Here is a 55,819-nt window from a genome sequence, read left to right on the forward strand (position 1 = left end):
ATGCCAGCCTCGAGGCCGGCGACGAGGTGTTCGACATCGGCCTCAACCGCGCCGTCACCCTGATTGCCGAGAAGATCGCGAAGGGCCCGAGCGGACGCCGTTTCGGCGCCGATCCCGGCAAGCCGCTGGGCGATCATCCGACCCTTGGCGGCGTCGCGGTCAAGAGCGGGCGCTACGGCGCCTATGTCACCGCCGGCGGCGTCAACGCCACGATCCCGAGCGACAAGACCCAGGACGCCATTACGCTGCCGGAAGCCATCGCGCTGATCGATGAGCGCGTGGCCAAGGGCGGCGGCAAGCCCAAGCGCGGCGCAAAGAAGGCCGCGCCCGCCAAGAAAACCGCCGCGGCAAAACCGCCCAAGGCAGACGCGGCGGCGAAGCCTGCCAAGAAGGCACCGGCGAAAAAGGCCGCGGCAAAACCGAAATCCGATGCCGCGAGCAAAGCGCGCGCGCCGGTGACGGCGACCGCCAAGACCTCAGCTATCAAGAGCCCGGCGGCGAAAACGGCAAAACCTGTCGCCAAAAAAAGTGCCGGCAAAGCCAGCGGATAAGAAGCGGATCGAGTGGCAAAACAACGCGACAGGGTCTTTCCAAGCCGGGACGCCATCGTCGCCTTTATCCGCGCGAATCCGGGACATATCGGAACGCGCGAGATCGCGCGCGAGTTCGGCCTGAAGAACGAGGATCGCGTCGAGCTGAAGCGCATTTTGCGCGAACTAGCCGACCAGGGCACGATCGAAAAACGCGGCAAAAAAATCGCCGAGCCAGCCACCCTACCGCCGACATTGATGGCCGACATCACCGGCCGCGACAGCGATGGCGAGCTGATCGCAAAGCCCGCGGAGTGGGATGAGGAGGAAAGCGGCGCCGCGCCGAAAATCCGCATTCACGTTCCGCGCCGGCCACAACCCGGCACCGCCGCCGGCGTCGGCGACCGCGCACTGCTGAGAATCGAGAAATCCGACGACAGCGAAGGCGCGATCTATCGCGGCCGCGTCATCAAGGTCATCGATCACGCCCGAACCCGCGTGCTCGGAATCTTCCGCAAGCTGCCCGACGGCGGCGGCCGGCTGGTTCCGGTCGACAAGAAACAAGCCGGCCGCGAATTGAACATCGCCAAGGCCGACACCGGCGGCGCCGAAGACGGCGATCTCGTCAGCGTCGACCTGGTGCGCTCGCGCGGGTTCGGTCTCGCCTCGGGCAAGGTCAAGGAGCGGCTCGGCTCGTTGTCGTCGGAGAAAGCGGTCAGCCTGATCGCGATCCATTCCCATGACATCCCGCAAGCGTTTTCACCGGCCGCGTTGCGCGAAGCCGAAGCCGCCAAACCCGCGACGCTCGCCGGCCGCGAGGACTGGCGCGAGCTGCCGCTGGTCACCATCGATCCGCCCGACGCCAAGGACCATGACGACGCGGTTTATGCCGAGCCGGATAGCGATCCCAATAACAAAGGCGGCACCATCGTTACGGTCGCGATCGCGGACGTCGCGTTCTATGTGCGGCCGGGATCGGCGCTGGATCGCGATGCGCTGATCCGCGGCAATTCGGTATATTTCCCCGACCGCGTGGTGCCGATGCTGCCGGAGCGGATTTCCAACGATCTGTGCTCGCTGGTGCCGGGCGAGCCGCGCGGCGCGCTCGCGGTGCGGATGGTGATCGGCAATGACGGGCGCAAGCGCTCGCACAGCTTTCATCGCATCCTGATGCGCTCGGCTGCGAAACTGAATTACGCGCAGGCGCAGGCCGCGATCGACGGACGGCCCGACGACACCACAGGTCCCCTGCTCGATCCGATCCTGAAACCGCTTTACGAGGCTTATGCGATCGTCAAGCGCGCCCGCGACGAACGCGACCCGCTCGATCTCGATATTCCCGAGCGCAAGATTCTCCTGAAGCCCGACGGCATGGTGGATCGCGTGATCGTCCCTGAAAGGCTGGACGCGCACAAACTGATCGAAGAATTCATGATCCTGGCCAACGTCGCCGCGGCCGAAATGCTTGAGAAGAAGGCGCTGCCGCTGATTTATCGGGTGCATGACGAGCCGACGCTGGAGAAGGTTCATAACCTCCAGGAATTTCTCAAGACGCTCGATCTGCCGTTCGCGAAAAGCGGCGCGTTACGTCCGGCGCTGTTCAATCGTGTGCTGGCACAGGTCAAAGGCCACGATTCCGAGCAGCTGGTGAACGAAGTGGTGTTGCGCTCGCAAGCCCAGGCGGAATATGCCGCCGAGAATTACGGTCATTTCGGCCTGAACCTGCGGCGCTACGCGCATTTCACGTCGCCGATCCGGCGATACGCCGACCTCGTCGTGCATCGTGCGTTGATACGCGGCCTCGGCCTTGGCGAAGGCGCGTTGCCGGAAACCGAGACGGTGGAAACCCTCGGCGAGGTCGCAGCCCAAATCTCCGTCACCGAACGGCGCGCGATGAAGGCCGAGCGCGAAACCGCCGATCGGCTGATTGCGCATTTTCTCGCCGACCGCATCGGGGCCAGCTTTCAGGGCCGGATTTCCGGCGTCACCCGCGCAGGCCTGTTCGTCAAGCTCGCCGACACCGGCGCCGATGGCCTGATTCCGATCCGCACGCTCGGCACGGAATATTTCAATTACGACGAGACACGCCACGCGCTGGTCGGCACACGCAGCGGAGCCATGCACCGGCTGGGTGACGTGGTCGATGTTCGTCTGGTAGAAGCAGCCCCTGTGGCGGGCGCGTTGCGCTTTGAACTGCTGTCGGAAGGCCAGGTTTTGCCGCGCGGACGTCATCGCGACCGCGCGCGCGGCGACGGCCCGAGAGCGCAGATGCAGGAGCCGGCCAAAAAGTATCCCGGCCGCAGCTCGCGCAAGAAGGACCGCGCATCGGCCAACAACACGGCTGGCAGGAGCAAAGCTGGCAAGGGCAAGTCGAAGCAAGGCAAATCTGGAAATAACGGGTCGGGAAATAACCAGGCTGGTCAAGCTAAGTCTGGCAAGGGCAAGTCCGGAAAGGGCAAGTCGTGGACACCGTGAACACTGCCACCAAAGTCTGGACCCGAGAGACCGCGGCCGGCGAGAAGCGCGACGTCTGGACCTCGATCAAGCGCGGTTTTCGCGGCCGCTGCCCGCGTTGTGGCGAGGGCAAGCTGTTTTGTGCCTTCCTCAAAGTCGGCAACAAATGTTCGGTGTGCGACCTCGACTTCACCCCGCACCGCGCAGACGATTTGCCGGCCTATCTCGTGATCGTCATCGTCGGCCATCTCGTGGTGCCGACCGCACTGTGGATCGAAACCGATTATTCGCCGCCGGTCTGGCTGCAATTGGCGATCTATCTGCCGCTGACATTGATCTTATCATTGGCGCTGTTGCAGCCGGTGAAAGGCGCCGTGGTCGGGATGCAATGGGCGCTGCGCATGCATGGGTTCGACGAGAATGCGCCGGGCGACATTCCGCCGGTGTAACCCGATCAAAAACAAAACATCTAAAAGCAAATCGTTGGGGACGGAATGACCGAGACTGCGCCAATCGTCAAAGAAGAAAAAGAAGCCGACCATCATCCCTATTTTCGTCCCAAGGACGCCGCCACGCTGATCCTGGTCGATCGCAGCTCGGCCATTCCAAAAGTTCTGGTCGGCAAGCGCCACGACAAGGTGGTGTTCATGCCCGGCAAGTTCGTGTTTCCCGGCGGCCGTGTCGATAAATCCGACAACCGCGTCCCGGTCGCGGCGCCGATCACCCACGCGCTCGAAACCAATCTGCTGAAGGGCAGCCCGAAGATCACCGCGTCACGGGCGCGGTCGCTGGCCGTCGCGGCAATTCGCGAGGCCTGCGAGGAAACCGGGCTTTGTCTTGGCCGCAAAAGCGACGGTGCTGCGCCAAAACCCGAAGGCGCAAAACTTGAAGGTCCCTGGAAACCGTTCACCGACGCCGGCTTGCTGCCCGATCCCTCCGGACTGTTCCTGATCGCCCGCGCCATCACGCCACCCGGCCGCGTCCGCCGCTTCGATACGCGGTTTTTCACCGCGGACGCCTCGGCGATCGCCCATCGGGTCGAGGGCGTGATCCATCCGGAAGCTGAACTGGTCGAACTGGTCTGGGTCGAACTCGGCTCACAGCCGCTCGCCGATCTGCATCCGATGACCAAGAATGTGCTGGGCGAACTGAACAAGCGTCTCGCCACGGGACCCCTAAGCCACGACGCCCCGGTGCCGTTTTTCCATTTCTACGGCGGCAAGATGCAAAAGGACGTGCTGGGCGCCTGAGCTTTCTCAAGATCATAGACGCCGCACCGTGACGCCTCCGGCTCCATCGGCCTCGTTCAAAATCTGCCCACCCCATCCCAACGCTAAACGGGTGTCCGCGGGTCGTCGCAACGGCTATGGGTGCTTTTCATTGGAAACGTGCCAGCCAGGAAAGTGAGCCGCATGCCGAGCAAGACATACGGGACCGTGAGCGCAGAGCAGCGCAAGACAATGAGCGGCCTGGAGTTCGTGCAGGGGTTGGCCGATGGCACCCTGCCGCTCAACACGATTGCCCGCACGCTCGGCTACGACATTGCCGAGGCGGAATCCGGGCGCGTCGTCGTCACGGCCGAGCCAAGCGAGGATCTGCTTAATCCGGCCGGCACCGTGCATGGCGGCTTTTCGGCGACGCTGCTCGATAGCTGTATGGGGCTCGCGCTGCAGACGACCCTCGAAAAGGGCCTCGCGCAGACCACGCTGGAGTTCAAGATCTCGTTGGTGCGCCCGATCACGCCGCAGACCGGACCGATCCGCGCCGAAGGCGTGGTGTTGCAACGGGGCCGCAGGGTCGGCACCGCAGAGGGGCGGATCACCGACGCCAGCGGAAAACTGCTGGCGCACGGTACGACGACGTGCCTGGTGTTTGAGGGCTGAGAGATAGGCGCTTAAGCCGGTTGGCTTGAGGGTTTGGACCAACCTCTCCGTTATTCCGGGCTCGTGCTAACGCGCGCCCGGAATGACAATTGGTTGTTGGCCGCCCCAAAAACAAAATAATCTTCTGCGCTCCGCGCGATAGCGCCGCGCCGCTTCATCCCTATCTGTTCCGCAACGACAACCACACCGGAACGGGGCAATGGCAAAACGGCAACTCAAGCTCGGCGCGTTCATGCGGCCGGTCTCCATCCACACCGGCGCCTGGCGCTATCCCGGCGCCTGGCCGGATGCCAATTTCAATTTCGGGCATATCAAGCGGCTGATCCAGAAACTCGAAGCCGGCAAGTTCGACGCCTTCTTCATGGCCGACCATCTGGCCGTGCTGAACATGCCGATCAATGCGCTCAAGCGCAGCCACACCGTCACCTCGTTCGAGCCGTTCACGCTGTTGTCGGCGCTGGCCGGCGCCACCGAAAACATCGGCTTGATCGCAACCGGCTCGACCACCTTCGACGAGCCCTATCACGTTGCCCGCCGCTTCGCCTCGCTCGACCATATCAGCGGTGGCCGCGCGGGCTGGAACATCGTCACCACGTCCAATCCGGATGCGGCGCTGAATTTCGGGCTCGACGATCACATGGAGCACGCCGAACGCTACAAGCGGGCGCGCGAGTTTTACGACGTGGTCACCGGCCTCTGGGATTCCTTTGCCGACGACGCCTTTGTGCGCGACGTCGAATCCGGCCTGTTTTTCGACCCGGCCAAAATGCATGTGCTCAACCACAAGGGCAAATACCTCTCGGTGCGCGGCCCGCTCAACATCGCCCGCCCCGTTCAAGGCTGGCCGGTGATCGTGCAGGCCGGCGCCTCCGAGGACGGCAGGCAGCTCGCGGCGGAGACGGCGGAGGCCGTGTTCACCGGCGGCGGCCCGCTCGCCGATGCGCAAAAACTCTACGCCGACATCAAGGGCCGCATGGCGAAGATAGGCCGCAACCCGGAGCATCTGAAGATCCTGCCGGGCGCCTTCGTGGTGGTCGGCGACAGCGTCGAGGAAGCCAAGGAGAAGCGCGCGCTGCTCGACAGCCGCGTGCATTACGACAGCGCCATCGCCTCGCTGTCGGTCCAGCTCGGCACCGACGCCTCCGACTTCGATCCCGATGGCCAATTGCCGCCGATCCCCGAAACCAATGCCAGCAAGAGCGGCCGTCAGCGCCTGGTCGACGTCGCCGCCCGCGACAAGCTCACGGTACGCCAGCTCGCGCAGCGGGTCGGCGGCTATGGCGGGCTATCGTTCGTCGGCACCGCCTCGACCATCGCCGATCAGATGGAGGAATGGCTGACCGGCGAAGGCAGCGACGGCTTTAATATCATGTTCCCGTTCCTGCCCGCCGGCCTCGACGACTTTGTCGACAAAGTGGTGCCGGAACTGCAAAAGCGCGGGATTTTCCGCCGCGAGTACGAGGGACCGACGTTGCGGGAGAATTTGGGGCTGCCGAGGCCGAAAAACCGCTTCTTTGAGGGTTAATCAGCCCGAATTGGACGGGTTTTGCGCCGCAAAACCTTGACTTTAGGCGATCTGAGGCTAGGTTGCGCGCAAATGCAGGCCGTATCGGCCAGCGTCCCAATTTCTCCGAAGTATTGAGGTCTGAACATGGCCAAAGCGGTCACCATCAAGGTCAAGCTCGTTTCCTCAGCGGATACCGGCTTCTATTACGTCGCCAAGAAGAACTCGCGCACCATGACCGACAAGCTGGTCAAGAAGAAGTACGACCCGGTCGCGCGCAAGCACGTCGAGTTCAAGGAATCGAAGATCAAGTAATTCGCCGGCAACATTGCTGATGGATTTGAACGGGGCCCTTTGGGCCCCGTTTTTGATTTTACGGTACGACTTGTCGCGATTCCCGCGCTCAGGCCCTGCCTTCCACGGTGCCGGTCGGCTCATCGCTGAGCCAGCGATAGATCACCCCGCCCAGCACGCCCCCGATCAGCGGCGCGACCCAGAACATCCAGAGCTGCCCGAGCGCCCAGCCACCGACGAACAACGCCGGCCCGGTGCTGCGCGCCGGATTGACCGAGGTGTTGGTCACGGGGATGCTGACGAGGTGGATCATCACCAGCGCCAGGCCGATCGCCAGCGGCGCGAATCCCGCCGGCGCCTTGCCGTGCGTCGAACCCATGATGACGAACAGGAACATCATCGTCATCACCACTTCCATGATGAAGCACGCGATCATGCTGTAATGGCCCGGCGAATGCGCATCGTAGCCGTTCGATGCAAAGCCCTTGCTGACATCAAAGCCGGCAGCGCCGCTCGCGATCACATAGAGCAACGCCGATGCGGCGACCGCGCCGATCACCTGCGCGATGACATAAGGCAGGATCTGACCGGCTGGAAAACGCCCGCCCGCGGCGAGACCGACGGTGACCGCCGGATTGAGATGGCAACCCGAGACATGGCCGATCGCATACGCCATGGTCACGACGCTCAGTCCGAACGCCAGCGACACGCCGACAAGGCCGATCCCAACTTGCGGAAACGCCGCTGCAATGATCGCGCTGCCGCAGCCTGCAAAAGTGAGCCAAAACGTGCCGATGAACTCCGCGACGTATTTTTTGCCGTTCATTTTATTCCCCCAAAGTTGTTTCGATTCGCCAAACAACCAATCGGAGCGCCGCAATTGCGGCACGAATTGGCCTTGATCATTAGCGCCGGTGGATTGCTGCGGAGCAGTAAATTCAAACTGAAGAATTCGATTCGTAATTTCGCGTTGAGTCGCGCGCGTCGATACAAAAGCGCTCCAGCGCTCGTGGCGTTTGTTAACCGTCGGTTGCTAGCGTGATTCGCGCCGCAGGCTTGCCTCAGGTCCGAAACCGGATTTGCGTCGTTCGCGCAATTCAGAGGTATCCGGCCACGCTGAAGGTGAGATCAACATGAGCGAACGGCTGGATACGCTGAAAAAGGCGCGCGACCGCATGCTCGAGGACCGCGATGCCCATGCCAAGGTGCTCGCCGCGCCGTACGATCGCGACAAGGCGGAACGCGCACGGGCCAAATTCGTCGAAATTCAGAACCTGGTCGACGCGATCGACCGCGCCATCGGCGGCGAATAGGCCAGCCGGGCGAACCGCCGATCCGCACTGTCGTCGCCGTGCGAATCGATCGTGAAGGCGAAATCGAGGATGATTTCGTCAGCCAGAAATTACGCTGCCGATCATCCAGATTGATCAAAAGTCGATTCCGCCGCAAATATTTGCGCTCGGGGCCTTACCCGGCAACTCACTGATAGCGCGGAGAAAATGACAAGCGTCCGGTGATCCGCGCCGGTTGGCACGGCTGCTGCAATACCCCGCGGTGAACGCTCTTCACTGGCCGGGAACAATGCACATGGACGCAACGCCGCGCGTTACCGAATTCGAAGCCGACGTGCTCTCCCGAATCACCGAAGAGCGATGGCTCGCGCTGGCGACCGAATTGATCGCCACCGGCCAGCCTCGTTCCGGCAATCCGCTCGATCCCGATCTGCCGCCGGCAGAGGAGGAAGCCATCTCCATGCTGGTCGCCGGCAAGCTGGAGGCGCTCGGCATGAGCGTGTCAAAGCACGCCGCCCAGCCGCACCGGCCCAATATCGTCGGCGTGTTGAAGGGCCGCGAGGGAGCACCGTCGCTGATCCTCAACGATCATCTCGACACCTATCCGGTCGTGGAGCCGCACAAATGGCACATGACCAACTTCGATCCCTTCAACGCCACCCGGCACGGCGATCTCCTGTTCGCCCGCGGCACATCCGATACCCGCGGCAACCTCGCCGCGTCGCTGCTCGCGGTGCAGGCCCTGGTCGAGGCCGGTGTCGTGCTCGATGGCACCTTGATCTGTTGTTACACCGTCGACGAGGAGCGCAACGGCACCGAGGGCTCGATCTATATGCTGCAACAGGTCGGCCTGACCGCCGACTACGAGATCACGGCGGAACCGACCGCGTGGGGCGATACGTCCGGCGACTGGGGCATGAATCTGTCGGTTGCCAATTCGGGGCACTGCCTGATCGAGATCACGGTCGACGGCGCCAAGTCGCATATCTGGCGCCCTGACATCAGCGTCAATGCCATCGTGGAAGCCGGCAAGCTGCTGCCGAAGCTCGAGGCGATGGCATTCACCCACGTACCGGCGAAGTTCATGGGACATACGCCGCCTTGCTGTTCGGTGGTGCGTATTCGCGGCGGACTGCCGGGCGAGATGCAGTTTTCGCCGGATGCCTGCACCATCACGCTTGCGGTGGTCGGCATCGTGCCCGGCATGACGCTGGCGAGCGTCATCTCCGACATCGAGCAAACCGCGCGCAACACCTTTGCCGGCGTCAACACCATCGGTTTTTCGGTGCGGCAGGTGCCGGGCTCGCTGTTCGTCAATGCCACCGAGCCGGTGCCGGTCGATCAGGAACCGTGCACGTCGTTGCGCGCGGTCTACCGCAGGCTGATGGGGCGCGAGCCGGGCGTCAACCGCAAGAACGCATTCAACGACACCATTCGCTTCCGGGAAGCCGGCATCAACGCGGTGACTTTCGGACCCGGCGAAGACGGCTGGGCGGTCGACAACGAATCGATTTCGATCACCAAGGCGGTGATGGCGACGCGGATCTATGCGCTGACCATCATGCAAATTCTGGGCGTCCGGACATGAGCGGCGATGGCGGGCAGATCGCCGTTCCGATGACGCCGAGCGTGAGCGGAAACCTGCGGCCGCTACGAATGCCAAAGATCTCTCGGTCATTTTTGCTGTCGTCGCTGTCGATTGCCATCCTGCTTGGCGCCTGGATGCTGGTGACCGAGATGGGCTGGGCCAATGAGTTGTTCCTGCCGAAACCGCAAGCGGTGTGGGCGGCCTTCGTCAAGACGCTGACCAAGGGCTATCAGGGCTCGACGTTGCTCGAGCACGTCGGCGCCAGCCTGTACCGGGTCCTGGTATCGTTCGCGCTGGCGTGCCTTGTCGGCATTCCGCTCGGCGTGCTGATGGGGGTATCACGGGATGCGCGCGCCCTGCTCAATCCTCTGATCGAGTTTTATCGGCCGCTGCCGCCGCTCGGTCTCTACACGCTTCTGGTGATGTGGCTTGGCATCGGTGAGGCATCCAAGCTGTCGCTGCTGTTTCTGGCCGGCCTTCCCGGCATCGTCATTTCGACCATCCAGGCGGTCTCCTCCATCGATCCGGTCTATGTGCGTGCCGCGCGCACGCTCGGCGCCACGCGCCGCGCCCTGATTTTCGAGATCTATCTGCCCGCGGCCGGGCCGCAAATCCTTTCGGGAATGCGGCTCTCGCTCGGCTTCATCTACACCGTGCTAGTGGCCGCCGAGATCGTCGCGGCATCGGCCGGGATCGGCTGGATGATCTGGGATGCGGCCAAGTTTCTTTTATCCGACATCGTGATCATGGGCCTGATCGTGCTGGGGCTTACCGGCGTCGCACTTGATTTCACCATGCGCCTGATCGGCCGATTGCTGATGCCATGGACGCAATTGTCGCGCTGATAAGGAGCCGCGGCGCGCGAGACGGGACGCGCCCGGCAAGAACACCAGTCCCCGCCACCGCAGGAGAGCACGATATGCTGAAATGGATCGCTTCACTCGCTGCCGTCACCATCGCCCTGACCACCCTCGCCTATGGCGCTGACAAACCGGACAAGATCACGATCGGCTATCTCAATCTGGTCAATGCCCAACTCGTCACCAAGCATCTCGGCCTGATCGCCAAGGAGATGCCCGGCGTCGACATCAAATATGTCAAAATCGGTGGCGGCGGCGACATGCTGCGTGCGATCGCCGGCAACGATGTCGATTTCGGCGGTCTCGGCAATCCGCCGGCGGCGATCGGGGTGACGCGTGGCCTGCCGATCAAGGGAATCATGGTGATCAACATGCTGGACACGGTTGAGGCGATGGTGGTTCGCACCTCCGCGAACATCAAGTCGCTGAGAGACCTCAAGGGCAAGACCGTGGCCGCACCGTTCGGTTCGACCACACACTATCTGCTGCTGCAGGCGCTCAAAGACGACGGCGTCGATCCCGCCTCAATCAAGATTCTCGACCTCGCACCCTCCGATATCGCCGCCGCCTGGCTACGCGGCGATCTGGACGCCGCCTGGTTCTGGGAGCCCAATCTGGACAAGGCTGTCAAGAATGACGGACATATCTTCATGACCTCGGGCATGATGGGAAAACGCGGCTACCCGACCTGGGACATTGGCGTGGTCATGAACGCATTCGCGGCGAAATATCCGGACTACGTCGAAAAATTCGTCAAAGCCGAATGCGACGGCATCGACTTCTGGCTGAACAATCCGGCCAAGACCGCGGAGATCATCGCCGAGGAGCTGACATTGCCGCTCGCCGACGCCACCCGCATGATGAACGGGACCGCAATGGTGCCCTGCGATCGGCAACTGACCGCGCAATATCTCGGCACGTCCTCGGCCAAGGGTCAGTTCGTCGACACGCTGGTCGCCACCGCCGATTTCCTGGTCGGGCAGGATCGATTGCCGAAGCTGTTGCCCCGCGACAATTTCGATGCCTTCGTCACGCCATCCTATATCGAGAAGGCTGTCGGCAAATGATCACCCAGCGCTCCCCTTTTCGTACCGATCCATCGGCGCCCGCCACCGTCAAAGGCTGACATGAATATCTCGCCGTGTTTTCTACGGACAGCCTATCGCGATGCAGGGCTAAAACCCTCCGAGGTGATGGCGCACGTGCTATCGCGGCTGTCGGATGCCGATCAGAGCGGCGTCTGGATATCCACCGTCGATCCGGATTCGGCGATGGCCGCCGCACGCGCCCTCGACCGGCGCATCGCCGACATTGAGGCGTTGCCGCTCTATGGTCTGGTGTTTTCGGTCAAGGATTGCATCGACGTCGCGGACGAGCCGACGACGTCGGCCTGTCCTGAATTCCGCTACATCGCCAAAGCCACGAGCCCGGTGGTTGCCGATGCGATCGCGGCAGGTGCGCTCTATGTCGGCAAGACCAATATGGACCAGTTCGCGACCGGCCTCGTCGGCGTGCGTTCGCCGTACGGCATTGCCCGAAATCCGCATAATCCAGACTATATTCCCGGCGGATCGAGTTCGGGCGCCGCCGTCTCGGTCGCCACCGGCACGTCGTCGTTCGGCTTTGGGACCGACACCGGCGGGTCCGGGCGGGTGCCGGCGTCCTACTGCGGCGTCACCGGCTTCAAGCCGGCACCGGGCGCCTTCAGCCAACGCGGCATGGTCTATGCTTGCCGCAGCTTCGATACCATCTCGCTCTATACTGCCACGCCGCGCGACGCCTACGATATCTATCGGGTGCTGGCCCGTCCCGATCCACTGGATTTCTTTTCGCCTGTGGACTTTGCCGGGTGGCACGATGGCGCCTCTGCCGCGCAGCCCTGGTGCCTCGCGACACCACAGGCCGAACATTTGAAGTTCTTCGGCAACAGCGAGACCGAGGCGCTGTTTGCCAATGCGCTGCAACGGTTCTCGGCCTTGGGAGCCACGCTTGCACCGATCGACTTCACGCCGTTTACGTCGATCAACGATTTGATGTTCTTCGGACCGTTTCTGGCCGAGCGCGATGTCTCGGTCGGCGCCTTCCTGGACGCCCATCCGGATGCCGGCATCAAGCTGGTGCGAGATCTGATCATCGGCAGCCGCCGGCACAGCGCCGCCGACGCCTACCGAGCCCTCTATCAGGTCAAGCAAGTGCAGCGGTCGCTGCAAGCGTTCTGGCAAAGCCATGACGCCCTGGTGGTGCCGACGGTAGGCACCGTCTTGACCGTCGAGGAGGTCGCACGCGATCCGCTGGGGCCTAATTTCAACAACGGATACTACACCAACTTCGCCAACCCGCTTGGTCTGGCCGCTATCGCTGTTCCCAACGCGGTTACCCGGGCCGGCGTGCCCTACGGCATTACGGTGCTGGCGCCGCCCGGCCGCGAAGCCGCGCTGACCGGGCTTGCCGAGGCATTCCTGCGCAGCGCCGGCTGAGAAACCTGCCCATCATTGCAATAGACGCCGGTACCCCGTAGCTTTTCCCGCAACGCGCCGGTTTCGACAATTGCAGTAGGACGCATGGTTTCAGGCGACTTGGATTCACGCGACTTGGATTCACGCGACTTGGCCGCTGACAGCATCGCTGGCGCCGATCGGCGCGAGGCCGCAGCCGATCGCTATCTACTCAAAGCCCTGCAAAAGCCCGACCTCGATCTGGTGATGGCGACCGGCAAGGTCGTGCTCTACCAGAATCGCGAGTATCTGTTGCGTCAGGGCGAAATCGGCGACGGCATCCATATCATTCTCAGCGGCGTGGTCGAGAGTACGTATTGCGGGCCGCAGGGACGCGAGCTGATGCTGTCGACGTGGCAGAGCGGCGACTTCGTCGGAGCCCCCTATGTGCTCGGCAACCATCGTCACAGTTGGTCGGCGCGAGCCGTCGGCCGCGTCGAGGCGCAACATCTCGACCAGAAGGCGATCCGCGCTCTGATCGCGCAGTCGCCGGGCTTTGCCATCGCCCTGATCGAATGCCTGGGGTTCAAGGGCGAGACCTATTCGACGCTCGCCCAAACCCTGGGCGGCCAGAAAGTGGCGGAACGTCTGATGTTGTTGTTGGTCAAGCTCAGCGAAAATGCGGCACTGGCCGACGACGGTTCGGTCCAGCTTGGCCGCATTACGCAGGCAAACCTGGCACGGATGATCGGCGCCACGCGTCAATCGATCAGCTTGGTGCTGGGCAGGCTTCAGGACGAAGGCATCATATCGACGTGGCCGACCAAGATGGTCGTCAACGATCTCCCGGCGTTGCGCCGCCAACTCGACGATTGACCACGAGGCCCTATCGCGCCGCTACCAATGGCGGCTCGCTCGGCCTGATCAGCGCGAACGCGACCTGGATGATGCCGCCGGCGAGACCGAGCGCGACACCGATCCGCCAGGCCATGTTGTAGGAGCCGAGCTGATCGTAGATCAGCCCGCCGCCATAGGCGCCGAGGAAACTGCCGAGCTGATGGCTCATGAAGGCAAGGCCCTGGATCATCGCCTGCCATTTCAGCCCGAACATTTCGGCAACCGCGCCCGCCACCAGGGGACCGACCCCCATCCACAGGAAACCCATGATCGCGCCGAACAGCAAGGTCGAGGCCGGCGTCGCCGGCAGCATGAAATACCAGCCGAGCGCGATCGAGCGGAAGATGTAGATTCCTCCGAGCAGCGCCAGCTTGTTCCAGCGCTGGCCGGCCCAGCCGAAAAACAGGCTGCCCAGCACGTTGAAACCACCGATCATGCCCAGCGTCTGCGCGCTCAGCATCGGATCGAGGCCGCAGATCGCGAGATAGGACGGCAGATGCGTGGTGAGAAAGACCAGTTGCATGCCGCAGACGAAATAGGCGCAGGTCATCACCACGAACGAGGCATTGCCGAACGCGAGCTTGACCGCGACGCCGGCCGAATTGTTGCCGATGTCGTCCGACGACGGCTTCGGCAGCGGAATCCGGTCGACCCCGCCGGCGAACCAGGCTGCGGGGATCAGCGCCAGCGACAGAATGACAAAACCGGCGAGCCCGACGCGCCAGCCATAGCCTTCACTGAGGATCTGCCCGAGCGGCGCCGACAACAGCGCGCCGAGCGATCCTGCGCCGGAAACCATGCCCATCACGGTGCTGCGTACGCTCGCGGGCACCGCGCGCGCCGCCACCGACATCGCGATCGCCGCCGCGGTGCAGGCCAGCGACACCCCGATCAGCAGGCCGCCGCCGAGCAGGACACCGACAAAGCCATGTGCACTCGCCATCAGCGACAGCCCGGCAATGTAAAACACCGCGCCCGCCACCATGATGGCGCGGAAACCGTAGCGCGCCGTCATCGCGCCGGCGATCGGCTGCAGAAAGCCCCAGGCGAGATTTTGGATGGCGATCGCCAGCGTGAAATCGGAAACCGATATTCCGATATCGTGGGTCAGCGGCTGCATGAAGATGCCGAGACTTTGCCGCAGACCCATGCTCAGCGTCAGCATCAGGGACGCGCCGATCAGGATGGGAAGCGTGGGACGCAGCAGTTGCAGCAGGGGCATGATTTTTGTTCTCCCTTCGGGCCGCGGCACGAAAGCCGCGTCCTGCGATTCCCGCCTGATTTGGTTACACAGACCTGTGTAATTAGTCTATAAGGCGCTCCTGCTGTCAAGACCGAGGGATATCGCAGACACGCATGGCAACCCTGCCCCCCAAACCGGCGATGAAGGACCGAATCCTCGAAACCGCGGACAGGTTGTTCTATCTGCAGGGCATTCGCGCCATCGGCGTCGACACCATCGCGGCCGAAATCGGCATCAGCAAGCGCACGCTCTACAACCACTTCCCGTCAAAGGATGCGTTGATCGCGGCCTATCTGGAGCGCCGCTTCGTGCCGCCGCGCGCTTCCGACAAACCGCCCGCCGAACAGATTCTCGCAACCTTCGATGCGCTGGAGCGGCGTTTTGCAGCCAAAGATTTTCGCGGCTGCCCGTTCGTCAACGCGGTTGCCGAGCTGGGCCCTGCGGATCCGTCGGTCCGCCGGATCGCGATCGCGTTCAAGGAGAGCCGCCGCCTCTGGTTTCGCGACCTGCTGCACCAGCTTGGGGCCACTGACCCTGAAGCGCTCGCGACCCAGCTTGCCTTGCTGGTCGACGGCTCGATCGCCCAGGACCTCGTGCGCAACGATCCCGCGATGGCGCGGGCCGCAAAAGAAGCCGCGCGCGTGCTGCTGGCGAATGCGGGGGTCGTGCTCGACGAAAACGCGGCCGCGATTGCAAAGAAGCCACAACGCGCCGCGAAGTAGCGCTCAAATTGGCCGTCATCCCCCGGCTTGACCGGGGGATCCAGTATTCCAGGGCGTTAGCGATTTCAATCGAGAAGTCGCCGCACCCATACGCCGTGGCCTTTCGACAGGGTGATGTGGTACCCACCTGCTGCCTTGAGCAACACGGGCAAGGCCGTAGCAGCGCACGGCCGGGATAAGGGAAACCACAATGGAAGACTTGAAAGTCACCACCAACGGTTACGACTTCAAACCGGCACACGCCGCCATGCAACGCTATGTCGACGGCGACCTGCTTGCCGGCATCTCGTCGGCGGTGCTGGTCGGCCGCGACCTCGTGGACGTCAATTGCGTTGGATGGGCCGACAAGGAGGCGCAGACGCCGTTGCGCGCCGACCACATCTTCCGCATCTTCTCCAACACCAAGCTGATCACCGCCTGCGCGGCGTTGCTGCTGTTCGAGGAAGGCAAATTCCAGCTCGATGATCCGATCGAGACATTCATTCCGCAGCTTGCAAACCGAAAGGTGCTGCGCCCCGGTGCAACCACGCTGGACGATACCGAGCCGGCCCAGCGCTCGATCACGATCCGTCATCTCCTGAGCCACAGCGCAGGGCTGAGCTACGGGCTGTTCGATCCCGGCAGTGTTATTTTCACCGCCTACAACGAGCGCAAAGTGCTCAACCCGGCGACGCCGCTGTCAGCCATGATCGACGCGCTGGCGGATCTTCCGCTGGTGTATCAGCCGGGAACGTCGTTTGAATATTCGGTCGCCATCGATGTGATCGCGCGGCTGGTCGAGGTCATCAGTGGCCAGCCATTCGACACGTTCATTCAGTCCCGGATTCTTGAGCCGCTCGGCATGGTCGACACCGGCTTCGTGGTGCCGGAAAAGGATCGCGGCCGGTTCGTGGCGTATTACGCCGGCGCCGACCTGATGGAGCCGATGAAGCCGGGGCTGACGCGGACCGACAACGCGCCCTATCCGGGGGCTTATCTGAAGCCGGTCCCACGGTTCAACGGCGGCGGCGGCCTGGTTTCAACGCTGCCGGACATGGTGGCCTTGATCCGAAGCCTGCTGCCGGGCGGCCCGACCCTGCTGAAGCCAGAGACGCTTGCGTTGCTGACCAATAACCAATTGGCCGACGGGGTGTGGCTTCGTTTTGCCATGATGGGCGAACTCACGGGCAAGGCCTATGGGCTCGGCGGCGGCCTTATCCTGCAGCCCTCGCCGATCGATCATCCGGATTCGCAAGGCGAAATCTATTGGGGTGGCGTGGCCGGGACGCAATGGTGGATCTCGCCGAAGCGGAACATGGCCGGTGTCATGATGGCCCAGCGCCAGATGGCGTTCGTCCATCCATTCTCGTTCGAGTTCAAGCGGCTGGCGTATGAAGCGCTGAAGCAAGGGCGATAAGACGATCTCGCGGGGGTCAACTTTACGCCGCGGTCGCCACCACCCGGTTGCGGCCGTCATGCTTGGCGCGGTAGAGCGCGGTGTCGGCGCGCTTGAGCACGTCGGCGACGGCCTCGCCCTTGCGTTCCAGCGTCGACAGGCCGATCGAAATCGTAACTTCGATCCGTTTTGCACCCTTGTGGACCGCAAACGTCTCGCCTGCGATCGAGCGCCGCAAGCGCTCGGCGACCATGCCGGCGACGTGCAGATCCGTCTCCGGCATCACGATGACGAATTCCTCGCCGCCATAGCGGCAGGCCAGATCGATGCCGCGGATCGACTTGCGGATCCTTACCGCGAATTCGCGCAACACGTCGTCGCCGGCATCGTGGCCATAATTGTCGTTGATCGATTTGAAGAAATCGATGTCGAGCATCATCAGCGCCAATGGCTTGCCGCGGCTCGAGGCCTGTTCGGCCAGCGTACCGAGATGGCTTTCCATGTAGCGGCGATTATGCAGGCCGGTGAGCGCGTCGGTGATCGCCATCTCGATCGAGTTCTGCACGTTGTCGCGCAAATGGTCGGTATAGCGGCGCTTGCGGATCTGGGTACGGGCGCGCGCCAGCAATTCATTCTTGTCGACCGGGCGCAGCAAATAGTCGTTGACGCCGATCTCGAGGCCACGAAGCAGCCGCGCGTTATTGTCGGCATCGGCGATCGCGAGTATCGGCACTTGCCGGGTCCGCTCCAGCGAACGCGCCTGGCTGCACAGCCGCAAGCCGTCGAAATTCTCCAGGCCGAGCGAGACGATCAGCAGGTCGTAATTGCCTTCGGCGGCATGAAACAGCGCCTCCGCCGGGTTGGTTTCGACATCCACGGTGTGTTCGGCGCTCAAAACCGGCGCCAGCCGCTCGTAGGACGACGCCCGGTCATCGACCAGCAGCACGCGGCCGCCCTTGCCGGTGTCGGCCACCGCGCTGCGCTCCGGCGCCTGGACGCCGATCTCGAGCGAGGTGATCGCGCGCATGCGCAATTCGTCGGTCATCATCTTCAGGCGGGTCAGCGAACGCACCCGCGCAATCAGCACCACGTCGGACACCGGCTTGGTCAGGAAATCGTCGGCGCCGGCCTCCAGGCCGCGCACGCGATCGGCCGGGCTGTCCAGCGCCGTGACCATCACGACCGGAATAAAATGCGTCGCCGGATTGGACTTCAGCCGGCGGCAGACCTCGAACCCGTCGATATCGGGCATCATGACGTCGAGCAGGATGATATCGCATTCGGCGCGCGCGCAGACAGCCAGCGCCTCGGTGCCATTGCTCGCGGTCAGGACGTCGAAATATTCGGCCGACAGCCGCGCTTCCAACAGCTTGACGTTGGCGGGAACGTCGTCGACGACCAGGATACGCGCGGACATCGATACTCTCCCCTACCCTACGAACCGTCGAACGGTCTCGATAAACTTTCCGACCGAGATCGGTTTGGACAAATACGCCTCGCAGCCACCCTCGCGAATACGCTCTTCGTCGCCCTTCATCGCAAACGCCGTCACCGCGACCACCGGAATGTTGCGCAGCTCCGGATCGTCCTTGATCCATTTCGTCACTTCGAGGCCGGACACCTGAGGGAGCTGGATATCCATCAGAACGAGATCCGGACGAAGCTTGCGCACGAGGTCGAGCGCCTCAAAACCATTGCTGGTCCCGCAGGTCTGATAGCCGTGCGCTTCCAACAGATCGCGGAAGAGCTTCATGTTGAGCTCGTTGTCCTCCACGATCAGGACGGTTTTGGCCATCCGTCCCTCCAATTCCCGATAAGCAGGCCCGGCCTCCGGCGCAGCGATGCGCCGCCGGACGTGGAAAAAACTGAATTTAAACTAGCGCCAGATTCGTTCTAACCCGTTAAGCCGAAGTGGTAACTTTCTGCAGAGCGGTTTGGACTTGCTTGAACAAGCTTTGCAGACTCGGGCAAGATAGTTTCAAACTAGAGACCAGAAGTTACGGAAAGGCAAACACGTCAGTTGAAGAAAGCTGTTCAAAACCCCCGGCAAGCCGCTGAAATCGTTGCAGTTCAGGCGCTTTCCTTCATCGCCGGCGAGCCTGAGCGGCTGGGGCTGTTTCTGGCCGAAAGCGGGATCGGCCCGGAGACGCTGCGCACCGCTGCGACCGATCCACATTTTTTGGCCAATGTGCTGGATTTCGTGATGCGCGATGACGCGACCGTGAAGGCGTTCGCGGCCGCCTCGCAGCTTCATCCCACCAACATTGCCGCGGCCCACCAGGCGCTGAACGATCCGCAATGGGAGCGCGATGTGCCGTGAGCGCCGCCGCGCCGGAGCCTGGCGGCCCCACCTGCTTCTGCCGGGATTGCCTGGCTGATCACGATATCGCCGCCCGGCGCTGTGGCGAATGCGGCTCCCCTCGCCTGCTCCGTCATCCCACACTGCCGGCGCTGACGCTGGCCCACATCGATTGCGACGCGTTCTACGCCACCGTCGAGAAGCGCGATAACCCTGCCATTGCCGACACGCCGGTCATCATTGGCGGCGGCAAGCGCGGCGTGGTGTCGGCGGCATGCTACATCGCCCGCACCTTCGGCGTGCGCTCGGCGATGCCGATGTTCAAGGCGCTGGCGCTGTGCCCGCATGCCACCGTGATCCGGCCCGACATGGCCAAATATGTCAGGGTCGGCCGCGAGGTGAGGCACGCCATGCAGGCGCTGACGCCGCTGGTCGAGCCGCTTTCGATCGACGAGGCGTTTTTAGACCTTGCCGGCACCCAGCGCGTCCATGGCATGATCCCCGCCAAGGTGCTGGCGCGCTTTGCCCGCGAGGTCGAGCGCAAGATCGGCATCACGGTTTCCGTGGGCCTGTCCTGCAACAAGTTCCTGGCCAAGATCGCCTCCGACCTCGACAAGCCGCGCGGCTTTGCCGCCCTCGACCAGGAGCAGGCGCGCGTGATGCTCGCCGAAAAGCCGGTCGGCTTCATTTACGGGGTCGGACCAGCCACCCAGGAAAAGCTGATCCAGCGCGGTTTCCGCACCATCGCCGACCTGCAGCGCGCCGACGAAATCGAGTTGATGCGGCAATTCTCGACCGAAGGCCGCAGGCTGTGGCGGCTGGCGCGCGGCATCGACGATCGCCGCGTCGAGGCCGATCGCGGCGCCAAGACCATCTCCAACGAGACCACATTCGAGAGCGATATCCGCGATTTCGCGACCCTGGAAAAAACCCTGTGGCGGCTATCGGAGAAAGTATCCTCGCGACTCAAGAGCAGCGATCTGTCGGGCGCGACCATCACGCTGAAACTGAAGACCGCCGATTTCAGGCAGCGCACCCGCTCGCAATCGATTCACGCGCCGACCCAGCTCGCCACCAAAATCTTCGCGACCTCGCGGGAAATGCTGGCAAAGGAAATCGACGGTACGTCGTTTCGGCTGATCGGCACCGGCGTCAGCGCGTTGCGCGTGGGATCGGCGGCCGACGACACCGACATGCTCGACCGCCGCTCCGCCCACGCCGAACGCGCCATCGACGATTTGCGCAAGAAATTCGGCAATACCGCCGTGATCCGCGGCATCGCCTATGACGGGCCGGGCAAGGAAGAGGAGTGAGTCCAAGTTCGTCATTGCGAGCGAAGCGAAGCAATCCAGCCTTGCTTGTGGCCCTGGATTGCTTCGCTTCGCTCGCAATGACGGATGGAGCCGTGCAGCAATGGAACCGTCATCCCGGGGATGACGTCCGAGATCGCTGCACAGCCTCTCAGACTGACGGTGCGGATGTGGCAGCGGCCAAAACCCTCGCTACCATCACTTGCACGGCTTGGAATCCTTGACGTCGAATTTCCCGAGCACGCCGGAGACGACGAAATCATTGTAGTCCAGCAGCAGCGACCGCGAGACGCCGTTCTCGTAAAGCTCGAACGACATCGCATAGGCCGGCGTCTGCTCGCCGTCCGTCGGCTTGGTGTCACGGTCGTAATAGCTGACCGTGACCGGCCACCGCGTCAGCGATTTCATCGCATCGCTGGTGGTGGAGGGATCCGGCGTGGCGATGGTCCGGTCGCCTGGTATCGCCTGCCCGATCACCGACAGCGTGTTGTAAACCTTCTCGCCATTGTCGGAGCCATCATAGACCGTGAGCTCCAGCACGGATTTGCCGGCGCGCGCGGCCTCGATGATGCGCTGGATCTGCTGGGTCGGAAACACCGTGCTGCCGTCGAGCGTAAAGGTCTTGGCTTGCGGCTGTTTCAATTTGACCGTGACGTGGTCACCGGTGCGCTCGGCCACCCCGTCGACCGGGTTCGAGTCGGTGTCGTTCATCCGTGAATCGATCTTGAAGCGATAGCTCTTGCCATCGGCGTCTTCCCAGGAGCTCGAGCGCAGATCGCTCAACGTCACCTTGTCTTCGCCGCTTTGCAGTTCCGAGACCTGCCGGAATTCCGAGGAGTAGCCTTCGCAGGCGCTGCCGGTGAAGGTGTAGAGAATGCGCCCCCGCGCGCTGTCGACCGAACTGCCGCGCGACTTGACGAGGGTCAGATCATACAGCGCCTGATGCGGCAAAAACGGAATGCTCGCGCCGGCCTCGGCCCGGCTGCCGGTAAAAACCGATCCAAATGCGAGGACGGCGACGCTGAGCGCCAATGATCTGGCGCCGCGAGGCAAAATGAGTGACACGGTCATGTCTTTTCCTCGAAGGAGATTTGTCAGATTAGTGACGGCGCTATTGCGCCGCAACTAGGGCAAAAATCACAAAAAACGCCGAGACGGCAAGGTTTTTCAGGCTTCAAGGTTTTTCAGGCTTCAAGGTTTTTCAGGCTTGGCGCCGGATGCCCCTCACGGAAGCGGCAACGCAGACCGGCGCTGGCTTGCATGTAGTACCGCAATGCGCGAAACAATGTGCGCCCGATCACATCTCATCGGGTGCTGGTTCACATCAAACCTGGTTCACATCAGACGAGGACGAAACATGGCGGGTACGGTCGAACAAAAACTGGCGGCATTGGGCATTGTCTTGCATACGCCGCCAAGCCCGGTAGCCAATTACGTCGGGTTTGTGCGCACCGGCAATCTCTTGATCGTGTCCGGTCAGGTTTGCGTCGATCCCGAGGGCAAGCTGATCGCCAAGGGCAAGCTCGGCGCCGGCGTTACCGTGGAGCAAGGCAACGCGGCGGCGCGCGGTTGCGCGATCAACCTGCTGGCGCAGGTCAAGGCCGCGCTCGGCGACCTCGACAAGGTGGTGCGCGTGGTCCGTCTCGGCGGCTTCGTCAATTCGGCGCCCGACTTTCTCGACGGGCCGAAAGTCCTGAACGGCGCCTCCGACCTGATGGTCGCAGCCTTCGGCGACAAGGGCCGCCACGCCCGCACCACCGTCGGCGTTGCCTCGCTGCCGGCAGACGCAGCCGTCGAGGTCGAGGGGATATTCGAGGTCGTCTCCTAAGAAGGCCTCAGCCGGTGCGCGCCCCCGACTGGCTCACCGCGCGACCCGTGGCCCATCGCGGCCTGCACGACCGCGCCCGTGGCATCATCGAGAACATGCCGGGCGCGGTGACCGCCGCGATTGCGGGGAATTTCAGCATCGAGGTCGATATCCAGCTCTCGGCCGACGGCGAAGCCATGGTGCATCATGATGACGCGCTCGGCCGCCTCACCGAAGGGTCTGGCGCCTTGCGCAGCCTGACCGCCGCCCAACTCAAGGCGGCCGCGTTCAAGGATACGTCCGAGCGGATGATGTCGCTCGGCGATCTCTGCGCGCTGGTCGCGGGCCGAGTCCCGCTGGTGATCGAGGTCAAAAGCCATTTTGACGGCGACCGCCAACTGGTGCGGCGGATGTCGGAGGTTCTCGCGGCCTATCGCGGCCCCGTGGCCGGCATGTCGTTCGACCCCGATCAGGTGATGGCGCTGCGCGAAACGATGCCTCAGCTCGCCCGTGGCATCGTGGCCGAACGGCACTATAGCGAGGCTGACTGGCCGGAGGCTTCGCCCAGGCAGCGCCGGGACATGACGCATCTGCGCCACGGCTTCCGCAGCCGGCCGCATTTTGTGGCCTATCGGGTCGACGAATTGCCCGCCACCGCGCCCTGGATCGCCCACCACATTTTCGGGCTGCCGCTGTTGACCTGGACCGTGCGCACGGCTGAGCAACGCCAACGCGCCGCCCGCTACGCCGATCAGATGATATTCGAGGGGTTCGTTCCAGCAATCTGACGCCAAGAACTCTGACTCCGCTGATCTGACACACCGCCCCCCGTCACGCGACCCTTGAAGTCGCGCGTGCAATGCACGATCTTTGTCGGGTTGGTCACGATGTGCGATGGCCGATCGTGACATGAGGCCGGTCCAAGTCGTCGATGGCGCCATCCGAAATATCCCTCGAAGCAGTCCCTTCCGTCAGCGATATTCCGGCTGAGGATTGGGACGCCTGCGCCAATCCGGCGCCCGGTTCGGCCGGGCTCGAAGAGCTCGATACGCTGGCGCCGATCGACCCGGCCGACGGCTCCTGCGTCAGATCAAATCAAGGATATAACCCTTTCGTTTCACACGCTTTTTTATCGGCCGTGGAAACCTCCGGATCGGCCTGTGCGCGGACCGGTTGGGGTCCGCGGCATCTGCTCGCAAAACTCGATGGCGGCATTGCCGGCATCGTGCCCTGCTATCTGAAATCGCACTCGCAGGGCGAATACGTGTTCGATCGCGGCTGGGCCGATGCCTATGAGCGCGCCGGCGGACGCTATTATCCGAAACTGCAGGCCTCGGTTCCCTTTACGCCGGCGACCGGCCCGCGCCTGTTGATCCGCCATGGCGTCGATGCCGATGTCATCGGCGGCACCTTGGCCACGGGGCTCGTGGCGCTGTGCGAGGCCACCAAGGCCTCCTCGGTTCACGTTACGTTTGCCCGGCAGGCCGAACAGAAATTTCTGGCCGAGCACGAATTCCTGGAGCGCACCGACCAGCAGTTCCATTGGCACAACCAGGGCTACGCCAGCTTCGATGATTTTCTCGCCACCCTCAATTCGCGCCATCGCAAGGCGATCAAGCGCGAACGGCGCGAGGCGCTTAGCGCCGGGATCACCATCCACGCCCTCACCGGCAGCGACATCACCGAGGACGCCTGGGACGCCTTCTTCGAGTTCTACATGGAGACCGGCTCGCGCAAATGGGGCCGGCCTTATCTGACGCGGAAATTCTTCTCGCTGATCGGCGAGAGCATGAGCCGCGATGTGCTGCTGGTGATGGCCAAGCGCGACGGCCGCTGGATCGCCGGCGCGATCAATTTCATCGGCTCCGATACGCTGTTCGGCCGTAACTGGGGTGCGATCGAGCACCATCCGTTCCTGCATTTCGAGGTCTGCTATTACCAGGCGATCGATTTTGCGATCAAGCGCGGCTTGAAAACGGTGGAGGCCGGCGCCCAGGGCGAACACAAGATCGCGCGCGGCTACCTGCCGCAAACCACCTATTCGGCGCACTACATCGCCGACCCCGGACTGCGCCGCGCCATCGCGGACTATCTCAAGCGCGAGCGCGCCTATGTCGCCGAGGCCGGGCGCGAACTGACCGAGGCGGGCCCGTTCCGCAAAACCGACGAGGACCCGGCTTGACCGTCTGGACCAGCGCCATAAAACTGTAGCGTTTTCGAGCGAAGTGGATACCGGTTTGCGTCAAGAAAACGCGTCAAAACAAACGATCAGAACCGGACTTCAGGGAGCCGCCAAGGAGCAACCATGACCGCGTATGACCCCAGCAACATTTTCGCGAAAATCCTGCGTGGCGAGATCCCCTGCTACAAGGTCTATGAGAACGACCACGTGCTGGCATTTCTCGACATCATGCCGCGCTCGCCCGGCCACACTTTGGTGATCCCGAAGGCCCCCGCCCGCAACATCCTCGACATCGAGGCGGAGGATTTCGCCCATGTCGCGCGCGCCGCCCACAAGATCGCCCGGGCCGCGATAAAGGCGTTCGAGGCCAACGGCATCACCGTGGTACAATTCAGCGAGCCCGCCTCGGGGCAAGAGGTCTATCATTTGCACATGCACGTGATGCCGCGCCACGACGGCATCGCGCTACTGCCGCCGGCCAGCCGCAAGGAAGACGCCAAGGTGCTGGAAGCCAATGCGGCCAAGCTGATCGCGGCGCTGGGGTAGGTTCGTAGCCCGGATGACGGCAGGAAGCTTTACAGCAACGGCACCGTCATCCTGAGGTGCGCGCCATCCTCGGCGCGCCTCGAAGGATGCTATTCATCGTTGTGCCTGCGGCCATCCTTCGAGGCGCGCAAGAGCGCGCACCTCAGGATGACGATGCCGTTGCCGGAAAGTCCCGTCCCTCACTCCGTCTCGAAGTCGCCTGCCTGCGGCGGCGCCAGTGGGGTGAACTCGCAGCGGTCGGGTTTGATGTCGATCAGCGGCGTCTCGTCGAGGCAGTCGAGGCCGCGCACCAGAACCACATTGCCTTCGATCCCGACCAGTCTGACGATCGAGGTGCCGATCGGATTGGGCCGCACCGGCGAGCGCAGCGAGAACGTGCCGCGGGTCGATTTGTTGTTCTTCGGCGATTGCAGCACCAGATCGCGGCGCGACTGATGCAGCCAATAGAGCACTTCGAGATTGGCGTAGAAGTCGACGCCCTTGAGCGCCGGTACCCATGGCTCGAAGATCTCGAGCCGGCAGACCGGGCCATCGTGCCGCCCCTGCCGCGGCGTCGCCAGCCGCGAGGTCCAGGGGGTACGGATGCGGCCGATAAAGACCAGACCGGCATCGCGCCCGGTCGGCGCCTCGACGGCAACCTCCCCTTCGCGGACTTCACTCTCTCGCACCATGTCTCAATCCAATGAAATGTTTTGCGCTTTGATCACCGCCGACCACCTGGCACGGTCGGCATCGATGAACTCCTTGATAGCGGCGGCACTGCGCGGACGGAATACGGGAAAACCGATTTTTTCAAGCTGGGCACGAAATGCGTCATCGTTCATGGCGCGGTCGAGACTGGCGCTGATCCTGGCGGCGATGTCGTCCGGCAGCTTGGCCGGTGCGGCGATGCCATACCAGACGCTGACGCGATATTCGGGATAGCCGCTCTCGGCCATGGTCGGCACATCGGGAAGATCCGGGCTGCGCTGCTCCGAACTCACTGCCAACGCCCGCACCGATCCGGATCTAATCGGCGGCAACGCGGTGCTCATGGTGTCGAACATCACCTGGATATTGCCGGCGAGCAGATCGGCCAGCGCCGGGCCGGCGCCCTTGTAGGGAACGTGGGTCATCTCGATTCCCGTGATCTGCTTGAACATCTCGCCGGCCAGATGGATGGTGCCGCCGGTGCCCGCCGACCCGAAATTGATTTTGCCGGGATTTTGCCTGGCGTAGGCGACAAACTCCGCGACCGTCCTGGCCGGCACCGATGGATGCACCTCCATCACGACAGGCGCGTCGGTCATAATAGCCAGCATCCGGAAATCCCTGACCGGATCATAGGACAGCTTCTTGTACAGCATCGGGTTGAGGACGAGGATCGAACCCGCCGTGACAAACAACGTGTAGCCGTCGGGCTCCGATCGAGCGACCGCCTCGGCGCCGATCGCGCCCTGTGCGCCGGCCTTGTTTTCGATGATGACGGGCTGCTTCAAATCTCTGCCGAGAAAATCGCCGACCAGACGCCCGAAAAGATCGGTCGGGCCACCCGCGACATAGGGAACCACCAGCTTGATCGGATGCGCCGGGTAATCTGCCGCGCGTGCATCGCTCGCCATCATCGCAAGCAACGCGATGAGGCAGGTTACAAAACCTCCGACGCGCGCTTTCATGGAAACCTCCCGCGATGATTTTTTGTTGGTTCGAGCTTATCCGACCTACGATTCCGGGCAAGCTCGCCGGAAGGATATCAGCCCAGCCACCATTTGCCCGCGACCATCGCGATTTCGCCGCACACCACGCCGGCGAAGATCGATTTCCGTGACGCTAGATAGCCGGCAAACCCCACCGCGACCGCGGCGTAACGCAGCCAGTCCGGCACGCTCGCCAGCGCGCCCGGCGGTTGAACCAGGATTTCCGCGATGACGCCGGCGAGGATCGCGGTGGCCACCGCCCTCACCCAGACCAGCAGCTCGGACCCCTCATCGATGCCGCCGCCGAACCAAAGTCCGAGCATGCGCCATATCTGGTTGGGGATGACGCCCGCGACGAGCAGGATCAGCAAGGCGTGCCAGTCGCCCAGGAAACCACTGAGAATATCGCTCATGCGTGCGCCCGCCAGCGGTGAACGCCGTAAGCGATGGTGCCCGCGACCACGCCGCTGATCAGGATATCGACGCCGCTGTCGAGCTTGGCCGCCAGCGGAAACAGCAACAGCCCCAGGATCAATGCGACGACATCGGACAGTTCGCGGGAATTGCGCAAGGTGGAGAATAAAAATGCCAGCGGCGTCAGCATCAGGATCGCGGCGGCGAATAGCTGCGAGAGATTGGCCGCAAGACCGTAGCCGACCGCGGTCGCGGTGAGGCAGACCAGCACGAGACCGCAGCCGAGCCCATGGATGAAGGCGATCCGGCGCTCGCGCGGCACCTGCGGCAGGAAGCGAAAGCATTCGACCCACAGCGTGACCGCGGTGAGATGAGCGACCAATATCAGATGCCGCCGTTTGGTTTGCGGCGTCCGCAGCATCGGCAATACCGAAACCACCATTGGAAACAGCCGGATCGCGCTCACCGTCACGGCAATCGCGGCCTGGATCACGGTCGCACCCGAGCCGAGCGTCGAGATCAGGATGATCTGCGCCGGCCCCGCCCAAACGAAAGCGGTCGCGGCCAGCGCCCAACCGAGGCTGAAATGGCTGTCATGCGCGAGCGCGCCGATGCCGAGATAGGTCGCGAACAACACCAGCGTCAGAACCGTCGCTGCGATCGAGCGCATGCCCCAGCCGAATGCACTGAGCGAGCTATGCCATTGAGGGGAATCGAGCGGAGGGAGCGCCACGGCAATCCGGATCGGTTGAATCAGCCCCGCATAACGCTGAGCAAAGCTGTCCCCGTCAAGCGAATGGCATTCAGGGCCGCCATGCAGATCCGGCCCTCAGCTCCGTCCCTCAGCGATTTCCTGAGGATATCCACTGCGAGCAGGCTCGATGGCCGCGTTAAGGCCGCTCACGATGCGTGACGCGCGGAGCAAACAAAAGTGCCGATAATCTGGATTTGAATACCCATACCCGCCTTCTGCCCTGACCATGATCGGCGGATCAAGTACGTTGGCTAGTCCGTGGACAAGTCAAGTGAGCGGAAAAATCCGCGACCTGAGATGTTCGATCATTTGGCCGCGTCCTTCACGGTCACCAGTTTGCGGCCGTCCGGCAGCACGATCACGGACTCGACCGAATTGGCGATCTCGATCAGTTTGCGGCGGCTTCCGGTTCGCCATAAGGGCGAGTGGTGGTGAGTTTCATACGCGACTTTTCAGATCCAGTACCGCGTAACATTGATCGCGAAAGCCAACGGTACAGCTACACACACGCCGACGAAGCCGCACAGCGCGCCGAAAACGGTTTGGCTGAAGAGGGTCGAGCTGATCTCGATTCCATTGAGCGCACCAACCGCTCCCAGTGTCGCCATCAACCAAACTAGAGTTCGATCGTTTCTGGCTTCAGCTCCGACCGCGCGTCACGCTCGTCGGCTAACGCGAACCGGTCCCGCTACATCCTTCGATCCGCATTGGGGACATTGCCGCGCGCTAAGCGAGACGGGCTTTCCGCAATCCCGACAGTCGATCAGTCGCGAGTGTTTACCGGTCGCCGCGCTAACCATTTGCAGCTCCGGATGCCTGAATCGGTGGTTCTTTGTCTTTCTCTGCGGCACGTTTGAGTTTTTTTACATATGCGACGGCATCAGATCCTTGGTCGCCGTCGATCAACTCTCGTTTGATGATCTCATTTTCGAGTAGGGCAGCCAGAAAATCCGGCTCCAGTCTAACGCCGGACAGTCGCCGGACCTCTTTTCGAAGTGCCTCTACCATCGCTTCTGAGCGCAGAACCGCCGCTATCGTGAATTTGCTGCTGGTTTGTTTCTCGCTCAAAAGGTCTGCGAGGTTGTCTTTCGAGTAGCCCTCGGCAGTTAGGCTGCCAAAGCAGGCCACCACGTCGTCATTCTTGGAGTCACAGTTAAGCGCGTCAATTTCGAACACGAGCGTCTTGTCGATGGGCTTGCTGAAGCGAACGCAGTACAGACGCCATATCGCACCGTTCGATAGGACAACCCATGAAATACCTTCGTTGGCGGCATAGTCGACGGCTTGCTTAACGTGCTGGTCTTTGAGTTCGATATTGATGGCCTTGGCTTCGATCAGAAATCGCTTCTTCTCGTCCACGGTCACGGCTAAATCGACAGAGGTTCCACGGATCGAATGTTCGCTCGTCACTTCCTTGTATTTATCGTACCCGAAAACGTCCGCCAGCATGTCGGTGATGATGGTGACGGTGTCAGCTTCGCTGATGTCCCTTTTTTGGGCGGTCTTGAGCACGGCCTGGTATTTTTTAAGTTGCGCGGTTATGCGCGCGGAAACTTTCGCTGAAACACTCATTATAATCCCCCGGAGGCCGCAGGGATCATTTCGCAACCAGGAGGTGAGGGCAAGCACCGAAGTGCCCCTACGCGCCTCCTTCCGAGCGCCGGATAGGTCAACCAACGCGGATGACAGCGCGCAGGCTGACAATCTGCTGTCCTATAACGTTCGATCGGCTACGGCGATCGCCCTCTGCCGGCAACGCCGAGATCTGGACCCAACGTTGGACCCAACACAGCAATACAACACGTAACGAGGTGGTACGGTCGGCGGAATCAAGCCAACGAAACGCCTATAAACACCGATACAAGATGACCACCCGGTGTTGCCTACGACTGCCTCAGTCGGTCTTCAAACCCATTGTCGCAGGTTCGATCCCTAATCTATTGAGCGTTGGTACAAATGTTGGTATCGCTTCGACATCAAACTAAAATACTATGAAACATCAATTACTTAAACGTCACCCGTTATTTCGGAGCACGAAGCAGGCGCCGCCGGCATGGCGGATGCGATTGCAGAGATCGTCCGCCGCCGGACGCGTGTCGGTGCCGATACGCACCTGATAGAACGCGCGGGTGCCGCGGGTGCGCATCACCGAACTCAACAGGCTGGGGTCCTGATCGCCGATCACGGCGCCGAGCCGCTTGATGGCGCGGGCATACATCGCCAGCGCCTTGTTGCGATCGAAGCCAGCGGCGAGTTGCACGCCCCACAACCGGTCAGCGCCGAGCTTCACGTGCTGTTCGAGCTCGGTGACAAAGGGATTGGGCGCGCGACGCAGCAACGCCATCAATTCGCGGCAGCCGAGGCTCGAGGTAACAGGCGCGCGGGGGGCCGGCTTGCCGCTCCTGCTGGCCGCGGCCCAGTCATCGACCGTGGTGCCGGTGATGGCACTGACATAGTTGCGGGTCTCCTGCGGCATGCTACCGGAGCCGCTAAGCCATTCCTGCACCCGGCGTGGTCCGGCATTATAGGCCGCGGCGGCTAGTCCGAGATTGCCGAACTGGTTGCGCAATTCGCTGAGAAACTCCGCCGATTTCGGCAGCGCCTGCACCGGATCGAAGGGATCGAGCAGCCGGCGCTCGGTCGCGGTGCCCGGCATGAATTGCGCGATGCCTTGCGCGCGCTGGCCGCTGCGCGTGACCGGCCCCATGGCGTCGGACTGGAAGCGGCTCTCCTGCCAGATCACGCGGGCAAAGAACTCGACAGGCAGATCGTTCGACCGCGCCGCCGATTCGATCATCAGGCACATCGCCTCGCGGGTGCCGGAATCGCCCGAATCCTTGGGGTCGGTGTTGGGGATGGCGAGTTCTTCGACGCTTGGATGCACCACCCGGGGCGCGACGATGGCCGGTGCGTCCTCCGCCACGGCCGCTGCCGCCGGCCACCCCAGCACCATGACCGCAAGCCAGAGCGCCGCACACAGACCAGTCAAATTTGGCGCCGCCATATCCCGTTCCTCGGACCTGCCGGGCACTGCCTTTAAGAACACCATCCGGTTATTTGGCAATCATGGCGCGCATGTGGGGAGCGTGGATCAACCGGCGCGGGCAAAATCCCTGAAATACGCCCGATCAGGGCGGAGTTCGGTTTACGTTAACACGGTATTTTACCACCAGCGCCCTTTCGCTGGGCGTTGAGCGGTGCGTAAGGTTCCGCCTCTTGAGGTGGAGGAATATCGATGCAGGATCGACGCCAGAATACGCGCGACAAGGTTCTTTACGGTGGCGTCGCCAAATCAGGCGAAAGCGACACCGCGAAAGATTGCGTCGTCCGCAATATTTCCGAAAAAGGCGCCAGCATCGAGTTCAGCAACGTCGTCAGACTGCCCAGGGAGCAAATCTCGCTGACCATCGCCCGAAAAGGCCGCTCCTTCCTCGCCAACATCATCTGGTGGCGCGACAATTTCGTCGGCGTCGCATTTTCGGACGAGCCCCCTGCGCTGCCCGTCTCCGATCTGGATGAGCGGCTGCGCAAGAGCGAGGCGAAAAAGCGCCAGTTGCAGCGCCGCATCAAGGAGCTGTTGGGCGAAGGCTAGAGCATGATGAGATTAGGTTAGGTCGCGACGTCGAGCCCTTTTTCGCGTGCCATTCTACTTTGCATGGGGTTGTTTTCGCGATTTTGTGTTTGGCCCCTCCAGAGCATCCGGATCGCCTGTGCTGGCGCTGACGGCGAATCGATTCAACTCCAACCCATCATGCTCTAGAGGCGATCTGGATTTCACGGCGGCCCGTCATTGGCTTCAGGCGCGAACGTAAACCCAGGCGGAATTTCCGGAGCGAAGCAGGACCTGGATGCGCTTGTAGTCGGCGACTTCATAGTCGTCCGCCGCCTTCAATTCGGTATCCGTGATCCGAAACACCTTGCCCTTTACTTCGTCGCCGGGATTGTCGCTTGCCTCGACGATGGGATGGAATCGCTTGCCGCTTGTCCTGATCACCTCGGGCTCGGTGATTTCGACCAGGGATTGACGGTACCCGACCATGGCGTCCTCCTGCCCGTCCAGCAGCCGGCCAAAGGATGAAAGCTGAACTTCGTCCTGTTGCAGCGTTCCGTAGGAAAAAAGCAGAACCGTTCTCTCATCAGACATTGCCGTAACGTACCCCTTGGTCCCGTGTGCCGTGCGAACACGATACGGCATGTCACCAACAATGTCTGCTGGGCAGCGCCACAGCCGACTTTCACCGGGGCACGATTGCGAAACCAACTATCCGCCCATCGCCAGATGCGATAGCCAGTTGATGTGAAAAGTGAGGGCCCGACCACGATTATCGAGCACGCCGACGGACTGCCCCAGCCGCAACGCAACTGGGCGATCCTGACCATCGGGCTCGGCCTGGTCATCGCGGTGATCGATGGCTCGATCGCCAACGTCGCGCTGCCGACCATCGCCGAGTCGCTCAACGCCAGCCCGGCGTTTTCGATCTGGATCGTCAACGGCTATCAGCTCGCGATCACGATCTCGCTGCTGCCGCTGGCCTCGCTCGGCGAAATCATCGGCTATCGCCGGGTCTATCTGGCGGGACTTGTGCTGTTCACCCTGGCCTCGCTGTTTTGCGCGCTGTCGCATACGCTGCTGCTCTTGACCGTGGCGCGCATCGTGCAGGGCTTTGGCGCGGCGGGAATCTTGAGCGTCAACGCAGCATTGGTGCGCTACACCTACCCGCGCGCGCAGCTTGGACGCGGCATCGGTATCAATGCCCTGGTGGTCGCGATCTCGGCCGCGGTCGGACCCACCGTGGCGGCGGCCATTCTGGCGGTCGGAACATGGCCCTATCTGTTCGCCATCAACGTCCCGCTCGGCATCGTCGCGCTGGCGCTCGGCTGGCGTACCCTGCCGCACACCCTGCCCGCCGTTCACTCCTTTGACTGGCCGAGTGCGGCGCTGAGCGCGATCACGTTCGGCCTCGGCATCGCCGCGATCGACAGCGTCGGCCACGGCGAAACCCTGTTGTACTGCCTGTCGGAGTTTGCGATCGCGGCCGCCGCGGGCCTGCTGCTGGTGCTCAGGCAAACCCGCATGACCTCGCCATTGTTGCCGCTGGATCTCCTGCGCATTCCGATCTTCGCGCTGTCGATCTCCACTTCAATTGCCTCGTTCTGCGGCCAGATGCTGGCCTTTGTCTCGCTGCCGTTTTATCTTCAGAGTCAATTCGGATACACCGCCGTGCAGATGGGCCTCTTGATGACGCCCTGGCCGATCGCCGTCGCATTCGCCGCGCCTTTGGCTGGACGGCTGGTCGAGCGCTACCCTGCCGGACTTCTCGGCGGCATCGGGCTCGCGTTGTTCGCGGCCGGTCTCGGCACCCTCGCGCTATTGCCGGCCAACCCCACGACCTTCGATGTGGTGTGGCGGATGGCGCTGAGCGGCGCCGGTTTTGGTTTGTTTCAGACCCCCAACAACCGCACCATGATCGCGGCAGCGCCGCGCGAGCGCAGCGGCGGCGCCAGCGGCATGCTGGGAACGGCGCGCCTTTTGGGGCAGACCATGGGCGCCGCGCTGGTCGCGTTGTTCCTGGCGCGCTATCCGGCCGGAGGCACGCAGATCTCGCTGTCCGTCGGCGTCGGTTTTGCCCTGCTCGGGGCTGCCTTCAGCATGCTCAGATTGTCGCCCGCCGGCTCCCGCGGCGCCGAGCGGGTGCAGATCTACGATGACCAGCGCCTTACGGGCGAATGAACGAATGCCATCTCACTTCGACGGCGGCTCGGTAATGGCTTTGCGAATCGACGCAAGCGGCGCGGTATCGTCGAAATCGAGGCCGCCCTCGTGTACCTTCAGGCCGAGATCGCGCCAAAGACCGTCGAGATCGGGCGTGACCGGCTGCGATCCCCATTGATCGTGCAGGCGGGTGAGGACATCGAGCCCCACGGCCTTGTCCGCGGTCGAAAGAATCCGCTGGATCGGCCAGTTCTGTTCGTGATTGCCGCCGGCGGCGAGCACACCGCGCATGGCATCCTGCAAGCCCAGTCGGTTGTTGCTGCGTTTGCGAATTTCAACATCGGCGAACAGAGCGAACATCGCGCCGCCCCAATATTTGCGGCCCCAGGTATCGGTGTTGTCGAGTCCCTCATCGCCCGATTGCGGCAGCCCCTTCGGCATATCTCGCATCATCGCCAGCCAGATCTCCCGTGGTGAGAGGTCGCCCGCCTGGGTACGCGCGATCGGCTCGACATAGACCGCCAGGCCCTCCGACAGCCAGTTGTAGCGCTCCTCCATATCGGGAAGCGCGGTGTGCACCATCTCATGCACCAGCACCCAATCGCGACGGAGATTGCCTTCGTCGGAGTCGCGTCCGACCAGCACCCGGATCGCGGCGCCGCGATAACCCCATGTCGTTCCGCCGCGAACGCCGGGACCGTCGATCGGCACCAGCAGCAACCTGAGCGATTTGACGGGAAAACGGCCGTAATAGGTGGCGACCGCCTTCGCCGACATGCGGACCCAATCGAGGATTTTTTGCTTCGGCAACGCCGTTTCGCCCGGGGCAAAGCCTGCGTGAATAACGCCCTCCGGCACGTCGATGTCGGTTTTGGCCAGCCTGTCGAAGGCAGCGTAAGGCATGCCCTCGCCTCGGAGATATTCCGATTGAGCGTGCGAGCGCCACGACAGGCCCCCTGCCAGCAACAGCCCGATCACGGTCGATGCGACCAAACCGATACGCCCTGGATATTTCATGCAGAGCCCTGCCGATGTTGCGGGATCGCATTGGCTCCAACGCCCGCAGCGGTCTTATCTGCGAGGAACGTCTCCACCATCGCGAAGAGATCGCCGAGCATCGCTGCCAGCAGGATTTCGCCCTTGGCCTGACTGGCCAATGTCGGATCGCCGAAACTGCCGGAACGGCTGTAATTCGGCGACGTCGCATCCGATGGCGTGAGCGCGCCCGGCGCCTGCTGTCGAAGCACGGGGCTCGCCTCGGCGCGCGCCATATCGACCATATCAGGGGCGAGCGCCAGTATCAGCGAGGTCTCGAGTTCATCGGCATGGCTGCCGTGACTTTGCTGCGCAAGCTCCGCCGCCGCACCGCGATACATCGGCCCATCGTGAATTCGAAGATGCATCACGTCTGTGTTGGTGAGCCGCGCCAGCGCGCGCTCCACCGGCGCCAGCGTGCTGATGCCGCTATCGAGCACAAACAAAGCGCGGCATCCAAACCGCATGATGCCCGCCGCAATCTCCTGGATCAGGCCCTCGAAGGCGCCCGCGGACAGGCTGATGCTGCCGGCATAGTCGACAAAGGCCGGATAGTAACCGTAATTCACGGTCGGCCAGATCAGCGCGTCGAAACGATCGGCGATGCGTACCGCCAGCCACTCGGCCTGCACGCGGTCGGTATTCATCGGCAGATGAAATCCGTGTTCCTTGGACGCCGCGCCGATCGGCAAAATGGCGACGGCACCTTGCGCAAGGCGCCGCGCGACCTCGTCCCAGGTCAGGCGTTCGACAAAACGGTCGGTGGCATCACTCGTCACGCGCCCGACTTTCAGGTTCCAGCACTTTCAGGATTCGGCCGAGACACCCGTCAGCAGCCCTGCCGCGATCCAGCCATGGAGATATCCCGCGCCCCGCGCGGCCGCGCCGTCGGGGTCGTCATAGGTTGCGAGCATCGAACAGAGCACGCCGAACGGAATGCCGCCGGACGCCTCGTCCCACATCATCGCTTCCTCGGCGGAGAGTTCGCGAAACATCGGCGTTACGTCTTGCCGCCAGATCAAGAGACGCGCCGGCTGCTCCAAGGATACCGCATCCGGCGGCATCTCGTCTTCCTTGAGCGAAAGCCAGACGGCCGCGACATTGGTCGAGAGGTCGAGCCGGCATGAACTGGGGTGCGCTTCGAATCTCAGCTCATTCCAGGCTTCGGGCGCAAAGCCGGCCATATCGGCGAGTTGCACCACCGGTGCATCCTTGGCGTCGAACGCGTCGTTGAGGGCCTTCTCGAGCGCGGCAAGATCGGACAGGATGGGATACTCGCCATACGACGCCGTCTTCAGGAAATCGGGCAAGCCCTGGCTGAACCAGCGCAGATTGGGGTTCTGCGACGGATTGGCGGCGACATAGGCCTGCCCGATCTCGTCGAACATCTCGTCGCCGACATAGCTGTGCAGCAGCTTGTGATCATTGCGCAGCGCCTCGACCAGCCGCGAGCCGTAGGCGTATTTGTAGACGCCAAACAGGACTTCGCGCTTTTCCTTTGGACTGTCGAGGATTTCGGCCAGAACCTTGTCGTCGCCGCTCAGGATGCCGCGCTGGAAATCGCTCTGCTTGCGCGCGAAGTCGCTCATCCCTCGCGCCGAACCGGCGGTAGGATCTGCGCCGCGATCTCTCGGGTCTGGTTGACTTCGACCATGAGCTCGTCGAGCGAAGGGATGTTGTCATCGCGCTCGATCATGGTGGAGACGCGTCCAAAGCGCCGGATCGCCGCGGCGTAGAGCTCCCATACCTCGTTGCAGACCGGATGATCATGGGTATCGATGATGTGGGTGCCCATGTGGCTGTGGCCGGCCAGATGGAATTGAACCACGCGATCGGCGGGAATGCCTTCCAGGAACGTGCGCGGATCATAACCATGGTTGAAGGCGCTGACATAGACGTTGTTGACGTCGAACAGCAGCCAGCAGCCGGACCGCCGCGAGAGTTCCGACAAGAACTCCCACTCCGTCATTTCGGAATTGTTGAATTGCAGATAGGTCGAGACGTTCTCGAGCACGATGGCGCGGCCGAGATAATCCTGCACCAGTTGCACGCGGCTGACGACGTGATCGAGCGCCTCGTTGGTGTAGGGAATCGGCAGTAGATCGTGCAGGTTCTTGCCGTGGACGCCGGTCCAGCACAGATGGTCCGAAATCCATTTCGGTTCGACGCGCCGGGCGAGATCCTTCAGGCCTGCGAGATATTCGAAGTTCGGCGGCGCGGTCGATGCAATCGAGAGCGACACACCGTGCATGACCACCGGATAGCGCTCGCGAATCCGGTCGAGCACGCGAAGCGGCTGGCCGCCTGGCAACATGTAGTTCTCGCTGATCACCTCAAACCAGTCGATCGGCGGATTGCCGCTGAGAATTTCGTCGTAATGCTGCGCGCGAAGTCCGAGACCAAAGCCGAGGTATGGCGGCTTGGCCGATATCATCTCACGGTCATCGACCGATGCCGACGGTAGCAGTTTACTTGCGATATTCATGCTGCCGATCCTAGCACAACCCTATCCTATCAGGAACAAGAGGACCCGGCATAAGCCGGATCCTCTTTAAGCCGGTTATTGGGCTTCCTTGGTGGCGTGCGTCAGGACGGCTCGAACTTGCCCTTGGCAGCGGCGCACTTGTCCTTGGTCATGGCGGCGAAGCCCTGGCCCTTGCAGGCATTCTGGCCCTTGCAGGAGTGATTGCCACCCTTGCAGGCGCTCTGGCCCTTGCAGGCATTGGCGCCGACGCAATGACCATCGTCGGCCGCGTAGGCCGTCGTCGACATGGTGGCACCGGCCAAGAACAAGGTCGCGGCAGCGGCGGCGATAGCAGCACCAGACTTGGAATTCATCTTCATGTGCAGTCCTCCCAAAGGGGTTTTGGCAAGAGTACGCCGACTACAGGCCTTGCAACGAAATCCGACCGATAGACTCGCACCCAGCGATGATTACGGTTCAGAAAGAAATTGGTTACGCGTCAGGTTAAATTTAGTTCCGGCTTTAAGCAGAATACCGGTCCCCGAATTCGATCAGCGGAGCCGAGATTCCCGTCACGGTCGTTCGGATATCGAAGGCCCGGCATCGAAGTGCCGGACCTTCGTTGGCAGAAGGCGATCAGGACTTGACGTACTTGCCGCCGATGTTGCCGCACTGCCTCGCCGAAGTCTTGGAGAAGCCGAGACCCTTGCAGGCGTTCAGGCCCTTGCAGGAGTTCGAGGCGCTCTTGCAGGCGCTCTGGCCCTTGCAAGCGTTGGCACCGAAGCACTGGCCGCTCGCGGCCTGTGCGCTGGTCGATACCACCGAAACGGTAGCGCCGGCGAGGAAAAGGGTAGCGGCGGCAGCGGCGAGCGTAGCACCTGATTTGGATTGCAACTTCATGACGATCTCCTCGATGATTGTTTTGAAACCAGACAACATGACGCCGTGAGCATCCGATGATCGGTCGATCACAGAACCGCACAACGAACGGAAGTACGAGATGCCCATCAAATCGCGGAGACCACGTGAAGACCCGTAGTCTCCGCGATTGGAATATTCATCCACGCAGAGATACGGACACCAAATGATTTGGTTACAGCCGGTTCAAAGAAAATTGCTTTTTTTTAATTTCGTCGCTGATCCGAATTTTTGCAGTGCAAAAAATATCACCGCCCGTTCACAACTAAAGATTGCCGGCATCAAGGCGCGGTCGCGGCCATGATCAGCTTGATCGCTTCGTCGCTGTCCCATCCGGCGCCACCGGAAATGGCGGCGATCTCGCAGCCTTCACCATCGACCAGCACCGAGGTTGGCATCCCCAGCGCCAAGCCCGCGCTCTTAAGATCCTGAAACACCTTGGCTTTCTGATCCGCAAAGAAGTCGAGGCGAGAAAGATTGCCGTCCTTCAGGAAGGCCTTCGGCTTGTCTGGGCCGCTTGTGTCGATGTTGACGGCCACAACCTCGAAATTCTTCGACCCAAGCTTGCCCTGGAGGTTGTCGAGCGCCGGCATCTCCTTGCGGCACGGCACGCACCAGGTCGCCCACAGGTTCAAGAGCACCGTGCGTCCCTTCCAGTCCGACAGCTTCTTCGGGGCACCGGCCGCATCCAGGAACGCGAGGTCCGGCAACTGCAACGGCTTGGTCGCGACCGTCAAGGCGCCCACGTCGCCTTTTACCAGCGGCGCAATCTTACTCGAAAGCGCGAGCGCTTGGGTACATGGGCTTTGTGCGAACGCTTTGGAAATATCGAAAAGGCCGGCGAATGCAACCGACGCCGCGATCAAGCACGCGCCCGATGTAACCCGGGCGCGGCGATAATGAGAGGTGCGGCTTTGCGAATAAGTGTCGGGCATATTCTTTGTCTTTCCGGATCGCGAAGTCCCTCGCGCCGCCTTCTCAGTCGAGCGCGGTGCGCGCCGGCTTCAGTTTCGCCATTTGCTGCACGGTGGTCTTGAGCTCTTCGGCGTTGAACGACGGATATGAGCAGATCCGGTTGCTGCACGCGAACGCGGCCGGTTCACCCATATCGGGATATTCGACATCCGGGTTAGGTAATTTGCCCTCGCGCGGGTCGAGCCATTCGAGACGCTTGTAGCTCGCCGGGAACGCCCGTGCGGTCGCAAACAGCGCCTGGGCGCGCGGATCGTCCTTGTGCCCGACAATGGTCATATGCGTCGGTTCGACCGCCAGTTCCTCATCGGCGAGCAGTACGCCGGGCAGCGGCCGGCCCATATCGACGGCAGCGGCTGTCAGATATTTCATCGCGTACGCGGCATAGTCCTTGTAGGTATCGTTGCCGAAATAGCGATTCAGCATATTCATGAAGCGAACGACCTGGGTCTGGTCATCGACGAGTTTCGCGGGCTTGGCGAACACGCCGACATTGGCTTCCGTCGTTTTCGAGGTGAAGAAGCCGCCGGCATCGTCCTTGAAGGTAACGCCGATGAAGTCGCCGGCATTGCCGGCATCGGTCAGGAAGTCGCGGTTGCCGGTCGCCACATACAGATCGAGATAGGCCTGCCCCATCGCCAGCGTGTCGCCCAAGAACGGTCCGCCGCGATCGGTCTCGCCATGGCGAAATCCGCCATTCGGGAGCGCGCGATTGTCCTTGACCCACTTCGCGGCTCGCTCAGCCATCGCCAGTATCTTGGGATCGTTGGTGACGTTGTAATACCCGGTCAATCCACTGATCGCCCAGCCATTCTCGCGGGCGTAGATATTGTTGTCGATGCGCGGCAGGCCGAGCTTGCGACGATCGTCGTTGCCGAGCGCGTAATATTTGTGGCCGTCGGTGTTGTGGTCGAGATCGGCGTCCTGGCTGACGTAGAAAGCGCCATCGGGGCTCATGAGAAAGCCCGCGAGGTAGCGCTCGACGTCTCCGGCCGCGGTGAGATATTTCGGGTCTTTCCACTGCGCATAGGCCTGGCTGTACTGCCGCAGATATTGCGCCTGGAACGACATGATCTTTTCGAAATGCGGGTGCGCCCACGATCCCGCTTCGGAATACTGGAACGCGCCGCCCCAGACCGGATCGATCAGCGCCAATGCTGCGTCAAATGTCTGCTTGGCTCGCTGGGTTGCGACGGCGTCGCCGGCCTCGGCGCGGCTCATCGCGTAGTCCATGCTGTCCGCATCGATGAATTTCTGGCTGTCTCCCCAACCGCCGATTTTGTCCTCATAGGATTCATCGTAATTCTTGACGAGCTCGGCGCGCTCATCCTTTGGAAGGAAGGTCGTCGTGGTCGGCTTGACTTCGAAGGCTTCGCCGACCGAGGGGCCCGGCGACGGATCATCGATCACGGCTTTCAGCAGGGCCTGCATCCGCTCCGGCTCGATGTAGCCCCGGATCTTGGCGATCTCGGTTCCGTCCGAATTAAAAACGATGGTCGCCGGCCAGCCCCAATCGCCGTAGCGGTTGGACAGATCCGGATTGGCATCCTGATCGACCCGCACTGGCAGATATTTCGAACCCATGAGCTCGATGACCTTGGGGTCCGCATAGGTCGTCTTTTCCATCACATGACACCAATGGCACCAGACCGCTTCGAGATCGAGGATCACGAAACGTTTTTCGGCCGTAGCGCGGGTAAATAAATCCTTGTTCCATCCGTTCCACTGGATAGCCGGATCCGCTGCAAATGACGGCGACGCGGCGAAGATGGCGGTGAATGCCAGAGCACGGACGATTTTCATGAAGTCTCCCTGAAGTCGCAGACCTTGGGCGTTGAAAGAGCTACGCACCCTGAAAACAGACGGCTCAGCATTTTCGTTGTGTCACGTGAACGTGAGCGCGCCTCAGGTCGATTTCTCCGGATGTCCAGTAAAATTGACCAGCAACCGATCCAGCGATGCCGCGCCGGGACCCGCGATGGCAAGCCACATGAACGCCGCGAAATAAGTCGCTTCCTCGAAACCGAACAAGGTCTCGATCGAATCGACGTCGCCCCATTTCGCGGACTTGATGGCGACCACCATCACCACCGCCAGCATCGCCGCCGGAATCCGGGTGAACAGGCCGAGGATCAGCATGACGCCGCCGAAGCATTCAACGCCGGACACGAACGGCGTCAGAATCCTGGGGAACGGAATGCCCCAATCGATGAAATTAGCGGTCACTTGCGACAGGTTGGTGAGCTTGCCCCAACCCGACAGCATGAAGACGTAGCCGACGACCAGCCGCATGATCAGCGGGCCCGCCCACGGGAAATAGGACGCGATCCGTGCCGGCAGCAGAATCAGCAGATTAACGATGAAATTCATTTCGCCCCCTGTGAATGTTCGAATCTTAGGTCGATGCCGGAGTTTCGTCCCCGATCATCGCCTTGTTACGTCAGCATCAGCCGAAATTAGCCAGCGAGGGAAAATTCTCCATCAGCCAGATGCTGAAGGTCGACATCGAGCCGGTCAGAAAGCCTATTCCCGTCAACACCATAAGCACGCCCATGGCCCGCTCTACGGTTGCCAGATGCCGCTTCAGCCGGGCCAGCACCGAGGAGAATTGCTCGATCATAAAGGCCGCCAGCAGGAACGGAATGCCGAGGCCCGCGGAATAGATCGCGAGCAAACCGGCGCCTTTGGTCACCGTCGCCTCGGCCGCGGCAACCGACAGGATCGCGGCCAGGATCGGCCCAATGCAGGGCGTCCAGCCGAATGCGAACGCTAACCCCATCACATAGGCGCCCCACATACCTACCGGCTTCGGCGCGGTCAGTCGCCCCTCGCGCATCAGCAACGCGATCCGCGTCAGCCCGAGAAAATGCAGCCCCATGATGATGATGACAATCCCGGCCGCGATCGACAGTTGCGCCGACCAGGCGCGGATAAACCCGCCAATCAGGCTTGCGCTGGCACCAAGCGCGACAAACACGGTGGAGAAGCCGAGCACGAACATCGCAGCCGACATCATCACCGCGCGCCTCGACGCCGATGCGGTGTTGTCGTTCGCCACCTGTTCGATCGTCGCGCCGGTCAGATAAATCAGATAAGGCGGCACCAGCGGCAGCACGCAGGGCGACAGAAAACTGATGATTCCGGCGAGGAAGGCGGCCGGGATCGAAACATCGTGGATCATGGCGCCACCGGCTGTTGCAAGGGATGAGATGAGATAAGACGCTTGTTTTGCGACAGGCTTGACGCAAGATACGATAGGGTCATCTCTCGGGTTTCAAGTCTTGAGGCGCCCGGATGGTAGTCAAGAGGTTCTATTGAGCGTCCTCCCCGGCTTGCGGATCGGAATTCGTGGCGCCATTTCAGGGCTCGTTCTGGCGTCGATCGCCATCAGCGCCCTCGGCGTCCATCTGCTGTGGTGGAGGACCGCGGAGCGAACCAGCCGGACGCTCGCCAACACCATCAACGAACAGATCGTCTCCGCCGTCGGTGACGAATTGCAGTCGATCACGACAGAGGCGCTATCGGCGCGAACCGCGGTGCGCACCCTGTTCCAGCAAGGCGTGCTCGACACCTCCGAGGCGAACAAGCGCAAATTCGTCTTCCTGTCGCAACTTTTGGCGCAGCCTACCATTTCGTCGGTCGCGTTCGGCTGGCCGGACGGCTCGTTCTCGGCTGCGCACAAACTCGGCGATACCGCCATCGAGCTGCAGGAAATCGCCGGCGATCATTCAAAGATGCAGATCGACCGCTATGAGTTCTTCAAAGGCGATCCGCAGTTCAACAGCCGCCGCTCCGAGGACACGCATTATTCCGTGCTCGATCAGCCATGGTTTCGCGACTCGATAAAATCCGACAACCCGAGTTGGCTCACCCTGAACACGCATCCCGATGGTGAACGGCCCGCGGTCGCGTTTGCCGGGCCGATCGATGTCAACGACAAACGCGTCGGCGTGCTCTCGATCGTGATCGAGCTCACGCGCGTTTCGCGCTTTCTGTCACAGCTCACGGTCGGAAACTCGGCGGGCGCCTTCATCCTCGATCGCAACGGCGGCGCCATCGCCTCACCCGATACCGAAGCCGATGAAGTGACCGCGCTGAAGACCGAGGATCCATTGTTTCCGGCAGCGGTGAGCGCGATCCGGCAGGCCGGCAGCAATTATAATCCCGACGACGGCCAAGCCTATCCTGTAAGGGTCACGGTCGATGACAAGATCTATCAGGCCGTGCTGACGCCGATCTCGTTTCCCGGCTGGTCGCTGGTAACGGTCGTTCCCGAGTCGGAATTTCTAGGGCCGGTACAGATGACGATCCGGCGGCTGCTGATCGGTCTTGCGGGCCTGGTGCTGGTTGCCGGACTGTTTTCGGTCTGGTTCGCCCAACGCCTGATCGCGGCTCCCCTGATCAAGGTGGTCAACGAGATCAAGCATGTCGAGCGTTTCGACCTCGACAAGGTCGAGCGGCATCCCTCGCGGCTGACTGAAATCGAAAACCTGTCCGGGGCGATCGGCGATATGGCGCAGGGGCTCGTCGCATTTCGGAAATATATTCCGGCCGATCTGGTCAAGCGGCTGATCAGCGAAGGCAACAAGGCCACCCTCGGCGGCGCGGTCCGTCCGATGAGCGTGATGTTCGTCGATATGGCCGGCTTTACCGGAATGTCGGAACGGCTCGGCGATCGCATCATTCCGCAATTGTCGCGTTACTTCGACGCGGTATCGACCGAAGTCCAGGCCTATGCCGGCACCATCGACAAATTCATCGGCGATGCTGTGATGGCGTTCTGGGGCGCGCCGGCGCCAAACGCCGATCACGCCGTCGATTGCTGCCGGGCCGCGCTGGCCTGTCAACGCGCCGTGCGTGATTCCGGGCTCGCCGACGACGCCGGCAACCCGATCCGGATTCGCATCGGCATCAACTCCGGCGACATGCTGGTCGGCAATATCGGCTCGGAAGTCCGGCTCAATTATACCGTGATCGGCGATGCCGTGAATATCGCGAGCCGGCTGGAAAGCGCCAACAAGATCTATGGCTCGGTGATCATCATCGGGCCGGAGACGCGCCGGCTGGCGGGTGATCACATCGCCGTTCGCGAACTTGACCGGCTCGCCGTCTACGGCCGCGCCGGCGGCCTTCAAATCTACGAGTTGCTGGCGATGACCGGCGAAACCGCCACGCCCTCGCGTTGGGTCGGCCTGTATGAATCCGGCCTCGCCTGCTATCGGGCGCGGGATTTTGCCGCCGCGATGCAGCATTTCGAGGGCGCCATCGCCGATCGGAGCCAAGATCAGCCATCCTCGATCATGATCGAGCGCTGCAAGCGGCAGTTGGAACTGCCGGCCGGTGATGATTGGAATGACACCATGATTGCGCAAACCAAATAAGGCGGCAAAAAGTGAGGCCGCAAAAAGCCTGGTCCGATCTCACGGCTCTCACCGCATCGGGCGAATGAGACGCGGCAAAATTCCCGAACACGGAATTTGGCACGAACCGGCTTGTGCAGGAGAGTGTTGCCGCAACCGCCGGTGAACCCTATGCTGAAAAAAATTCAGCGAGGAACCGCATGATCACGCCGCTCGATCCCGTCATCGCCGAGATCATTCCGAAGCTGCCGCTGCGTGATCCCACCACGATGACCCCGGAGAGCGCGCGCGATGCGCTGCGGGCGCTGGCTGCGGCGCGCGCCGCCGTTCCGCCGCCACCGGTCGGCGACATCAAGAATATCACCGTCGCCGGCACCCTTGCCGTGCGGGTGTATCGGAACACGCAAGATCAAACGCCAACCGTGGTGTTCTTCCACGGCGGCGGCTGGGTCGCCGGCGATCTTGAAACCCATGACCGGCAGGCGCGCCTGCTCGCCAACGAGACCGGCGCGGTCGTGGTCTCCGTCGACTACCGGCGTCCGCCGGAAACCCGCTTCCCGGGCGCGTTCGAAGATGCGTTCGCGGCCACCAAGGACATCATCAAGCGCATCGACGAGTTCGGCGGCGACGTCAGGCGCGTCGGCGTCGCCGGCGATAGCGCGGGTGGCAATCTGGCGGCCGCCGTCGCCATCGCCTGCCGCGACGAGGGCATCGCGCTCGCCGGTCAATTGCTGGTCTATCCGGTGATCGACGCCGCCGGCAATTATGCCGACCCCACAGAGAACGCGCGTTATCCCTCACGCAGCGAAAACGCCGAGGGTTACTTCCTGTCGCGCGCGGTGATGGAATGGTTCGCCGGGCATTATCTGGAAGACACACGTCACGGCACCGACTGGCGCGCGTCGCCGTTGCGCGCCAAAAACCTTTCCGGTGTAGCGCCGGCGATCGTCGCGACCGCGTGGTTCGATCCGCTGCGCGACGAAGGCAAGGCCTATGCCGAGGCGCTGAAGGCCGCAGGTGTCGCCACCACCTATTACGACGGCCCCGGCCTGATCCATGGCTATTTCGGCCTCGGCGAGGCATCGGAGGCAGCGAGGAAAGAAGCGCAACGCGCGCGCGCCGATTTCAAGGCTTTGCTCGAGCGCGGGACATAGCAGCAAGCCCCCTTCGCTCCGACAGACCGTCACTGGCAATATCAACCTGGACAAGAAACGATCCAAAGAAACTATCATGGCACCCAGCAGCAACAATCAAGAGCAACGGCAACCGGAGATCGGCGCGGCCTTCGACGCGGTCGTGGTCGGCGCAGGTTTTGCAGGTCTGTACATGCTGCATCGGCTGCGTGGGCTTGGCTTTAATGCGCGGGTCTACGAGGCCGGCGGCGGCGTTGGCGGCACATGGTACTGGAACCGCTATCCCGGTGCGCGCTGCGACGTCGAGAGCATGCAGTATTCGTTCTCGTTTTCCGAAGACCTCGACCAGCAATGGGACTGGTCGGAAAAATACGCGCCGCAGCCCGAAATTCTCAGCTACGCCAATCACGTCGCCGACCGCTTTGGTCTGCGCCCGCACATCGCGTTCGACACCCGCGTGATATCAGCCGGTTTCGACGAGGCAGCAAAATGCTGGCGCATCGAAACCGACCGCGGCGACCAGGTCTCAGCCAAATTCTGCATCATGGCGGTCGGCTGCCTGTCGGCGGCGAACCGTCCAGCCTTTGAGGGCATCGAGGAATTCCGCGGCCCCATCCATCACACCGGCCAATGGCCGCATGAGGGAGTGGACTTCACTGGGCTTCGCGCCGGCGTCATCGGCACCGGCTCCTCGGCGATCCAGTCGATCCCGATCATCGCGCAGCAGGCGTCGTCGCTCACGGTGTTTCAGCGCACGGCGACTTACTCGGTGCCGGCCTGGAACCAAAAACTGACGCCGGAATATCGCCAAACCATCAAGGCCGACTATCCGGCCTTGCGGGCCAAGGCGCGCGCCAGGCCGACCGGCTTCTATTTTCCGTTCAACATGCAGCCCGCGTTGCAAGCCACACCAGAGGAGCGCGAACGGCAATACGAGGAAGCCTGGGAGCGCGGCGGCCTTCCCTTCCTCGGTGCCTTCGGTGACCTGCTGTTCGAGAAGGCCGCCAATGACACCATTGCCGAGTTTGCGCGCGACAAGATCCGCAGGCTCGTCCAGGACCCGGCGACCGCCGAGCTGTTGTGCCCCGACAACGTTTTCGGTTGCAAGCGGCTATGCGTCGATACTGGATACTTCGAGACCTACAATCTTCCCCATGTGAAGCTCGTGGACGTGTCGAAGACGCCGATCGAGCGCTTTACCGCCGATGGCATCGAAGTCGATGGCGTCGAATATCCGCTCGATATCGTGGTCTGCGCGACCGGCTTTGCGGCGATGACCGGATCGTTCGACAGGATCCGGATCACCGGCCGCGACGGCCTGACTCTATCTCAGAAATGGCAGGCCGGCCCCCGCGCCTATCTCGGCGTTGCCTCGGCAGGCTTCCCCAATCTGTTCATGATCACCGGACCCGGTAGCCCGTCGGTGCTCGCCAGCATGATCCAGGCGATCGAACAGCATGTCGACTGGATGGCGGATTGCATGGCGCATCTGCGCGACCTCGGCGCGGCCACGATCGAGCCGAAGCCGCAGGACGAGGACGACTGGGTCGAACACGTCAATGAGGTGTCGAAGGTGTCGCTGCGGTCGACCTGCAGCTCCTGGTATGTCGGCGCCAACATCGCTGGCCGCCCGCGCGTCTTCATGCCCTATATCGGCGGCTTTCCGATCTACGTGCAAAAGTGCAACGAGGTCATGAGCAACGGCTTCGAAGGATTTGCCATCGAAGGTGCGGACGCCGGCAACCAGCCGCCACGGGTGCGGCTGACGGAGCGATGGCGCGTGCCGCTGGATATGGACGTGATTTCGCCGGCCGCGATCGCTGCCCGCCGCGTGCCGGTGGTCTGAGAGGCTTTTGTTTTGACGCGTTTTCTTCACGCGAACCGGTACCCGCGGAGCCTGTCATCGGGCGCGCGTTCGCGCGACCCGTTGGCTCGAAAACGCTCTTAGTCCACCAGGCTGGCCAAAAATACTTCGCGCAAGATGGCGATCGGCGCGCGCGCTTGATCTTCGGTCGTGTAGTTGCCCGCAGTCACCGCCAGCACGAATTCCTGTTCCGGAAAAACGAACAGGCGCTGTCCGCCGAGGCCAAAGGCGCCGATCCACTTGGCGCCATAGGTGCCCGACTTTCCCGACACGGCGAGTTCGCCGAGATACCAATGGTAGCCGTAGCGCCGCCCATCATCCACCATCGCGGCGGGACGAAAGCTGGCATCGAGCCAATCGGCAGGCACAATCGTCCGATCATCCGATTTGCCCCCGGCGACGATCATCTGTCCGATGCGCGCGAGATCGCGCGGCCTCAGCCTGAGGCCCGATGCGGCTGAGGCAACGCCGTCGGCCCCCTTGGTCCAGTCGGCAGCCTCGATCCCCAATGGTCCGAACAAGGCGGTCCTGGCGAATGTGGGGAGATCGACCCCGGTGCCGCGTTCGATCAATCGGCCAAGCAGCGCGGTCGCGCCGCCGTTGTAGATGTAACCCTTGCCGGGCGCCCCCAGCATCGGGCGCTCCAGGACAAAGCGATAGCGATCCGGCGCGCTGTCCATCGCGACTTCATCGGAATGAATCCACGGCAGGTCTTCATTCCATTTGAGGCCAAGCGTCATCGTCAAAGCGTGGAAAATCGTCAGACGCGCTTTGTCGGGGTCCTTGGCGATATCCGAATATTCGGGAAACTGGGCCAGCAAGGGCTGGTCCGGCGCCGGCACGCGCTGCTGGCCGAGCGCGATGCCATAGAGCAACCCGACGATGCTCTTGGTCACCGATCGCATATCGTGCAGCGTATCCGCGGTGAATTCGACGGTGGCGGGTGCGCCTTCGCCGGTTTGATCGGTGCCCGTCATGTAGCGTTCGAACACCACGCGCCCTTTTCGCAAGGCCACGACGGCGTGCACGTTCAGCAATCGTCCGGCGGCTTCGAGCGCCGCGAAACGCGCGGCCAGATCGGGCGCAAATCCCACGCTCTCGGGCGCGGCAAGCTCAAACGAGGTCGCCGCCGCCGCGGTCCGCCGGCCGATGGCGCTGGCCGTCAGAATCGCTCCCGCAGCCTTAAGCGCATCACGCCGGTTCATCAGCAGCCTCACGGATTGTCCATCGGATCGGGAGAACAACCATCGCGCGAGCCGCGGGCTGTGCCAAGGGACATGCCGGGGGACGAGGGCTCAAAATAGCGTGGTCGGCGAAGCAGAACAGAGACCCATCAAAAAAGCCGGCGGTCTTGCGACGCGCCGGCTTTCTGATTCCTAGTGATCGCAGGCTCAGGCCTTGACCAATGGCCCTCGCGAGGCCGGCCCCTTGGGGCCTCCCCCGCCGCCACTATCGGGTCCGCTGGACTTCGGCTTGCGCTTGCGCGCGACCGGAAGCTTCTCCGGCTTCGGCGTGACCGGCCCTTCGACGAACTCGAAGCCGATCTTTTCCGCGCCTTCCGTGCCGGCCTCGTCCTTGACCAGGACGACACGAACATGGCCGCCGCCCTTGAGCTTGCCGAACAGTAACTCGTCCGCCAGCGGCTTCTTGATGTGCTCCTGGATCACGCGCGCCATCGGCCGCGCACCCATTTGCTCGTCGTAACCGTGCCGGACCAGCCACGCCTTGGCGGTGTCCGACAGCTCGATCGTGACATCGCGGTCGGCGAGTTGGGCTTCGAGCTGCAGCACGAACTTCTCGACCACCATGCCGATGACGTCGGCATTGAGATGCGCGAACGAGACGATGGCGTCGAGCCGGTTGCGGAACTCGGGTGCGAACTGCCGGTTGATCGCCTCGTGATCGTCGCCTTCCCGCCTGTTGCGCGTGAAGCCGAACGCCTGGCGTGCCAGATCGGCGGCGCCCGCATTGGTGGTCATGATCAGGATCACGTTGCGGAAATTGACCTGCTTGCCGTTGTGATCGGTGAGCCGGCCATGATCCATGATCTGCAGCAGCACGTTGTAGAGATCCGGATGCGCCTTCTCGATTTCGTCGAGCAGCACCACGCAATGCGGATGCTGGTCCACGCCATCGGTGAGCAGGCCGCCCTGGTCGAAGCCGACATAGCCCGGAGGCGCGCCGATCAGCCGCGACACGGTGTGCCGTTCCATATATTCCGACATGTCGAAGCGGATCAGTTCGACGCCAAGCGAGGCCGCGAGCTGTTTTGCCACCTCGGTCTTGCCGACGCCGGTCGGACCCGAGAACAGATACGAGCCGATCGGCTTTTCCGGTTCGCGCAAGCCGGCCCGCGCCAGCTTGATCGAAGCCGACAGCGCGTCGATCGCCTTGTCCTGGCCGAACACCACGCGCTTGAGCGTCTGTTCGAGATGCTTGAGCACTTCGGCATCGTCCTTCGACACGCTCTTGGGCGGAATCCGCGCCATGGTCGCGATCGTGGTCTCGATTTCCTTGATGCCGATGGTCTTCTTGCGCTTGTTTTCCGCAACCAGCATCTGCGCCGCGCCGGATTCATCGATCACGTCGATCGCCTTGTCCGGCAGCTTGCGGTCATGGATATAACGCGACGACAGCTGCACCGCGGCCTCGATCGCCTCGTTGGTGTATTTCAGCCGGTGATAGTCCTCGAAATAAGGTTTTAGGCCCTTGAGGATCGCAATCGCGTCCTCCACCGTCGGCTCATTGACGTCGATCTTCTGGAACCGGCGCACCAAGGCGCGATCCTTTTCGAAGTGCTGACGGTATTCCTTGTAGGTCGTCGAACCCATGCAGCGGATCGTGCCCGAAGCCAGCGCCGGCTTCAGCAGATTGGACGCATCCATGGCGCCGCCGGAAGTCGCACCGGCGCCGATCACGGTATGGATTTCGTCGATGAACAGGATCGCGTTCGGATGCGCCTCGAGCTCCTTGAGCACCTGCTTCAGCCGCTCCTCGAAGTCGCCGCGGTAACGGGTGCCGGCGAGGAGCGTGCCCATATCGAGCGAGAACACGGTGGCGGCCGCCAGCACTTCCGGTACTTCCGAGTCGACGATGCGCTTGGCGAGGCCCTCGGCGATCGCGGTCTTGCCGACGCCGGCTTCGCCGACGAACAGCGGATTGTTCTTCTGCCGGCGGCACAATACCTGGATCGCCCGGTTGATTTCGGCGTTGCGCCCAATCACCGGATCGATCTTGCCGTCGCGCGCCTTCTTGTTGAGGTTGACGCAATAGGTATCGAGCGCCTCGCCCTTCTTCTTGGCGTCCTCGCTGCCCTTGGTCTCGGTCTCTTCGTCGACGCCGCGCACCGGACGCGCTTCGGACACGCCTGCCCGCTTGGCGATGCCATGGCTGATGTAATTGACCGCGTCGTAGCGGGTCATGTCCTGCTCCTGCAGGAAATAAGCGGCATGGCTCTCGCGCTCGGCGAAGATCGCGATCAGCACGTTGGCGCCGGTCACTTCCTCGCGGCCTGACGACTGAACATGGATCACCGCGCGCTGGATCACGCGCTGAAAGCCGGCGGTCGGCTTGGCGTCATCGGCCCCGTCGGTGACCAGGTTTTCGAACTCGGTTTCGAGATAATTGACAAGACTGGTGCGCAGCTTGTCGAGATCGACGCTGCATGCACGCATCACGGCCGCTGCATCGGAATCGTCGATCAGCGACAGCAGAAGATGTTCCAGCGTCGCATATTGATGATGACGCTCGTTTGCAATCGCGAGCGCGCGATGCAGTGATTGTTCTAGGCTTTGGGAAAAAGTCGGCATTCGCGTCCTCTGTGGCCCCCGGCCATCATGATCGCCGTTGGCCGGTCAGGCAACAACAACCTTCATCACACTTATGGAGTCTATATAGTCACACTGGATCGCGGCGAAAGACCGGTTCCGCGACTGCTTTACGCCAGACGTCACGCTATCCCCAGCCCCGAAGCGTCCCACACAAAACCGACGCCGCGCCCCGTAAAACCACGTACGGCCCGCGCCGTTGCCGTGTTCGATGCAAGACCCGTTCCGGATTTCGGTGAATTGACGCCGGCCAGATTACTTCTTTTCCATTACGCATTGCAGGGGATGCTGGTGCTTGCGGGCAAAGTCCATCACCTGCGTCACCTTGGTCTCGGCGATCTCGTAGGTAAAAACACCGCACTCCCCGATTCCGTGATGATGGACGTGGAGCATGATCTTGGTGGCGGCCTCGATGTCCTTCTGGAAGAATTTCTCCAGGACGTGAACGACAAACTCCATCGGGGTATAATCGTCGTTCAAGATCAGCACCCGATACAGGTTCGGGCGCTTGGTCTTCGGCTTGACCTTGGCGATGACGGACGTAGCCGGGCCGCCGCTGCCACCGGAGCGGTTCTCGTCGTTGCCGGCCATTCGAGGCGCGGAAACAGCGACGGGCGGCGCGGCGTCATTGGGTATCGAGGTCAATCGGGATATGGACGTTAATTGAAGCATGGCACGGGCGTTCGAAATCTCCACGGAAAACCGGACGGCGGCCGGGTGTAGCGCAGAGTTCCCAGACACGCTGCCAGATCGCCGCTCCCCGCCGCACCGACCCGTCCGCAGGATCGATACCGGGAATATGGAGCGCTGGCAGGCCCACCGCAAGCACGCAAATACCAGCCAAACGCGGCTTGCGGCCGCCCTGACCCGGTTCGTCGATCCCGACAAGGTTAATCAATTCCGATGGATTTGACAAAGCCATGCCCATGGCCGTTCAGCAGCTATTGACGATAGCGAGCGGTTGACGGCGCTGATTCGCAGTTCCGCGGCTATTGACCGAGTTTTATCGAGACCGATTTACCACCTGTTTAGTGGCGGCATCCGAGATGGCGGCAGCAACCCGACTCAGGGACGCAACCTCGGTGACAGCCATGTTCGCTAGATTTATTATCCGTCATATTCGCGACGCCGCCCGCCGTTTCGTCGGCGCCAACGACGGCAATATCGCGGTGATCTTTACCCTTGCAGCGATCCCCGTGATCGGCTTCGTGGGCGCGGCGATCGACTACAGCCGGGTCAACAGCGCGCGTTCGTCCATGCAGGCCGCGCTGGACTCGACCGCATTGATGCTGTCGAAAGATATCTCCAGCGGCACCGTTGCCACGACCACCAGCGCGATCCAGCAGGCGGCGCAGGCCTATTTCAAGGCGCTCTACACCAATCCGGACGGCACGCTCGTTCCTAACGCTGCGAACCAAACCGTTGCCGCGACCTACACCGCGAATAACGGCAATATGGGCAACACCGTCCAGCTCACCGCAACCGCGTCGGTCACCACCGACTTCCTGAGGGTGGTCAGCAAGAGTTTGAGCACGATGAACTTCACCGTGAATTCGACCACCGCGTGGGGCAATGTGAAGATGCGCGTCGCGCTCGCGCTCGACAACACGGGGTCAATGGCCGACAACGGCAAGATCACCGCGCTGCGCAATGCGGTCGCCGGAAACGGCGGCCTGATCGACCAGCTCAGCGGGCTCGCCAAGAATCCCGGAGACGTCTATATCTCGGTCATCCCGTTCGCCAAGGTCGTCAATGTCGGCTCCAGCTACGCTGGCGCGACCTGGATCGACTGGACTGACTGGCAGAATCCGCCAACGTCCCAACCGGCCAACGCCGTCGGCAACCCGAACGGCCAGGCGACGCTTCCGAGCAACTGGTCCAGCATCGGGCCGGGCTCGCAATGTCCGTTCTCGAACAGCAATGGTGGGTTTACCTGTACGAGTGGCCCGGTAAATGGCAGCGCGAACTGCATGAGCGGCAGCAACTGCCAGGGCGGCAGCAGGAACGTGGTACCATCGAGCGGCACATATAGCGGCTACATTTGCCCAAGCGTCGACTACAATTCGCACACCCTCTACAACGGATGCTGGAACAGCGTACCAAATACGACGCAGCAGATTTATTGCACGGGTAGATCGAGCAACTGCAACACCGGTATGGGTAACAGCACGGCCACGTGCAGCGGCAGTGGCAATAACGTTTCGTGCACGCAAACCGTCAACACCGGTACCTACACCCACACCTGGGTCGCTAATGCGACCAGTACCTGGACCGGCTGCATCACCGACCGCACGCAAAGCTTTGACGAAACCGGCGATGCGCCGACATCGAATATTGCAGCGACGCTGTTCCCGGCCAACCAGTACTATGAGAACAGCGAGGCCTATTGCCAGAGCAACAACTCACCGGCGCTCGAGCCGATCATGCCGATGTCGTACGATTGGTCGACCATGAAAACCAACATCAACGCCATGCAGCCGACCGGCGGCACCGATCAGTCGGTCGGACTGGCCTGGGCCTGGCAGTCACTGCTGCAAACCGGCCCGATCCCGGCGCCGGCCGAAGACCCCAATGCAACCTACAACAGGGTCATCATTATCCTGTCGGACGGCCTCAATACCGAGGACCGCTGGCCGGCCTACGGCAACGGCAGCACACAGAATACCAACTCGCAAGGCGTTGGCTATATCGACATCCGGCAGGCGCAGCAGTGCCTGAATCTTCGAAACGCCACGGATGCCGCCGGCAAGCCGATGTACACGGTCTACACCATTCAGGTCGACACCAGCTCGCCGCCGGATCCGACCTCGACACTCCTTCAATCCTGCGCCAGTTCCAACGGGAAGGCGGATCCCAGCAAGTTCTTCATGCTGACCAGTTCGAGCCAGATCGCCACGACGTTCACCACGATCGGAACCGCACTGAGCCAGCTCCGGGTCGCCCAATAATTCAAGGCGACGCCGAAACACCCGACACGAAAAAGCCCGGCCATAACGGCCGGGCTTTTGTTTTAGCAACGAGAAGTTTTCAAGCGCCCCGCTCCGATTCGATCGGAACGGAAGGCTCCGGCGCCTGCGATTACTGGGCGGCCGGGGTGAACTTCGAAGCCAGGCCTTCCAGCGGCTTGAAGGTCTGCTTGGCGAGATCGGTATAGAGCCCTGCGATCTTCTGCGACTCGGCCACGAAGGTCTCGTAGGCGGACTTCGCGAACTCGGTCTGCACTTCCAGCACCTTGTCGATCGACTTCACGCCGGACAGCTTTTCGACGTACGATTTGGTGTCTTCAAACGACTTCTTGGTGTAGTCGCCGTAGGCGGTCGCGATCGCCTGAACGCCGCTTTGCAGAGAAGTGCCGTACTGCTGAATCTCTTCGACTTTAATAACCATCATGGAGTCCTTTCCCAGACTGATATTTGACAGATCGGCGGGGAGGTCCCGGCTCCCTGACAACGCAAACATAGTGCGGCGCACAATAAAGTCAACAATATTTGTGCGACGCACAAATCGTTAAGGTTGTCATCAAACCTGCCAACACCGGGCAACGGTTGTTTAACCTTTTGGAAACTTGGGCCCCCTAACCTGATTCTGTTGCTGTTCGCCTTCCCGGCATATCGTCGAAAAGTGTGTGCGTGCAGTTGGTTAGCTAGAACAGCGATCCGATTTGCCATTCCTGCGAAACACCCTGAGCGGATCGGGTGGTCGGACAGGAAAACCGTTGCCGGCCGTTGGGCATAATTTAGCCTCACGAACCGGTGAACAAGACAGAAATGGGACGGGGAAGTTTATGCTTCGTACAACCTTGGCTTCCTCGCGCGCTGTGCGCGTGTGTGCGCTCGGACTGGTCGCCGCCACCGCCGCGATCGCTTTCACCACCAACACCGCCGAGGCGCGCCACTACCGGCATCGCTCACACGTCGCGCGCCACCACCATGAAGAGAGCGAGAGCTACAGCCCGCAGTTCGCCTCGATCATCGTGGACGCCAATTCCGGTGCGACGCTGGCCTCCAACAGCCCCGACGGCGTCCGCCATCCCGCCTCGCTCACCAAGATCATGACGCTCTATCTGCTGTTCGAGCGGCTGGAAGCCGGCAAGATAACGCTCGATACCGAAATGCCGGTGTCGGAGCACGCCTCGGAACAGGATCCCACCAAACTGGACCTGCGCCCCGGCCAAACCATACGGGTCGAAGACGCGATCAAGGGCATCGTCACGAAGTCCGCCAACGACGCGGCGGTCGTCATCGCGGAAGCCATCGGCGGCGATGAAAGCGATTTCGCCAAGATGATGACCCGCAAGGCGCGGGCGCTGGGCATGACCCGGACGACGTACGTCAATGCTTCCGGCCTGCCCGCCGACGAACAGGTGACCACGGCGCGCGATCAGTCCACACTGGGCCGCGCCATCCAGGATCGCTTTCCGCGCTATTATCGCTATTTCGCGACCGAGGCGTTCAATTTCCGCGGCCGT

The 55,819-nt window shown here is 62.2% G+C and carries 57 protein-coding genes; 29 read left to right on the forward strand and 28 right to left on the reverse strand.

The genetic code is table 11. From position 1 onward, the window contains the following. The 7 genes from GSQ88_RS30210 to rpmG form a co-directional block, all read left to right on the forward strand. On the forward strand, positions 1-551 hold a 551-nt coding region (locus GSQ88_RS30210), incomplete at its 5' end, for a topoisomerase C-terminal repeat-containing protein (RefSeq protein ID WP_283810715.1). A 12-nt stretch (positions 552-563) separates the two neighbouring features. After that, positions 564-3,005 (forward strand): ribonuclease R, encoded by a 2,442-nt coding sequence (gene rnr / locus GSQ88_RS30215; protein WP_159011519.1) that lies wholly within the window; start codon positions 564-566, stop codon positions 3,003-3,005. Continuing rightward, on the forward strand, positions 2,993-3,433 hold the full coding sequence (locus GSQ88_RS30220) for a DUF983 domain-containing protein (protein WP_159011521.1): 441 nt from the start codon (positions 2,993-2,995) through the stop codon (positions 3,431-3,433). The genes rnr and GSQ88_RS30220 overlap by 13 nt, the downstream gene beginning before the upstream one ends. Before the next feature lie 45 nt (positions 3,434-3,478). Continuing rightward, positions 3,479-4,234 carry an NUDIX hydrolase gene (locus GSQ88_RS30225; RefSeq protein ID WP_159011523.1) on the forward strand — a complete coding sequence of 252 codons (756 nt, stop codon included), beginning with the start codon at positions 3,479-3,481 and terminating at the stop codon, positions 4,232-4,234. 162 nt (positions 4,235-4,396) lie between these two features. Next, the gene (locus GSQ88_RS30230) at positions 4,397-4,867 is read left to right on the forward strand and encodes a PaaI family thioesterase (RefSeq protein WP_159011525.1); all 471 of its coding nucleotides are present in this window, start codon (positions 4,397-4,399) and stop codon (positions 4,865-4,867) included. A gap of 199 nt (positions 4,868-5,066) precedes the next feature. Further along, positions 5,067-6,392, forward strand: a complete 1,326-nt coding sequence (locus tag GSQ88_RS30235) for an LLM class flavin-dependent oxidoreductase (protein ID WP_159011527.1) — start codon at positions 5,067-5,069, stop codon at positions 6,390-6,392. A gap of 126 nt (positions 6,393-6,518) precedes the next feature. Continuing rightward, a complete protein-coding gene (gene rpmG / locus GSQ88_RS30240; RefSeq protein ID WP_159011529.1) occupies positions 6,519-6,686 on the forward strand; it encodes a 50S ribosomal protein L33 in 168 nt (55 codons plus the stop codon). Between the two features lie 88 nt (positions 6,687-6,774). On the opposite strand, the gene aqpZ is transcribed toward rpmG, so the two are convergent. Further along, complete coding sequence (gene aqpZ / locus GSQ88_RS30245; RefSeq protein ID WP_159011531.1) at positions 6,775-7,491, reverse strand: aquaporin Z; 717 nt, start codon at positions 7,489-7,491, stop codon at positions 6,775-6,777. A 307-nt stretch (positions 7,492-7,798) separates the two neighbouring features. Between aqpZ and GSQ88_RS30250 the strand changes: the two genes are divergently transcribed. The 6 genes from GSQ88_RS30250 (at position 7,799) to GSQ88_RS30275 (ending at position 13,716) form a co-directional block, all read left to right on the forward strand. Further along, the gene (locus tag GSQ88_RS30250) at positions 7,799-7,978 is read left to right on the forward strand and encodes a hypothetical protein (protein ID WP_159011533.1); all 180 of its coding nucleotides are present in this window, start codon (positions 7,799-7,801) and stop codon (positions 7,976-7,978) included. Positions 7,979-8,252: 274 nt separating this feature from the next. Next, entirely contained in the window at positions 8,253-9,545 is a 1,293-nt protein-coding gene (locus GSQ88_RS30255) for a M20 family metallopeptidase (RefSeq protein ID WP_246785121.1), read from the forward strand. 68 nt (positions 9,546-9,613) lie between these two features. Further along, positions 9,614-10,390: an ABC transporter permease gene (locus GSQ88_RS30260; protein ID WP_246785123.1), complete on the forward strand. Its 777-nt coding sequence runs from the start codon at positions 9,614-9,616 to the stop codon at positions 10,388-10,390. Positions 10,391-10,464: 74 nt separating this feature from the next. Further along, positions 10,465-11,472 carry a taurine ABC transporter substrate-binding protein gene (locus tag GSQ88_RS30265; protein WP_159011539.1) on the forward strand — a complete coding sequence of 336 codons (1,008 nt, stop codon included), beginning with the start codon at positions 10,465-10,467 and terminating at the stop codon, positions 11,470-11,472. A gap of 60 nt (positions 11,473-11,532) precedes the next feature. After that, positions 11,533-12,882, forward strand: a complete 1,350-nt coding sequence (locus tag GSQ88_RS30270; protein WP_159011540.1) for an amidase family protein — start codon at positions 11,533-11,535, stop codon at positions 12,880-12,882. Positions 12,883-12,996: 114 nt separating this feature from the next. Further along, complete coding sequence (locus GSQ88_RS30275) at positions 12,997-13,716, forward strand: Crp/Fnr family transcriptional regulator (protein WP_246785125.1); 720 nt, start codon at positions 12,997-12,999, stop codon at positions 13,714-13,716. A 10-nt stretch (positions 13,717-13,726) separates the two neighbouring features. Here the strand turns inward: GSQ88_RS30275 and GSQ88_RS30280 are convergent, their stop codons facing one another. Further along, entirely contained in the window at positions 13,727-14,959 is a 1,233-nt protein-coding gene (locus GSQ88_RS30280) for an MFS transporter (RefSeq protein ID WP_159011544.1), read from the reverse strand. Positions 14,960-15,093: 134 nt separating this feature from the next. Here GSQ88_RS30280 and GSQ88_RS30285 point away from each other — a divergent pair, with 134 nt between their 5' ends. Next, positions 15,094-15,702: a TetR/AcrR family transcriptional regulator gene (locus tag GSQ88_RS30285; RefSeq protein WP_502706781.1), complete on the forward strand. Its 609-nt coding sequence runs from the start codon at positions 15,094-15,096 to the stop codon at positions 15,700-15,702. A 190-nt stretch (positions 15,703-15,892) separates the two neighbouring features. Further along, positions 15,893-17,098, forward strand: a complete 1,206-nt coding sequence (locus GSQ88_RS30290; protein ID WP_159011546.1) for a serine hydrolase domain-containing protein — start codon at positions 15,893-15,895, stop codon at positions 17,096-17,098. Positions 17,099-17,120: 22 nt separating this feature from the next. On the opposite strand, the gene GSQ88_RS30295 is transcribed toward GSQ88_RS30290, so the two are convergent. Next, positions 17,121-18,494: a PleD family two-component system response regulator gene (locus tag GSQ88_RS30295; RefSeq protein ID WP_159011548.1), complete on the reverse strand. Its 1,374-nt coding sequence runs from the start codon at positions 18,492-18,494 to the stop codon at positions 17,121-17,123. A gap of 12 nt (positions 18,495-18,506) precedes the next feature. Further along, positions 18,507-18,872, reverse strand: a complete 366-nt coding sequence (locus tag GSQ88_RS30300; RefSeq protein ID WP_159011550.1) for a response regulator — start codon at positions 18,870-18,872, stop codon at positions 18,507-18,509. Positions 18,873-19,097: 225 nt separating this feature from the next. On the opposite strand from GSQ88_RS30300, the gene GSQ88_RS30305 reads away from it, so the two are divergent. Next, positions 19,098-19,397: a DUF3572 domain-containing protein gene (locus GSQ88_RS30305; RefSeq protein ID WP_159011552.1), complete on the forward strand. Its 300-nt coding sequence runs from the start codon at positions 19,098-19,100 to the stop codon at positions 19,395-19,397. Beyond that, complete coding sequence (locus tag GSQ88_RS30310) at positions 19,376-20,689, forward strand: DNA polymerase IV (protein WP_159011554.1); 1,314 nt, start codon at positions 19,376-19,378, stop codon at positions 20,687-20,689. Before GSQ88_RS30305 ends, GSQ88_RS30310 begins: the two co-directional genes overlap by 22 nt. Before the next feature lie 195 nt (positions 20,690-20,884). On the opposite strand, the gene GSQ88_RS30315 is transcribed toward GSQ88_RS30310, so the two are convergent. After that, positions 20,885-21,757 (reverse strand): cell envelope integrity EipB family protein, encoded by an 873-nt coding sequence (locus GSQ88_RS30315; protein WP_159011556.1) that lies wholly within the window; start codon positions 21,755-21,757, stop codon positions 20,885-20,887. A 286-nt stretch (positions 21,758-22,043) separates the two neighbouring features. Here GSQ88_RS30315 and GSQ88_RS30320 point away from each other — a divergent pair, with 286 nt between their 5' ends. The 4 genes from GSQ88_RS30320 (at position 22,044) to GSQ88_RS30335 (ending at position 25,221) form a co-directional block, all read left to right on the forward strand. Continuing rightward, positions 22,044-22,514: a RidA family protein gene (locus GSQ88_RS30320; RefSeq protein ID WP_159011558.1), complete on the forward strand. Its 471-nt coding sequence runs from the start codon at positions 22,044-22,046 to the stop codon at positions 22,512-22,514. 14 nt (positions 22,515-22,528) lie between these two features. Further along, positions 22,529-23,281 carry a glycerophosphodiester phosphodiesterase gene (locus tag GSQ88_RS30325; protein ID WP_159011560.1) on the forward strand — a complete coding sequence of 251 codons (753 nt, stop codon included), beginning with the start codon at positions 22,529-22,531 and terminating at the stop codon, positions 23,279-23,281. 143 nt (positions 23,282-23,424) lie between these two features. Next, complete coding sequence (locus GSQ88_RS30330) at positions 23,425-24,675, forward strand: GNAT family N-acetyltransferase (protein ID WP_159011562.1); 1,251 nt, start codon at positions 23,425-23,427, stop codon at positions 24,673-24,675. A gap of 123 nt (positions 24,676-24,798) precedes the next feature. Beyond that, a complete protein-coding gene (locus tag GSQ88_RS30335) occupies positions 24,799-25,221 on the forward strand; it encodes an HIT family protein (protein WP_159011564.1) in 423 nt (140 codons plus the stop codon). Positions 25,222-25,400: 179 nt separating this feature from the next. Here the strand turns inward: GSQ88_RS30335 and tsaA are convergent, their stop codons facing one another. The 4 genes from tsaA to GSQ88_RS30355 all read right to left on the reverse strand — a co-directional run bounded on the left by tsaA (position 25,401) and on the right by GSQ88_RS30355 (position 28,044). Beyond that, a complete protein-coding gene (gene tsaA, locus GSQ88_RS30340; protein ID WP_159011566.1) occupies positions 25,401-25,892 on the reverse strand; it encodes a tRNA (N6-threonylcarbamoyladenosine(37)-N6)-methyltransferase TrmO in 492 nt (163 codons plus the stop codon). Between the two features lie 3 nt (positions 25,893-25,895). Then, positions 25,896-26,876, reverse strand: coding sequence for a Bug family tripartite tricarboxylate transporter substrate binding protein (locus GSQ88_RS30345; protein ID WP_246785127.1), 981 nt, complete (start codon positions 26,874-26,876; stop codon positions 25,896-25,898). Positions 26,877-26,953: 77 nt separating this feature from the next. Further along, positions 26,954-27,310, reverse strand: coding sequence for an AzlD domain-containing protein (locus GSQ88_RS30350; RefSeq protein WP_159011569.1), 357 nt, complete (start codon positions 27,308-27,310; stop codon positions 26,954-26,956). Next, positions 27,307-28,044 carry an AzlC family ABC transporter permease gene (locus GSQ88_RS30355; protein ID WP_159011571.1) on the reverse strand — a complete coding sequence of 246 codons (738 nt, stop codon included), beginning with the start codon at positions 28,042-28,044 and terminating at the stop codon, positions 27,307-27,309. Before GSQ88_RS30355 ends, GSQ88_RS30350 begins: the two co-directional genes overlap by 4 nt. Before the next feature lie 318 nt (positions 28,045-28,362). Here GSQ88_RS30355 and GSQ88_RS35385 point away from each other — a divergent pair, with 318 nt between their 5' ends. Next, positions 28,363-28,500, forward strand: a complete 138-nt coding sequence (locus GSQ88_RS35385; RefSeq protein WP_210253926.1) for a hypothetical protein — start codon at positions 28,363-28,365, stop codon at positions 28,498-28,500. 17 nt (positions 28,501-28,517) lie between these two features. On the opposite strand, the gene GSQ88_RS35390 is transcribed toward GSQ88_RS35385, so the two are convergent. From GSQ88_RS35390 to GSQ88_RS30365, 3 genes are all read right to left on the reverse strand, one after another. Further along, the gene (locus tag GSQ88_RS35390) at positions 28,518-28,673 is read right to left on the reverse strand and encodes a hypothetical protein (RefSeq protein WP_210253927.1); all 156 of its coding nucleotides are present in this window, start codon (positions 28,671-28,673) and stop codon (positions 28,518-28,520) included. A 184-nt stretch (positions 28,674-28,857) separates the two neighbouring features. Next, on the reverse strand, positions 28,858-29,637 hold the full coding sequence (locus tag GSQ88_RS30360; RefSeq protein WP_159011574.1) for a type I restriction enzyme HsdR N-terminal domain-containing protein: 780 nt from the start codon (positions 29,635-29,637) through the stop codon (positions 28,858-28,860). 442 nt (positions 29,638-30,079) lie between these two features. Further along, positions 30,080-31,069, reverse strand: coding sequence for a transglycosylase SLT domain-containing protein (locus GSQ88_RS30365; protein ID WP_174248155.1), 990 nt, complete (start codon positions 31,067-31,069; stop codon positions 30,080-30,082). Between the two features lie 231 nt (positions 31,070-31,300). Here GSQ88_RS30365 and GSQ88_RS30370 point away from each other — a divergent pair, with 231 nt between their 5' ends. Next, a complete protein-coding gene (locus GSQ88_RS30370; protein ID WP_159011580.1) occupies positions 31,301-31,657 on the forward strand; it encodes a PilZ domain-containing protein in 357 nt (118 codons plus the stop codon). A 204-nt stretch (positions 31,658-31,861) separates the two neighbouring features. On the opposite strand, the gene GSQ88_RS30375 is transcribed toward GSQ88_RS30370, so the two are convergent. Beyond that, the gene (locus GSQ88_RS30375) at positions 31,862-32,209 is read right to left on the reverse strand and encodes a gamma-glutamylcyclotransferase family protein (RefSeq protein ID WP_159011583.1); all 348 of its coding nucleotides are present in this window, start codon (positions 32,207-32,209) and stop codon (positions 31,862-31,864) included. Between the two features lie 180 nt (positions 32,210-32,389). Here GSQ88_RS30375 and GSQ88_RS30380 point away from each other — a divergent pair, with 180 nt between their 5' ends. Continuing rightward, positions 32,390-33,796 (forward strand): MFS transporter, encoded by a 1,407-nt coding sequence (locus tag GSQ88_RS30380; RefSeq protein ID WP_159011616.1) that lies wholly within the window; start codon positions 32,390-32,392, stop codon positions 33,794-33,796. A gap of 12 nt (positions 33,797-33,808) precedes the next feature. Here GSQ88_RS30380 and GSQ88_RS30385 read toward each other — a convergent pair whose 3' ends face one another. The 10 genes from GSQ88_RS30385 to GSQ88_RS30430 form a co-directional block, all read right to left on the reverse strand. Continuing rightward, positions 33,809-34,795: a hypothetical protein gene (locus GSQ88_RS30385; protein WP_246785128.1), complete on the reverse strand. Its 987-nt coding sequence runs from the start codon at positions 34,793-34,795 to the stop codon at positions 33,809-33,811. Next, the gene (locus GSQ88_RS30390; protein ID WP_159011585.1) at positions 34,792-35,592 is read right to left on the reverse strand and encodes a creatininase family protein; all 801 of its coding nucleotides are present in this window, start codon (positions 35,590-35,592) and stop codon (positions 34,792-34,794) included. Before GSQ88_RS30390 ends, GSQ88_RS30385 begins: the two co-directional genes overlap by 4 nt. Positions 35,593-35,619: 27 nt before the next feature. Further along, on the reverse strand, positions 35,620-36,402 hold the full coding sequence (locus GSQ88_RS30395; RefSeq protein ID WP_159011587.1) for an HvfC/BufC N-terminal domain-containing protein: 783 nt from the start codon (positions 36,400-36,402) through the stop codon (positions 35,620-35,622). Then, positions 36,399-37,247: an MNIO family bufferin maturase gene (bufB, locus tag GSQ88_RS30400; RefSeq protein WP_159011619.1), complete on the reverse strand. Its 849-nt coding sequence runs from the start codon at positions 37,245-37,247 to the stop codon at positions 36,399-36,401. The genes GSQ88_RS30395 and bufB overlap by 4 nt, the downstream gene beginning before the upstream one ends. Positions 37,248-37,399: 152 nt before the next feature. After that, a complete protein-coding gene (gene bufA2, locus GSQ88_RS30405; protein ID WP_349628247.1) occupies positions 37,400-37,657 on the reverse strand; it encodes a BufA2 family periplasmic bufferin-type metallophore in 258 nt (85 codons plus the stop codon). Positions 37,658-37,913: 256 nt separating this feature from the next. Further along, positions 37,914-38,177, reverse strand: coding sequence for a BufA2 family periplasmic bufferin-type metallophore (gene bufA2 / locus GSQ88_RS30410; protein ID WP_159011589.1), 264 nt, complete (start codon positions 38,175-38,177; stop codon positions 37,914-37,916). 299 nt (positions 38,178-38,476) lie between these two features. Beyond that, complete coding sequence (gene tlpA, locus GSQ88_RS30415) at positions 38,477-39,130, reverse strand: thiol:disulfide interchange protein TlpA (RefSeq protein ID WP_159011590.1); 654 nt, start codon at positions 39,128-39,130, stop codon at positions 38,477-38,479. 43 nt (positions 39,131-39,173) lie between these two features. Continuing rightward, positions 39,174-40,970 carry a DUF255 domain-containing protein gene (locus tag GSQ88_RS30420; RefSeq protein ID WP_159011592.1) on the reverse strand — a complete coding sequence of 599 codons (1,797 nt, stop codon included), beginning with the start codon at positions 40,968-40,970 and terminating at the stop codon, positions 39,174-39,176. A gap of 102 nt (positions 40,971-41,072) precedes the next feature. Then, the gene (locus tag GSQ88_RS30425; protein WP_159011594.1) at positions 41,073-41,537 is read right to left on the reverse strand and encodes a DoxX family protein; all 465 of its coding nucleotides are present in this window, start codon (positions 41,535-41,537) and stop codon (positions 41,073-41,075) included. Between the two features lie 76 nt (positions 41,538-41,613). Next, the gene (locus GSQ88_RS30430; protein WP_159011596.1) at positions 41,614-42,348 is read right to left on the reverse strand and encodes a cytochrome c biogenesis CcdA family protein; all 735 of its coding nucleotides are present in this window, start codon (positions 42,346-42,348) and stop codon (positions 41,614-41,616) included. Positions 42,349-42,481: 133 nt separating this feature from the next. On the opposite strand from GSQ88_RS30430, the gene GSQ88_RS30435 reads away from it, so the two are divergent. From GSQ88_RS30435 to GSQ88_RS30445, 3 genes are all read left to right on the forward strand, one after another. After that, on the forward strand, positions 42,482-44,548 hold the full coding sequence (locus tag GSQ88_RS30435; protein WP_159011597.1) for an adenylate/guanylate cyclase domain-containing protein: 2,067 nt from the start codon (positions 42,482-42,484) through the stop codon (positions 44,546-44,548). A gap of 179 nt (positions 44,549-44,727) precedes the next feature. Further along, positions 44,728-45,681, forward strand: a complete 954-nt coding sequence (locus tag GSQ88_RS30440; RefSeq protein WP_159011599.1) for an alpha/beta hydrolase — start codon at positions 44,728-44,730, stop codon at positions 45,679-45,681. 76 nt (positions 45,682-45,757) lie between these two features. Beyond that, positions 45,758-47,506 carry a flavin-containing monooxygenase gene (locus GSQ88_RS30445; protein WP_159011601.1) on the forward strand — a complete coding sequence of 583 codons (1,749 nt, stop codon included), beginning with the start codon at positions 45,758-45,760 and terminating at the stop codon, positions 47,504-47,506. A 98-nt stretch (positions 47,507-47,604) separates the two neighbouring features. Here the strand turns inward: GSQ88_RS30445 and GSQ88_RS30450 are convergent, their stop codons facing one another. The 4 genes from GSQ88_RS30450 to GSQ88_RS35070 all read right to left on the reverse strand — a co-directional run bounded on the left by GSQ88_RS30450 (position 47,605) and on the right by GSQ88_RS35070 (position 52,279). Continuing rightward, on the reverse strand, positions 47,605-48,729 hold the full coding sequence (locus tag GSQ88_RS30450; RefSeq protein WP_159011602.1) for a serine hydrolase domain-containing protein: 1,125 nt from the start codon (positions 48,727-48,729) through the stop codon (positions 47,605-47,607). A gap of 186 nt (positions 48,730-48,915) precedes the next feature. Beyond that, positions 48,916-51,333 (reverse strand): ATP-dependent Clp protease ATP-binding subunit ClpA, encoded by a 2,418-nt coding sequence (gene clpA / locus GSQ88_RS30455; RefSeq protein ID WP_159011604.1) that lies wholly within the window; start codon positions 51,331-51,333, stop codon positions 48,916-48,918. A 273-nt stretch (positions 51,334-51,606) separates the two neighbouring features. Beyond that, positions 51,607-51,942, reverse strand: a complete 336-nt coding sequence (gene clpS, locus GSQ88_RS30460; RefSeq protein ID WP_174248156.1) for an ATP-dependent Clp protease adapter ClpS — start codon at positions 51,940-51,942, stop codon at positions 51,607-51,609. Between the two features lie 34 nt (positions 51,943-51,976). Next, entirely contained in the window at positions 51,977-52,279 is a 303-nt protein-coding gene (locus GSQ88_RS35070) for a hypothetical protein (protein WP_174248157.1), read from the reverse strand. A gap of 163 nt (positions 52,280-52,442) precedes the next feature. On the opposite strand from GSQ88_RS35070, the gene GSQ88_RS30465 reads away from it, so the two are divergent. Beyond that, the gene (locus GSQ88_RS30465; RefSeq protein WP_159011605.1) at positions 52,443-54,299 is read left to right on the forward strand and encodes a TadE/TadG family type IV pilus assembly protein; all 1,857 of its coding nucleotides are present in this window, start codon (positions 52,443-52,445) and stop codon (positions 54,297-54,299) included. Positions 54,300-54,429: 130 nt separating this feature from the next. Here the strand turns inward: GSQ88_RS30465 and GSQ88_RS30470 are convergent, their stop codons facing one another. Further along, entirely contained in the window at positions 54,430-54,738 is a 309-nt protein-coding gene (locus tag GSQ88_RS30470; RefSeq protein WP_174248161.1) for a phasin family protein, read from the reverse strand. 397 nt (positions 54,739-55,135) lie between these two features. Between GSQ88_RS30470 and GSQ88_RS30475 the strand changes: the two genes are divergently transcribed. Then, a partial coding sequence (locus tag GSQ88_RS30475; protein WP_174248158.1) for a D-alanyl-D-alanine carboxypeptidase family protein occupies positions 55,136-55,819 on the forward strand: 684 nt, incomplete at its 3' end.

Origin of the sequence: Bradyrhizobium sp. S69 (assembly GCF_009766005.1) — a bacterium.
Classification (GTDB): Bacteria; Pseudomonadota; Alphaproteobacteria; order Rhizobiales; family Xanthobacteraceae; genus Bradyrhizobium.

Excerpts from the sequence above, each read along its gene's own strand:
- GSQ88_RS30225 (WP_159011523.1), top strand. The coding sequence starts at position 3,479 with ATGACCGAGACTGCGCCAATCGTCAAAGAAGAAAAAGAAGCCGACCAT.
- GSQ88_RS30230 (WP_159011525.1), top strand. The coding sequence starts at position 4,397 with ATGCCGAGCAAGACATACGGGACCGTGAGCGCAGAGCAGCGCAAGACA.
- GSQ88_RS30235 (WP_159011527.1), top strand. The coding sequence starts at position 5,067 with ATGGCAAAACGGCAACTCAAGCTCGGCGCGTTCATGCGGCCGGTCTCC.
- rpmG (WP_159011529.1), top strand. The coding sequence starts at position 6,519 with ATGGCCAAAGCGGTCACCATCAAGGTCAAGCTCGTTTCCTCAGCGGAT.
- aqpZ (WP_159011531.1), bottom strand. The coding sequence starts at position 7,491 with ATGAACGGCAAAAAATACGTCGCGGAGTTCATCGGCACGTTTTGGCTC.
- GSQ88_RS30250 (WP_159011533.1), top strand. The coding sequence starts at position 7,799 with ATGAGCGAACGGCTGGATACGCTGAAAAAGGCGCGCGACCGCATGCTC.
- GSQ88_RS30255 (WP_246785121.1), top strand. The coding sequence starts at position 8,253 with ATGGACGCAACGCCGCGCGTTACCGAATTCGAAGCCGACGTGCTCTCC.
- GSQ88_RS30260 (WP_246785123.1), top strand. The coding sequence starts at position 9,614 with ATGCCAAAGATCTCTCGGTCATTTTTGCTGTCGTCGCTGTCGATTGCC.
- GSQ88_RS30265 (WP_159011539.1), top strand. The coding sequence starts at position 10,465 with ATGCTGAAATGGATCGCTTCACTCGCTGCCGTCACCATCGCCCTGACC.
- GSQ88_RS30270 (WP_159011540.1), top strand. The coding sequence starts at position 11,533 with ATGAATATCTCGCCGTGTTTTCTACGGACAGCCTATCGCGATGCAGGG.
- GSQ88_RS30280 (WP_159011544.1), bottom strand. The coding sequence starts at position 14,959 with ATGCCCCTGCTGCAACTGCTGCGTCCCACGCTTCCCATCCTGATCGGC.
- GSQ88_RS30285 (WP_502706781.1), top strand. The coding sequence starts at position 15,094 with ATGGCAACCCTGCCCCCCAAACCGGCGATGAAGGACCGAATCCTCGAA.
- GSQ88_RS30290 (WP_159011546.1), top strand. The coding sequence starts at position 15,893 with ATGGAAGACTTGAAAGTCACCACCAACGGTTACGACTTCAAACCGGCA.
- GSQ88_RS30295 (WP_159011548.1), bottom strand. The coding sequence starts at position 18,494 with ATGTCCGCGCGTATCCTGGTCGTCGACGACGTTCCCGCCAACGTCAAG.
- GSQ88_RS30300 (WP_159011550.1), bottom strand. The coding sequence starts at position 18,872 with ATGGCCAAAACCGTCCTGATCGTGGAGGACAACGAGCTCAACATGAAG.
- GSQ88_RS30310 (WP_159011554.1), top strand. The coding sequence starts at position 19,376 with ATGGGAGCGCGATGTGCCGTGAGCGCCGCCGCGCCGGAGCCTGGCGGC.
- GSQ88_RS30315 (WP_159011556.1), bottom strand. The coding sequence starts at position 21,757 with ATGACCGTGTCACTCATTTTGCCTCGCGGCGCCAGATCATTGGCGCTC.
- GSQ88_RS30320 (WP_159011558.1), top strand. The coding sequence starts at position 22,044 with ATGGCGGGTACGGTCGAACAAAAACTGGCGGCATTGGGCATTGTCTTG.
- GSQ88_RS30330 (WP_159011562.1), top strand. The coding sequence starts at position 23,425 with ATGGCGCCATCCGAAATATCCCTCGAAGCAGTCCCTTCCGTCAGCGAT.
- GSQ88_RS30335 (WP_159011564.1), top strand. The coding sequence starts at position 24,799 with ATGACCGCGTATGACCCCAGCAACATTTTCGCGAAAATCCTGCGTGGC.
- tsaA (WP_159011566.1), bottom strand. The coding sequence starts at position 25,892 with ATGGTGCGAGAGAGTGAAGTCCGCGAAGGGGAGGTTGCCGTCGAGGCG.
- GSQ88_RS30345 (WP_246785127.1), bottom strand. The coding sequence starts at position 26,876 with ATGAAAGCGCGCGTCGGAGGTTTTGTAACCTGCCTCATCGCGTTGCTT.
- GSQ88_RS30350 (WP_159011569.1), bottom strand. The coding sequence starts at position 27,310 with ATGAGCGATATTCTCAGTGGTTTCCTGGGCGACTGGCACGCCTTGCTG.
- GSQ88_RS35385 (WP_210253926.1), top strand. The coding sequence starts at position 28,363 with ATGTTCGATCATTTGGCCGCGTCCTTCACGGTCACCAGTTTGCGGCCG.
- GSQ88_RS35390 (WP_210253927.1), bottom strand. The coding sequence starts at position 28,673 with ATGGCGACACTGGGAGCGGTTGGTGCGCTCAATGGAATCGAGATCAGC.
- GSQ88_RS30360 (WP_159011574.1), bottom strand. The coding sequence starts at position 29,637 with ATGAGTGTTTCAGCGAAAGTTTCCGCGCGCATAACCGCGCAACTTAAA.
- GSQ88_RS30365 (WP_174248155.1), bottom strand. The coding sequence starts at position 31,069 with ATGGCGGCGCCAAATTTGACTGGTCTGTGTGCGGCGCTCTGGCTTGCG.
- GSQ88_RS30370 (WP_159011580.1), top strand. The coding sequence starts at position 31,301 with ATGCAGGATCGACGCCAGAATACGCGCGACAAGGTTCTTTACGGTGGC.
- GSQ88_RS30375 (WP_159011583.1), bottom strand. The coding sequence starts at position 32,209 with ATGTCTGATGAGAGAACGGTTCTGCTTTTTTCCTACGGAACGCTGCAA.
- GSQ88_RS30385 (WP_246785128.1), bottom strand. The coding sequence starts at position 34,795 with ATGAAATATCCAGGGCGTATCGGTTTGGTCGCATCGACCGTGATCGGG.
- GSQ88_RS30395 (WP_159011587.1), bottom strand. The coding sequence starts at position 36,402 with ATGAGCGACTTCGCGCGCAAGCAGAGCGATTTCCAGCGCGGCATCCTG.
- bufB (WP_159011619.1), bottom strand. The coding sequence starts at position 37,247 with ATGATATCGGCCAAGCCGCCATACCTCGGCTTTGGTCTCGGACTTCGC.
- bufA2 (WP_349628247.1), bottom strand. The coding sequence starts at position 37,657 with ATGAAGATGAATTCCAAGTCTGGTGCTGCTATCGCCGCCGCTGCCGCG.
- bufA2 (WP_159011589.1), bottom strand. The coding sequence starts at position 38,177 with ATGAAGTTGCAATCCAAATCAGGTGCTACGCTCGCCGCTGCCGCCGCT.
- tlpA (WP_159011590.1), bottom strand. The coding sequence starts at position 39,130 with ATGCCCGACACTTATTCGCAAAGCCGCACCTCTCATTATCGCCGCGCC.
- GSQ88_RS30420 (WP_159011592.1), bottom strand. The coding sequence starts at position 40,970 with ATGAAAATCGTCCGTGCTCTGGCATTCACCGCCATCTTCGCCGCGTCG.
- GSQ88_RS30425 (WP_159011594.1), bottom strand. The coding sequence starts at position 41,537 with ATGAATTTCATCGTTAATCTGCTGATTCTGCTGCCGGCACGGATCGCG.
- GSQ88_RS30430 (WP_159011596.1), bottom strand. The coding sequence starts at position 42,348 with ATGATCCACGATGTTTCGATCCCGGCCGCCTTCCTCGCCGGAATCATC.
- GSQ88_RS30440 (WP_159011599.1), top strand. The coding sequence starts at position 44,728 with ATGATCACGCCGCTCGATCCCGTCATCGCCGAGATCATTCCGAAGCTG.
- GSQ88_RS30445 (WP_159011601.1), top strand. The coding sequence starts at position 45,758 with ATGGCACCCAGCAGCAACAATCAAGAGCAACGGCAACCGGAGATCGGC.
- GSQ88_RS30450 (WP_159011602.1), bottom strand. The coding sequence starts at position 48,729 with ATGAACCGGCGTGATGCGCTTAAGGCTGCGGGAGCGATTCTGACGGCC.
- clpA (WP_159011604.1), bottom strand. The coding sequence starts at position 51,333 with ATGCCGACTTTTTCCCAAAGCCTAGAACAATCACTGCATCGCGCGCTC.
- clpS (WP_174248156.1), bottom strand. The coding sequence starts at position 51,942 with ATGGCCGGCAACGACGAGAACCGCTCCGGTGGCAGCGGCGGCCCGGCT.
- GSQ88_RS35070 (WP_174248157.1), bottom strand. The coding sequence starts at position 52,279 with ATGGGCATGGCTTTGTCAAATCCATCGGAATTGATTAACCTTGTCGGG.
- GSQ88_RS30465 (WP_159011605.1), top strand. The coding sequence starts at position 52,443 with ATGTTCGCTAGATTTATTATCCGTCATATTCGCGACGCCGCCCGCCGT.
- GSQ88_RS30470 (WP_174248161.1), bottom strand. The coding sequence starts at position 54,738 with ATGGTTATTAAAGTCGAAGAGATTCAGCAGTACGGCACTTCTCTGCAA.